This window comes from Rhizobium sp. SU303 (assembly GCF_021052345.1).
In the GTDB taxonomy this organism is placed as follows: Bacteria; Pseudomonadota; Alphaproteobacteria; order Rhizobiales; family Rhizobiaceae; genus Rhizobium; species Rhizobium laguerreae.
Genome location: NZ_CP088099.1, coordinates 1 through 55015 on the forward strand (window position 1 = coordinate 1; position 55015 = coordinate 55015).

The window sequence follows — 55015 nt, forward strand, 5'->3', positions numbered from 1 at the left end:
ATGAATATGGCACCGCAGATAGAAAAAGCAATTTCTGATGTCGACCAGCTGATTATTGGTCAGGCGCAGGAACTGTCCGACAAGCTGAAGCAGCATCGGCTCGAGATGTTTCCGCCGCGTGCATTGAAGGGTCTGAGGGAATTTCAGCTTGCCGAGGCGGCGCGTTTCCTCGGTGTCACCAGCGGCTATCTTCGCAACCTGTCGCTGGAGGGCAAAGGCGCCCTTCCCCAGGTCACGCCGTCGGGCCGTCGATCCTATACGGCGGAGCAGATGGAAGAGATGCGGAGCTTCCTGGAGCACAATGCCCGCGCCGGGACGCATTATATGCGTCATCGCCGCGGCAACGAACATCTGCAGGTCGTTGCCGTCGTCAACTTCAAAGGTGGCAGCGGCAAGACGACGAGTGCGGCACACCTTGCCCAGCATCTTGCCCTGACGGGTCACCGTGTCCTTGCCGTCGACCTCGATCCGCAGGCCTCTCTCTCCGCCATCCACGGTTTTCAGCCGGAGTTCGACGTCAACGAAAATGAGACGCTCTACGCCGCCATTCGTTATGACGATCAGCGGCGGCCGCTGAGAGAGATCATCCGTCCGACGAATTTCCCGAACCTTCATCTGGTGCCGGGCAATCTCGAACTGATGGAATTCGAGCATGATACGCCGCGCGTCCTTGCTCAAGGCAAGGCGGGTGACTACGGACGCGTCTTCTTCGCACGGCTGGACGAGGCGCTGTCCTCGGTCGCCGACGATTACGACGTCGTCATCATCGACTGCCCTCCCCAACTCGGCTTCTTGACCATGAGCGCCATTTGCGGCGCAACGGCAGTTCTGATCACCGTTCATCCTCAGATGCTCGACGTGATGTCGATGTGCCAATTCCTGCAGATGCTCGGCGAGGTGTTGAACACACTGAAGGGTGCCGGCGGCAACATGAACCTCGACTGGCTGCGTTATCTCGTCACCCGCTACGATCCGCAGGACGGGCCGCAGACGCAAATGGTCGCTTTCATGCGTTCGATGTTCAAGAACCATGTGCTCACCAATCCGATGTTGCGCAGCGTCGCGATCTCCGATGCGGCGATGACCAATCAGACGCTTTACGAAGTCGAGCGGAACCAGTTTACCCGCGCGACCTATGACCGCGCCATGGAGGCGATGGATTCCGTCAATACCGAGATCGCCGATCTCATCCACAAGGCATGGGGGCGGAAATGACCGAGAAGTTTACTGCGGTAAACTGGGACGAGGAGCTGGCTTATGGCGCGTAAGAATCTCCTTTCGGGTCTGATGGACGATTCCAAGAAGTTTACTGCGGTAAACAATCAGGACGAACCGCTCCACAGGGACGAGAAGCAGCAGATTACCTATAAGGGGATCGGCGCTCTCGGTGCCGTGACGCGCAGTATCGATGCGCTGGCTGCCAAGGCCGATGCCGCCAAAGCGATCGAGGAAAAGTTGGCGACCGGTGAGACGGTGATTGATCTCGACCCTGCCCTGATCGAAGATTCCTTCGTGACCGACCGGCTGGCGCATACCGACGAACAGTTTCGCGAACTGGTTGAGGCGATCCGGTTGCGCGGTCAGGATTCGCCGATCCTCGTCCGTCCGCATCCTGAGAAGGACGGCCGATATCAGATCGCCTTCGGCCACCGTCGCGCCCGGGCCGCCAAGGAACTCGGTCGATCCGTCCGCGCCGTGGTCAAGAAACTCGACGATCGCGACCATGTCATTGCGCAGGGCCAGGAGAATTCGGCACGCGCCGATCTCTCTTTCATTGAGAGGACCATGTTTGCCGACAAGCTCGACACGTTGGGCTTCGACAGGGAAACGATCATGTCCGCGCTCAGCGCCGACAAGACGACGGTTTCCAAGATGCTATCCGTTACCAAGCGGATCCCAGCCGAGGTCCTGACCGCGATCGGTGCGGCCAAGACCACCGGCCGTGATCGGTGGCACGATCTGTCCGTGAAATTCGAGACCGAAAACATTGGCGCACGAGCGATCGAGTTCACCAAATCGAGGGAATTCGAGACGGCTGAGCCGGATGCCCGCTTCGATATGCTGGTTGCCTTCATCAGCAGGAGGCAACAACAAGCCTCATCCATAGCGGCAATTCAGCCCGCCGCTCACGCCTGGCAGCGCAAGGACGGCGCGGTCAAGGCGAAGATCAAGGATGACGGGAAACAGTTCACCATCGCGTTGAAGGCGGAGAAGGCGTCTGCCTTTGGAGCCTACATCGCCAGCAATCTGGATCGTCTCTACGAGGCGTTCGAGAAGACACAGGATTTGACCAAGAACGGAGATCAATAAGCAAAAGAAAAGGCCCCCGAACGTTGCCGTCGCGGAAGCCCTCTCTGATCTAGACACCCAGAGAATCACATTTCCGCGAATCATAGTCAAGAGTCTTTGGCACCGAATTTGGTGAGCCGCGATCTTTTGCCTTGAAGAAGGCGAAGAAAATGGAAAGCGGAAGTGTGACGACGCCCTTCGGGCGGCGGCCGATGACGCTTGGCATGTTAGCAAGCCAGGCGGCTGCTCGAGAAATCGAGCCCGGCCAATCTATCGACAAGTGGAAACTCTATCGTGCCCTATGCGAGGCCAAGCCGCTGCTCGGCATCACCGACCGGGCGCTCGCTATCCTGAACGCCTTGCTGAGCTTTTATCCCAAGGGAGAGCTTTCTGAGGAAAACGGGCTCGTGGTGTTCCCTTCCAATGCGCAGCTCTCGCTGCGCGCGCATGGAATGGCGGAGCAGACGATCCGTCGCCACCTGGCGAGCCTGATCGAGGCCGGGCTGCTGATCCGCAAGGACAGCCCGAACGGCAAGCGCTACGCCCGCAAGGAGCAGGGTGGAGAGATCCGCGAGGCATTCGGTTTTTCGCTGGCGCCGCTGCTGGTGCGCGCTGAGGAGATCGAGCGGTTGGCGGCGGAGGTGGTTGCGGAACGGTTGCACCTGCAGCGGCTCAGAGAACGCCTGACGCTTTGCCGGCGCGATGTCGCCAAGCTCATCGAGATGGCATTGGAGGAGGGCGCCGCCGGCGATTGGAGCCGGATTCATCTGCATTTTCGCGATGTCGTCGAGCGGCTGCCAAGGTCGCCTTCCGCCGAACAGGGTGCAGCCGCACTCGACGAATTGGAGCTGCTGCGCGAAGAAATCACCAATCAGTTGGAAATGCAGGTTAAAGCTCAAAATCATAGCGGCAATGCCCAACATTATGAGCGGCACATACAGAATTCAAATCCACAATCCATTATTGAACTTGAACCAGCTTCCGAAATGAAGCAGGGCGCAACGGCGGATGATCGATCGGGGGGCCGGGCCGAACCGACAGTCCGATTACAGAAAGATGAAGACGAGAACCGGCGTGTGCCGGCCACAAGTTCTGCCCCCGCTGCCAGCGCCGCGCTCAAATCCTTCCCACTGGGGCTGGTGCTGCAGGCCTGCCCGGAAATCGCAGCCTATGGACCGCAGGGCTCGGTCGGCACATGGCGCGAGCTGATGGCCGCGGCTGTGGTCGTTCGCTCGATGCTCGGCGTCAGCCCATCGGCCTATGAGCAGGCCTGCGAAATCATGGGACCTGAAAATGCGGCCACCGTCATGGCCTGCGTTCTCGAAAGGGCAGGGCACATCAATTCCGCCGGCGGTTACCTGCGCGACCTGACGCGACGCGCCGAGAAAGGGGAATTCGCTATCGGACCAATGTTGATGGCCCTTGCCCGCAGCAATTCGCCGATGAGAGCGAAGACGGGATGAATTGGTGCTTGCAGAAGCTGACTTTGTCCCCTTTACCCTTGCTCAAGGTCAGGCAACTTGGCGCCAGCGTGCCCCAAGCTTCATGCCCACCATGACCATGCGGATTGCATCCTCTGCCGCTCGGGAGAGTAGTTTCGGGGCGCTGAAGATGGCGTCTTCCAGCGAGCAGGGCCTGCTCAGGATCGACGCAAAGGCATCAATGCCGTGTTCGAAATTAAGGCGTACGCCTTTGCCGATGGTGCCGGCGAGTGCGATGACGGGCACTCCGGCAATTTTTGCCCGTGCAGCCACTTCGGCAGGCACCTTTCCATATGGGGTTTGTCCGTCAAGGCTGCCCTCCGCGGTGATGACCAAATCAGCCTGTGCGATAAACCGGTCGAGCTCCAGATACTGCATGACGATGTCGTAACGCGGATGCAATCTGCCGCCCAGGAGGACGAGTATCGCGGCACCAAGCCCGCCGGAGGCGCCGGATCCGGGCGCCATGCCGACATCGATACCCGTCGTGCACCGAACCGCCGTGGCATACGTCTCCATGGCAGCAGTGAGCAGTTCCACCTGCATCGGCGTTGCGCCCTTCTGCGGCCCGAAAATGCGCGCAACACCGCGTTCACCGAGGAGGACATTGTGCCAGTTGACGGCAGCATCGATGCGCACGCCTTCAAGACGAGGATCTCGGCCGCTCATATCAATGGCGGCGAGGCGGGAAAGAGCTGCACCGCCGTGGGGCAGGCGATTGCCTTCCTGGTCCAAGAGACGGATGCCGAGCGCTTCGGCCATGCCGGCGCCGCCATCGTTGATGCCGCTATCGCCACAGCCGAGAAGGATGCGGCGTGCACCTCGGTCGAGCGCGGCACGCACCAGTTCGCCAACGCCATAACTCGTGGTCACGCAGGGATTGCGCTGGTCGCGTGGCACGAGGCTGAGCCCGGCGGCCGCGGCCATCTCGATGACGGCGGTCGGCTCGTCGCTGCCGCCGAGGAACCCGAAATGCGCCTCGACTGGGTCGTTGACCGGGCCGCTCACCGTCAGCTGGTGAAGCGTACCGCCCGTCGCCTTGATGAGCGCCTTGGTGAAACCCTCGCCGCCATCGACCATAGGCGTTTTGATGACGGTAAGGCCGGGAAAGGCGCGTAGAACGCCACTTTCGATGCAATCCGCTGCCTGATCTGCCGACAGACTTTCCTTGAAACCGGAGGGCGCGACGAGAACCGTGAACGACATGGGATGTTCCTTTCTACTATGACAATGATGTGACAGGGGAGGAACGGGACAGCCCCGAGGTTATTCCAGCATTATAAAAATAAATTAGCCGACTAAATAAAAGAGACCGCACGCAGCGGTCTTTCCCTTTTGTCTATCCGTACTGTTCAGTACAGCGGCAGGTCCTGCAGCGGCCAGACGAGTGTGGCGAAGACGACCAGCAGCACCACGAAGGGCACGATCAGCCAACCGGCGAGCCGGAACAGGTCGGCCTGCCCGAAGGGGGGCGGATCCATCGCGCCGAATAGCGCTACCGGTTTGGCGGAGACCATCAGCGTTTGGCAAAAGCCGCTCGCCAACGTAACGACCATGACGAGATTGAGCGGGTCAACACCGAGGGCTGCGACCGGCAGGGCAAGCGCAGGTATGAGAATGGTCGCCCGCGCCGTGCGCGAGGTGATGACGAGGTGGGAAAGCGTCGCGACTACGGCAGCGAAAAAGACCAGGAGTGCGGGCGATGCCGCGATGCTGTTTCCGGCAAGGTCGACCATCCGCTCGGCCAGCACTTTCGCGGTGCCGGTCTCCAACAGCGCCTCGCCGATGACGAGCGTGCCGGCGAGGAAGAGCAGGAGGTTCCATTCCACGCTCTTGAGCGCCGCCTTTAGCGGTAGGCCGGAGACCTTTTGGTTCGCCAACAGCAGGGCGGCGGCGATGCCGATGAGCGGCATGCCGATGCCGTGCATGGGCTGCGCTGCGAAGAGTAGGATCATCGCGCCGGTCACGGCGAGCACGGTCCATTGCTGGCGTGTCAAAGGGGTCAGGGCCTCGTCGGCGTTGCGCTCGGCGATCGCTATCGCCCGTTCCTCGCGGGTAAGAAAAAGACGCAGCAGAACGGCGCAGGCGAGCAGCGAGCATAGCAGCGAAAAGGGTCCGGCAAGCGCGATCCAGCCCAGGAAATCGGGCCCTTTCTCCTGCAGGCGCTCCATCATTCCGGCCGCGACGAGGTGGGCACCAGCGCCGATCAGCGAAGCGCCGGCGGAGAGCAGGATGACCGAGGGAAAGAGCAGCGCGAGCGCCCGGTTGACCCGTGTATTGCCGATCGCGGCTGCGAGACCAAGATAGACAGGTGCCAGCATGGCGGCGCGCGCCGAGGTCGAGGGGATGATGAAGGCGGTGGCGAAGATCAAGAGCGTCAGCGCCCAGAACAAGCCTTGCACGGTGGCGAACCGGGCGAGCAGGCGACGGATAATTTGTTCGATTACGCCGACCTGACGCAGCACGCCGGCCACAACGAAGGCCGCAAGCATCAGCCAAACGATATCATTGCCGAGCGAGCGGTAAAGCACATCCTCGTCAATCGCGCCGACGACCGGCAGAAGAGCGGCGGCGGCGAGCGCCACGGGCGTGTCCGGCAGGTCGAGGATGGTCCAGGCGGTGATCGTTGCGACGAAGACGGCGAGTGTCAGCTGCATCTTCAGGGTGAGGTCGTCGATCGCCAGGAAGATCAGCATGGCGCTGAAGGCGAGCACGATCGCCGCGACGATCTGCTTGACGCGGGCAAGCGGCACGGTGCGCTCGGTTGCCATAGAGGGTTCCCCACGCCGGTTGGCGTGGGGGTCCAGAGGGGCGATTGCATATAGGGCCACGATCGCCCTCCTTTCGGGTTTCAGACTGAGCCTCAATCGTCGTCGGAGGACGAATTTGACGAGGAATTGGAGGAAGAGTTCGAGTTCGAATTGCTCGAAGAGTTCGATGAACTGTTCGAGTTGGAGTTGCTCGACGAATTGGAGCTGCTGTTTGAGCTCGAATTCGAATTGGAATTCCGGGAGGAGTTCGACGAACTGTTGGAATTGCGGTTCGAGCTCCAGCTGCTGCGCCGATCGTCGTCCCGGTCGCGGTTATAGCGGGCGTGGCTCGCCTTGTTGCTTTGCGTCATCTTCTGCAAAAGGCGTGTGACCGGGTCATCGGCGAGGGCGGGCGCGGGTGCCGCGGCACCGACCACCAGGAACGCGCTCAGGATTGCGATGAACTTCTTCATGACGTTTCTCCTTTGAGTGACAGCCTCGTTGGCTGCGAGGGAGAAACGGCGGTGAGCGATGTTTATTCCTCGAAAAACTGAAATATTTTCAATAGGATAATTTGAATCTGCAAGACACGCGGAAGCACCGCCGCTGCGATGGGCAGCGACGGCGAAGCGGGAAAATCCGTCTCAAAAACTATCGCTGCGCGCGGGCGAAGCGGCGGTACCAGCCGTCCGATGCGAGTGTCTTGCGCAGGATCGTCTTGCGAATGGTGCCTTCCTCCGGGTTTTCGGTGCGGATGTCGGCGTCGAGGTCGGATGCGTCGCGGCGGAATGGAATGACCTGGACAATCGGTGTGCCGCGCTCCAGCACATGCAGGCCGTCCTCACCGGTGGCGAAGAACGGGAAGTGGATTTCCGATTGGTAGGTGTCGGTATCCACGACCCCGGCAACGACTTCGAAGACGCCATTCGGTCGATTGAGCGGCGGCACGAACAGGCAGCTCCAGCCGGGCGGCGTGCGGATGGTCCAATAATTGTGGAACTTGCACGGCGGCAGCGGCTCGCGCGGATTGCCAGCGACCTGATGGCTGGCATGGTTGCTGACGAGCGTGCGGTCGAAATCCCAACCGCAATCGACCGTTTTGCCATCGTCGGCGATTTCCATGCGCACGCTTGCCGCCAGCCCGATCACCCAGCCCGTCGCCATCGCGTCGAGGAAGGGCATGCAACGCTTCACAGTCAAGCCGCTGTTGTTGGATGAGACATGTGCCTCATCGACGGCAGGCAGCCTGCGGAACCAGTCGGGCAGCGCCGTCTTGGCGCGCACGGGAGCGGGGATAACCCCCTCGTCCTCCTTGCGGCAGAGAAATGTCAATCGTAGCTGCGGTTTATTCAGAAAGGCCATTGTCATCGCTGTTCTCCCATCAATCGATGCGGGAAGAACGGCGACCGGAAAGACTTATTCCTGATGATGGCAAATATTCATTCAGGGGCCAGAACCTCTCGTTCCTCCTCAGGCGAAAGTGGTGCCCCAGCCTGGATCGAGGCCAGATAGGCGTCGATCGTCTCCTGTGACGAGGCAGGTACGTATCCGTCGGCTTTCGCAGATGTTAGTGCGAGCCGCGTCGCCCAGGCGCCGTTTTGCCGGCAAGCGACGGTGAGGGTGCTGCTTTTCGGCTGCTTCAGCTCATATTCGCGGCAGAGTTCGCCGCGTTCGTCGCGGAATGAGGCGACGACATGCAGCACCGTTTCCGGGGAAGACAGCGTCACGTCCCGACCAGATACCTCGCGGTCAAGGACAGCGGCGATCTCGGCGCCGGAATTCGATGCAGACGGGTTTATGCGGCCCAGCGCAAAACCGACAACGCCGGTCACAATCGCCACAAGACTTGCCGCCACCGGCACGAGCCAGCGCCGCATCGTCTGCTGCTGTTGTTTGGGACGGAAGGAAACGACGTTATCCTGCGGCGTTTGGCGCCGTACCTCATCGGCCATCCTGCGGACCGAAGCAAGCAACGCCTCAGGCACCGGCTCGTCGATCAGCGGTTTCAGCGCGTCACCCACCAACTGGCGGCTGTCGAGGAAGACAGCGAGGCGTTCGCAGAGCGCCTCGTTGCCAGCAAGTGCCTCTTCCAGGGCGCGGCTTTGCGTCTCGTCCAGTTCGCCATCGGCAAATGCCATCAATGTTTCATCGTCAAAATCTTTCTTGCTCATAGAACGCCGCCTTTCGTATCGGGCGAACGTCTCTCGCCAAAACTTATTCCCGTCAGCTCCATCAGATTTTTCCGTGCGCGGGCAAGCCTGCTCATCACCGTGCCGATCGGGATAGCGAGAACCTCGGCGGCATCGCGGTAACTGAACTCCTCAACGCAGACAAGCACCAGCACTTCACGCTGTTCGGCCGGCAGCTTTTGGAGGGCGGCGGTCACTTCGAGCAGATCCATGCGCGCAAGCGATGCAGCCTCGCCGGAGGGAATCGACACATCGCGCGCATCGTCCAGATCGCCTTGGGGGCCAGCCGTTTTCTGGCGGCGCAGGTGGTCGATCCACAAATTGCGCAGAATGCGGAACATCCAGGCATCGAACCGGCTGCCGGGTACAAAGCTGTCGGCTGCGAGGATAGCGCGCTCACAGGCCATCTGCACAAGGTCGTCTGCCAATTCCCGGGAGCGGCACAGCGAGATCGCAAAACGCCTGAGGTTCGGCAGGAAGGCAACCAGCCGTTCGGGTACTGTCTGCGTGTCGTTGGTCATTCCGCTTTTTCGCACGCGAGGGAATAAGCTGTCGAGTCAAACGTATTCTCGGGATAGTTTGATCGAAAGTGGCTTCTCGATCTGAGAATCCAATCGGAAACTGCCGCAGGAGACCGACCATGCTGCTTACAGTCAAGATTAAGTCATTGCGACTCCTCGCTGCTGCAACTATCGGCGGGCTACTTACTATTCTGCCCCTGCCGTTGGGTGACGCTGGGTTCACCATGCCCGCTGCGCTTGCCGATGACGATGATGGAGATGACGACGACGGCGGCAGTGGTGGTGGTGGCGGCGATAACGGCCGCGGTGGAGACCGTGACAATCCCGCATACCATCGGGGCGGAGGCGGCTTCCATGATCTGCGCTCGCTCTTTCGCTGGCCATCCCGCGAGCGTCGTACACCCATGCGCCGCCCAGCCTCAACGCCGGAACAGGCGCATAACGAGCTCGTCGCGATTGGTCTTGAAGAAGACGCCATTGCCGGATTGACCCAGGAGGGCTTTGCCGTTGATGATCGCATCCAGGTTTCGCTCATCGGCAGCGAAATGGTGAGGCTCATCGTGCCGGCGGGCATGACGCTCGATTCGGCGCGCGCTGCCGTCGTGGCCCGCAGTGCGACGGCCGTGGTCGATCTCAACCATTTCTACCAGCCGCAATCGGAGAACAAGGCAGGCTGCTCGGGGGAGGGGTGCGCACTCGTCCGCGAGATCGTCGGGTGGCCGACCAGTGAGATCACCCGATGTGCCAAGCCGCCCCGCATCGGTCTCATCGACACGGCGATCAATATCGATCATGTGACCCTGACGAATACGCGGTTGGAGGTCATCCGCCTCAGCGAAGGGGAGGCGACAAAGTCGGGCGCGCAGCATGGTACTGCCGTTGCTGCCCTTTTGATCGGTGCATCGGACAGCCGCGTCCCCGGCCTCCTGCCTGGGGCGGAACTCATCGCCGTCGATGCCTTTCAGCGGTCCGGAAAATCTGCGGATGTTGCCAACATTTACGACCTCGTGCGGGCGCTGGATATGCTCGTTCAGCGTGACGTCAAGGTCGTCAACCTGAGCTTGACCGGCCCGGCGAACGCGGTGCTCGAAAAATCCGTGAAAGCAGCGACCGAAAGCGGGATGATCCTAGTGGCCGCCGCCGGCAATGATGGCCCGAACGCAAAGCCCGTTTACCCTGCGGCCTATGACGACGTGATTGCCGTGACGGCAGTTGACAAGGGGCGCAACCCTTATCGCCGGGCCGTGCGTGGCGATTATATTGACATTGCCGCTCCTGGCGTGGGGGTCTGGACTGCGGCGTCCATATCCGGCGCCCGACAAAAAACCGGCACATCCTTCGCTGCGCCCTTCATCACGGCGGCGGTCTCGGTGCTGATTGCTGGCGATCCTGATATGTCGCACGAAAGTCTGGAGGCAAAGATAAGGCAATTTACCGACGACATTGGGAAGCCAGGGAAAGACCCGGTGTTCGGGTGGGGGCTTCTAAACGCAAGCAGGCTTTGTGAAAGCATAAGCGACACTAAGCCATCGGCGTTGTGACCCAGCTGCCCGCTTCACGATCTGTTGACACGAACGATTATGGTTAACAGAGTGTGACGGAAATAAAGGCCGAAATAGTTTCTGGTTGGCAGCTTCCAGCTTTCGGATCAGAGGGTTAGGGCCGAGAAAATTTTGAGAGACGGAAGAGCCCCGCAGGGGATGATCGACCAAACCGATCCATCGAAAAAACACCACATCCCAGCAGTTGACGCGAAACGCTTTTTGACGATACGGCAACGCGATAGCGCGAATGGCGGATGGTCGGTCGGCAAGTCGGAAGAACTGCGGAGCATGGGTTTGAAACGGGCGGCGGATTTTTTCTTGGCTTTGATTGCGGCGGCGATCCTGCTCGTTCCAATCCTTGTCGTCGCTCTTTGTGTTCGCCTTACCTCGCCCGGACCGATCCTCTATTGGTCAAAACGTGTCGGCCGTTTCAATCAGATCTTCCTGATGCCGAAATTTCGCAGCATGCGCGTCGACACACCGACGGTTGCCACGCATCTGCTCGAAGATCCGGATCGCTTTCTGACACCGATCGGCTCGTTTCTGCGCAAATCCAGCCTCGACGAACTGCCGCAGCTCTGGTGCATTCTCGAGGGGAAGATGAGTTTCGTCGGACCGCGGCCGGCACTCTACAATCAATATGATCTGATAGAGTTGCGGACGGCCCATGGTGTCGACAAGCTCCTGCCCGGACTGACGGGATGGGCACAGATCAATGGCCGGGACGAATTGCCGATTCCGGAGAAGGTAAAATTCGATGTCGAATATCTCGAACGCCGCTCGTTCGGCTTCGACATAAGCATCCTGTTTATGACGGCCGAGAAGGTCATTCGCCGTAAGGGAATAAGGCATTAAGCTACCTACTTCTGATAGATAAGCGGTGCGGGAGACCTTACTTTCCGATTATTTCAGTTGCGCTCGTTGCAGAAAATGACAAGAAGGTGGTTGTCTGATTGATCCGCGAGACGCTGGTAAGCAATGCCCGAAAATACCCCCACTGAGACGCCGCGCTCAGGATGGTTCTTAATGCCGATGCAAGCGCTCGTCGCCCCTCTGCTGGCGATGCCGCGGGTTGCCAAACGCGCTCTGGCCTTGCTGCTGGATTCCAGCTTTTGTGTTCTGACGATCTGGCTGGCCTATTGTTTCCGCCTGAACGAATGGACGGTGCTGACAGGTGTGCAGTGGCTGCCGGTCTTCGTTTCACTGTGCATGGCCCTTCCCATCTTCATCGTCATGGGCATGTATCGGGCGATCTTCCGTTATGCCAACATGGCTGCTTTCATTACTGTTCTGAAGGCGATTGCGATCTACGGCGTCGCCTTCATGACGATATTTACAGCACTCAGCGTCCCCGGTGTTCCGAGAACCGTCGGCATCCTCCAGCCCTTCCTTCTGTTGATTGCGATCGGGCTGTCGAGGTTGAGTATCCGCTACTGGCTCGGGGATGCCTACCAGCGCATCCTTCACAAGAATATGCTCGCCAAGGTGCTGATCTATGGGGCAGGGACGGCCGGGCGGCAACTGGCCGGTGCCTTGATCAACAGTGCCGAACTCAATGTCGTCGGCTATCTGGATGATGATCCGCGTCTCAAGGGCGGCGTCATGGGTGGTTTGCCGATCTACGACCCCTCGGATCTTCCGGTGCTTGCCGAATCTCTCGGCGTGCACAACGTGCTTCTTGCTCTTCCCTCCGCATCGCGGCAGCGTCGCAACGAAATCCTGGAGCACATCCGTAAAGCCAGGGTCAATGTTCGTACGTTGCCGGATCTCACTGCCCTGGCTCAGGGACGCATCGCCGTCTCCGACATCCGAGAGCTGGAGATCGAAGATCTGCTGGGAAGAGAAGCGGTCGCGCCGCGCCAGGAGCTACTTGACAAGTCAATGCGCAACAAGGTGGTGATGGTCACCGGTGCTGGCGGCTCGATCGGCGGCGAGTTATGCCGTCAGATTTTGCGCACCGGGCCTTCCAGCCTCATCCTCATCGATCAGAACGAGTTTGCGCTTTATAATATCCATGCCGAATTGCAGAAGCTGGCCGAACTGTACAAGCATGAAAATATGCAGATCGTTCCGATTCTGTGTTCTGTCCGCGATCAGGATCGCATGGAACATGTCATGCAGAGCTGGCGACCTCAGACGCTCTATCATGCCGCCGCTTACAAGCATGTTCCCCTTGTCGAACACAATGCCGTGGAAGGCATCAAGAACAATGTGATGGGTACGCTGGTCGCGGCACGCGCGGCGAATAAATGCGGCGTCTCGAATTTCGTGCTGATCAGCACTGATAAAGCCGTGCGTCCGACAAATGTGATGGGCGCCAGCAAGAGGCTGGCGGAGATGGTTCTGCAGGCGCTTGCGGCGGAATCGGCGACCGACAGAATGCGAACGAATTTCTCCATGGTCCGTTTCGGAAACGTCCTCGGCTCCTCCGGATCCGTCGTGCCGCTTTTCCGTCAGCAGATCAAGGAGGGCGGCCCGGTGACGCTGACACATCCTGATATAACCCGCTATTTCATGACCATTTCGGAGGCTTCTCAACTCGTCATTCAGGCCGGCGCGATGGCCGAGGGGGGAGATGTCTTCCTGCTCGACATGGGAGAGCCAGTTCGCATCGCCGATCTCGCCCGCAAGATGGTAGAGCTTTCCGGGCTGGCCGTCCGCGACGAAGACAATCCCGAAGGCGATATCGAGCTGTCCGTTACCGGTCTTCGTCCCGGCGAAAAGCTCTTTGAAGAGCTGTTGATCGGGGATAATCCTGAAACAACCGAACATCCTCGGATTATGAAGGCGCGCGAGGATTTCCTGTCCTGGCCCGAGCTGTCGCGAAGGCTCAACGCGCTCAACGCGGCATTGGACCGGAACGATATGATCGCTGCACGTGCGACATTGGCGGAGCTTGTTTCCGGCTATTCGTCAACGGGTGAGGTCTCGGATATGGCTTTCACCGGTGCCGAGCCACTTAGGCTGTCCCAGACAATTCAACGCACGCTGTAAGGGGTTGCAGGCTCAGGGGTGCCAGACGTCAGCTCCGAACGACGGGCGCAAAGCCCGTGCTGCCGCGATCCGCACAAATAAGGGCGACCATGTAGGCGAAGATCGGATCCAAAGCTTTCTGATTGAACATGATGCCAAAGCTGCCTGTTATGACGTAGCTGCTGACGAGTAGAAGAGCGAGCGCAATCGCTAAATCCCGGCCCGGTCCCCGTTCTTTTCTCCACGCGCCTATCACGGGCGTCAGCAGCATCAGCGAAAGCGCTGCAATACCGAAAACGCCGGCGTCGATTCCCGCGGTCAGAAAGCCGTTATGGACATGCGAGTAAGGCAGCTGCGGCCTTATATTATCGGGAAGCTCTGCCAAAACCGAACTCATCCGGTTCTGCGGGCCATAACCTGTCAACGGGTCCTTACTGATTGCTGATAGTGCGCCTTTGTACAAGGCGAACCGGGCACTCAGCGACGTGATCTCGCCGTCGGTGCGTTCGAGCGATGTCAGATTTTCCTGAAGCGCCTGGATGCGATGGAGGATCTGGCCGCTGCCCAGGGTGATAAGTCCCGCCAACAGCAAGGAGCTGGTAATAGCCAGGCTGCGCAAACTCAGATGGAAGCTGTGTTTGCGAAAGTACCAGAGGAAGATGACGATATGGATGGGAATGACCAGCCAGGCCGAGCGCGTTCCGGAAAGCAGAACGCAGCCTAGACCCGCGGCATATCCCAATATCGCAATTCTTTGCTCCACGCTTCTTTGAGATTGAATGTTGAGAAGCGCAATGCCGCCGAACAGAATACCTATCACGCCGAGGAGCGCAGCGTTGGACGTTCCAGCCTCTGCTCTGTCCATCAAAAACATAATCTGCAGGAGACTGAAAAGAAAGGTGACGATCATGCCGATACCTGCGCCGAGGATAAAGAGCGGCACGAGACGGCCATCGGGAGATTGGCGCATCCGCGGCAATATCAGCCAGACCGAAAAGAAAGGCAGGAGCCGGAATATCCAGTCCGGTACTTCGGAGTAGGGCGGATTGATGAAGATGCTGGCGATCATCACCAGCGGGTAGATCGACATGCCAATGGCAACCAGCCGGTCGGATTTCGACAGGTTCCAGACGAGGCGGCCCGTCGCCAGACAGTAGACGCCCCACACCATCGACGCGAGAAGGATGAAGGAGTTGAAGTTCGGCGAAAGCCCTGGAAGGATTGCAAAGAGAAAGACGGCAATGCGGTTGTTTCGGTCGAGTGCGCTTCCGGCCTCATCCCCCGGAGAAAGCACTGCCATCTTGAGTTGTCTAAAATAATTCACTTTGCCGGTCCTGACCGTGTCGATGCTGCCTCGCTAAGGATCGTCATCACAGCTGTCAAGCTGTGATCACGGTGCAATCTATGGCTTTATTCGACGTGGTATTCCGGCAACAGGCGTCCGGACAGACGTGGTTCTGTTCGATGATGGGTGGCAAAGGGGTACGACGGTAAGGCCGGCTTCAACAGAAAACACGTCTGAGGTGCGGGCGTCATGTGAAGGTTTGATAGGCGGCATCATCGGGATCGGCGAAGAACCGATGCATGCGCCTCGTTGAAGTGAAGCGGCTGCCGCTATCGCCAATATGGGCGTGTCGAAGATTCCGCCGACGATCGACCAAGGAGATAGCCAACCCCGAATGCGACAATGCCGGTGGTGAGCAGCAATGCGCTTGCGGTATACGGGTGCTCTCTGGCGCCGAAGGCGACGGCATAAGCCTCACGTTTCATCTCTTTGGCCGCCGACTTCGCGACCTTGGTCAATCCCTCCGGTTGCTCAGCGGGCGTTCCGGTGAATCCGGCGTTCAAGTTCTGTTTGTCGGTCATGTCGGGGACCTTTCTGAGTGGCAAGGGGTCTGAGATTGGCGCGAGTCGCAAAGGTTCAATCCTGCTCGCGTGTGCCGGGGGAGGCTTCGCGTTGATCGGCGTCCTCAAGATCGGTCTTGACGAGGAATGCATCGGTATGTTCGCGCGACGCCTCTCGCAATGCTGCGAGGTTTGGAGGATTGTCGGCTTCGCCCTGCTGCGCATCGAGTTCATGTTCGGCCAGGGTCCAGTGATGCCCGTGCTTGCCTTCCGGCCTCCCTTCTTTCTCCCACAGGGAATATGCCCTTCTTCGTATCTCCTCCTCGCGGCTAGCTGCTGGCGATGCGCCGCTCAGCCTGTCGATTTGGCTTGCGGCTCGCCGAACCATCTTCCGTCCGCCTGCGTCCGCGGCGGGTGGAGTTTTCGGCCGGCCGCCGTCAGTCGTATTTTCGTTTGTCTTGCGTGGTGCTGGCTTTTTCATGAGGGTCTCCTTGCGGATCTCAACCAACTTGGCCGATCTAAGTTCCAAACAAAGAGTGCCTCGGCGTAGAGATCGGCTTTCCATTTCCGCGAGGTCTATGCCGTTCACCCGCGCTTGCGCACTGTAATTGCCGTTCCATGTTTTTGCCCTCCAGCCTGCGGCCCGCGGGGTCGACTTGCTCAATTCGCGAAGCGTCGAACCTTGAGCAGCATGTCTTGGCACGGCGATAAAACTGATATACTAGTATGCCACAAAGTTTCAGCGTCCCGGTGTATCCATGCAGCAAGCATCAGAAACCGAAGTTTTGGTCGTCCCGGCGTTGCGGGAGGCCGGGGGCAGGCTGCGCCGTATCACCACGGCCGGCGCCATCTACGATCGCCTTTATGCCGACATTGTGTCGCTGCGGATGCCGCCGGGCATGCTGCTGCAGGAAAAGCGGATCGCCGATGATTTCGGCGTCAGCCGCACGCCGGTACGCGAGGCGCTGCTCCGGCTTTCCGAAGGCGGACTGGTCGATATCTACCCGCAGTCGGGCACCGTCGTGTCGCGGGTGCCGGTCTCGGCGATCCCTGAGGCGGTCGTCGTGCGCAAGGCGCTCGAAGGCGCGACCGTCGAGGCTGCAGCTCTGACCGCGACGGCCACCGATATCGCCCGTCTCGACGCCATCATAGCCCGCCAGCAGGCCCATGCCGCGACCGGCAATGCTTCGAGCTTCCATGAGGAGGACGAGGCCTTTCATGAGGCGATCACGCAGATATCGGGTTATCCCGGCATCTGGGCAATCCTGAAAACGGTCAAGGTGCAGATCGACCGGGCACGGCGGCTGACGTTGCCGGTGCTCGGGCGTATGGATAACGTCGTGCCCGAACATATGATCATCCGCAATGCGCTCGCCGCCCATGATGCGGCGGGGGCACGCAGTGCGATGATCCATCATCTGAGTGCCGTCATTCCCGATGTCGACGAGTTGCGCGCGCGTTACCCCGATTATTTCTGCTGACAGCAGGCCAGAACACGAAACGAAAAGCGAGAGGGAAGGAAGAAGGATGCGACAGGGTTGGAGATGGTTCGGGCCGGAAGCGCCGGTGACGCTGGACGATGTCCGCCAGACGGGCGCGACGAATATCGTCTCTTCGCTGCATCAGGTGCCGATCGGCAGGGCCTGGACGGAGAAGGAAGTGCGCGAACGCCAGGCTCTGATCGAGACGACGCCCGGCGGCCGCTCGCCGCTCGTCTGGTCAGTCGTCGAGAGCATCCCGATCCCCGACGCCGTCAAGCGCAAGGGCGGGGAGGCGAAGGCCGAAATCGAGGCGTGGATCGCCAGTCTCGAAGCGGTCGCTGCCTGCGGTATTTCGATCGTCTGCTATAATTTCATGCCGGTGGTGGACTGGACCCGCACCGAACTCGATTTCGTGACGCCGACCGGCGCCACCGCCATGCGCTTCGACCACGAGCGTTTTGCAGCCTTCGATCTCTTCGTCCTGGAACGGCCGGATGCGGCGCAGCACTATTCCAGCGAAGACCGCGAACGGGCGCGTATCGTCTTCGAGGCGATGACGGACGACGAGGTCGCCGACATCACCCGCATCATCACCTCGGCTCTGCCGGGGTCGACCACCGAACCTCTGACCATTCCGGCTTTCCGCGAAAAGCTTGTCGCCTATAGTGGCATCGATGCCGCAAGACTGCGCCGGCACCTGATCGAATTCTTGGAAGCGGTGACGCCGGCGGCCGAAGCCCGCGGCGTCAAGCTGACGCTGCATCCCGATGATCCGCCGCGTTCGCTGTTCGGTCTGCCGCGCATCGCCTCGACGGCGGACGACTATGCCGCTCTCTTCGATGCGGTGCCGTCGGCGGCGAACGGCATGTGTTACTGCACCGGCAGCCTCGGCGTGCGCGCCGAAAACGACCTGCCGGCGATCGCCCGACGCTTTGCCTCGCGTATCCACTTCGCCCATCTGCGCGCCACGACGCGCGAGGGTGACGGCCGAACCTTCCATGAAAGCGCGCATCTGGAAGGCGACGTCGATATGGTCGCCGTTCTCAGCGAACTGGTCGCGGAAGACCGCCGCCGCAGTCCCGAAGACACCATCGTGTTCCGATCGGACCATGGCCATCGCATGCTCGACGACCTCGACAAGGTCGTCACACCGGGCTATCCGGCCATCGGCCGCATGCGCGGCCTCGCCGAACTGCGCGGCATCCTGCATGCGCTGGGCGCTCCGCCGAACTGAGGGTGGACGCAAAACCGCCGCGCATTTTTTGCTGGAATTGCTCTAGCGAAAATCATCGCGCTCTGAAGCCCGAGCGATGCTTCAGAGCGCGCAACCTTTCAGGAAAAGATCGGCGCACATCTTCGCCCGAGCCGCAATCGTCTCGATCTTCGGCGGCGGCTCCTGGCGTAGCATCGCGGCACGCTGCGGTTCCATGATCATCATGCCGCGCAGCATGCCGCAGGCCGCATGCGGATCATCAAGGGCAATCAGTCCACGATCGATCTGCTTTTGCAGCCAGTTTTCCATCAGTGTATTGGTTCTGACGATCGCCTTTTCATAAAAGGCGTTGGCGATCTCTGGGAAACGATCAGACTCGCTGATGACAAGCCGGGTCATGGCGATGGTATCGATCGAGAGCGTCAGCATACCGTAGGCCATCAGTATGCGCTCCAGCCCCTGCCTGATATCGGCCACGGCGAGTGTGCCGGGGTCAAGGGCGATCAAAAAGCGCCCCGTGCGCTCCGTGATCATCTCTGAAAAGAGATCTCCTTTCGTCGGAAACAGGCGGTAGAGCGTCTTGGTCGAAATGCCGGCCTCCTGCGCGATCGCAGCGATGCTAGCCGCGGCATAGCCATTCTCGTGGAACTGCCTGTTTGCCGCCTCGATGATCACGCTTCTCGTATCCTCGTCGCAGCGGACCTGCGGGCGTCCTCGCGGCTTCTTCTCGATTTCGTGATTTTGGACCATGACTATTTTCCAAATTCTCATTGACATCTATTTTCTAGTGCATATTTTGGAAAATATCAAGTTTCCTAAAGTGCATTTCATTCGAATTCAAAGGCCGCAGCCCAAGTGACGGCGACCGTCATCAGGAGAAAGACAATGACCATCAAGAAGCTGCATGCCTTGAATAACAATACCGCCGTTGAGACCGTTGCCGAAGCTGCCCCGGCAAGCCTGGACGCCGGCCAGCCGCCGCGCGTCGCGGAAGCTGCCGCCACCGTTGCCGAGGAAAAGCCCGCCCGCAGGCGCGGCGGCCGCTCCCTGCTTCTCGGCGCCACCGCGCTCGTGCTGATCGCCGCCGGCGCCTATTACGGCCATGATTACTGGACGGTCGGCCGTTTCCATATCTCGACCGACGATGCCTATGTGAAGGCCGACAACAGCACCATCGCCCCCAAGGTATCAGGCTATCTCTCCGAGGTCCTCGTCATGGATAACGAGACCGTCAAGGCCGGCCAGCCGCTCGCCCGCATCGACGATCGCGACTTCAAGGCAGCCCTCGATCAGGCCAAGGCCGATGTCGCCGCCGCCGAAGCCACCGTCAACGCCAAGCAGGCTTCTCTCGATATCCAGCAGTCGACGATTGCCGCCGCCCGCGCGACCGTCGACGTCGACCGCGCCAATGAGACCTTTGCCGAGCAGAACAACAAGCGTTATTCGAACCTTGCCACCAGCGGTTATGCCCCGGTGCAGACGGCGCAGCAGGCCGCCTCTCAGATCGCTGCCGCCCAGGCCACCATCATTCGCGACACAGCCTCGCTCGACGCCGCCGTCAAGCAGGTCGACCTGCTGAACGCAGAGCTGGCCCAGGCGAGAGCGGCCCTTGCGCACAGCAAGGCCGTCCAGCACCAGGCCGAGCTCAACCTCTCTTATGCGACGATCACCGCGCCCGTCGACGGCACCGTCGGCAACCGGACGCTGCGCGTCGGCCAATATGTCCAGGCCGGCACTCAGCTGATGTCGGTCGTGCCGACGACGGCTGCCTATGTCATCGCCAACTACAAGGAAACCCAGCTCACCGACGTCCAGGCCGGCCAGCCTGTTGATATCGAGGTCGATATGTTCCCGGGCCGCACCTATCACGGTCATGTCGACAGCCTCGCGCCGGCAAGCGGCCAGGAATTCGCGCTGCTGCCGCCTGACAACGCCACCGGCAACTTCACCAAGGTCGTCCAGCGCATTCCTGTGAAGATCGTGCTCGACGGTGACGCTGCCGCAAACGGCGACCTGCGCCCCGGCATGTCCGTGCAGCCAAGCATCGATACCAAGAACGACCGCAGCTAGGGCCGGGGACGAGGAGTTCGTGTCATGTCCACCATTGCAGCAACAGCCATCGCCGTTCCGCAGCCGAAAACCGGCGCCAGCACCAGGGAATGGATCGCCGTTCTCGCCGGCATGATCGGCGCCTTCATGGCGATCCTCAACATCCAGATCACCAATGCCTCGCTTCTCGACATCGAGGGCGGCATCGGAACAGGCGTCGACAACGGCGCCTGGATCTCCACCTCCTATCTGATTGGCGAGATCGTCGTCATCCCGCTGACGGCCTATTTCAGCAATGTCTTCTCTTTCCGCCGCTATATCCTCGTCAATTCTGTCCTCTTTCCGCTGTTTTCGATCGCCTGCGCCTTCGCGCATGATCTCGGCACGATGATCGTGCTGCGCGGCCTGCAGGGCTTTGCCGGCGGCGTGCTGATCCCCATGGCTTTCACCATGGTGCTGACCAAGCTGCCGAAGTCGCAGCAGCCGCTCGGCCTGGCGATTTTCGCGCTCTCGGTGACTTTCGCACCGGCAATCGGCCCGACCATCGGCGGCTACCTCACCGAAAATTACGGCTGGCAGACGATCTTCTTCATCAATGCCGTCCCGAGCGCCATCATGGCGGTCGCCCTTGCCCTGACGCTCGACAAGCAGCCGATGCAGCTTGGCCTGCTGCGGGAAGGCGATTGGGCGGGGATCTTCACCATGGCCATTGGTCTGTCGGCGCTGCAGACCGTACTCGAGGAAGGCAATAAAGAGGATTGGTTCTCTTCGCCCTTCATCGTCAAGCTCAGTATCCTCGCCTTTGCCTTCCTCGTCGCCTTCATCTGGATCGAGCTCACGGTGAAGAAGCCGCTGGTCAAGCTCAGCCTGCTGAGGCAGCGCAACTTCGGCATCGGCGTTGCCGTCAACGTGCTGGTCGGCGTCGCCCTCTTCGGCACCGTATACATCCTGCCGCAATATCTCGGCCAGGTGCAGCGCTACAATGCCGAGCAGATCGGTTACGTGTTGGCCTGGACCGGCCTGCCGCAGCTGCTTTTGATCCCGCTCGTCCCGATGATGATGAAGCGCTTCGATGCGCGGTATATCGGCTTTCTCGGCATCTCGATCTTCGCGATCAGCTGCTTCATGAACATCACGCTTTCGGCCGACACGGCAGGTGACCAGTTCTGGATTCCGAACATCGTCCGCGCCATCGGCCAGGCCCTGGTGCTGACGCCGATCACCGCCATTACCACTGCCGGCATTGCGCCTTCCGATGCGGCCGCCGCCTCGGGCCTGACCAACATGCTGCGCAACCTCGGCGGCGCCGTCGGCACGGCGACGCTCGGCACGGTCCTGACCAAACGCGAGCAGTTCCACTCGAACATCATCGGCCAGTCGGTGACGCTCGGCCGCGATGAAGTCCGCACCCGTCTCGACCAATTGACAGCCTACTTCGTGCAGCATGGTGTCTCCGACCATGCCGTCGCAGCCCAGAAGGCCGTCGTGGCGCTGGGCCAGGTTGTCAAACGCCAGGCCCTCATCCTGGGCTTCGCCGATACATTCGCCGTCATCGGCGTGGTTCTTGCCATTGCCGCCGTCGCCCTGCTGCTCACCCAAAAACCGCGGGCCGGTGCTGGCGCCGGCGCTCATTGAAACAGCGGCACTCGCCGGCTTCCAGGCGAGTGCTCTCTCTATTCCGGAATTTCGACCGTAAAGGCGAAGCTCGCCACAGCGCCCGGCGCCAGGATCGTGGTCGACGGCCTCTTGGAAAGCTCGCTCGAACTCCCGGCTTCCGCAGCCGTCCCGTGCCAGGGCTCGATGCAGAGGAAGGGCGCGCCCGGTTTGGTCCATAACGCAAGGTTGGGCAGATTTTCGAAATGGAACCGCATGGCCGGCCCGCCTTCGGCGCCGTAACTCAAGCCGGCGCCCACACCATCAGGGAAAATCATCGCATCCTGCTCGAACATCGCGTGATCGAGCACCAGCCGGCCGCCATCGAACGGCGAGGGCAGGGGCGCGGGATTGATCAGGCCGCCTTCCAGCCGCACAAGACCCGGCTCGCCTTGATTGTCGAGCGTGACGATATGGTCGCGGCCGGAAGCATCGGGTAGCGGCCAGGCGAAGGCCGAATGGAATCCGAGGCCGAACGGCATCGCCTTCTGGTCGCGATTGGTGACCTCCGCCGTGACAGTCAACGCGCGGCCCTCGACCGCATGCACCACGGCCAGCTGAAATTCGAACGGATAGACCGCCCGGGTCGCATCCGAGGCGGCCAGTTCGAACCGGCACATCGTCTCAGTGGAGGCCGCAAGCACGAATTCGCTGCGGCGGGCAAAACCATGCTGGGCCATCGGATAGACCGTACCGTCGATTGCGATCTTGTCATCCGGCGCCTTGCCGACGATCGGAAACAGGACCGGAGACCGCCCGGTCCAGAAGGCTGCGTCGCCGGTCCATAACCAAGAGCGTCCGTCGCTTGACGTGAGCGCCTGCATCTCGGCGCCGAGGGAGGAGACATCGACGGTGAGATCCTGATTCCCGATCCGGATGGAGATTGGCATCACGTTTCCTTTCGAATTGGTGCGGCACCAAGCCATACCGTTCCGCACGGGGGATTTCCACCCAATAGAGGGGCGGGACGGCAGCACACCAGCCGCTGCCCTCGTCATTTCCGCATCGCGCCCAATCTCGCGATCACTTCGTTCGGGATGCCGTAGCGCTGAATGGCGTCGCGGTTGTTCCGCAACCCGCATATCTCACGCTGGATGAAGAACGCCCAGACGGCATCGGATGCTTCGTTGAGAAGCCTCTCGCGGTCTTCGGCGCTTTGGCGGTCGGGAGTCCATGCCTTCAGAGCGGCAAGCGCCGCCTCCACCTTCAGCCCGTGACGTCCGAGAGAATCGGCCCGTTCCGACATCAGCTCATATTCGAGGACGTTGAAGCCGCTTCTATCCTGCTCGGATTGTCTGAAGGACTGTGGCGGACGAACGCTCATTGGCACAGGTCTCCGTTGGCGTGAGCCGCGATATTATCCAATCCTGTTCCAAATTAAAGAAGGTGAGCATGATGTCGTTCGAAAACCGCTCACGCCTTTCGGCATGATACTCTTGATCGAGACGGTGGGAACAGGGCTATCCTGCGGTTTCCCCGCATGGCATAAGCGCGCCAAAATCTCCTTCTCCAGGCGCCGCGCAAACCATGATCCGTATCGAAAATATCAGCAAGCAGCTCAGCCACCGCATCCTCTTCATCGAGGCGTCCGCAGCGCTCAACAGAGGTGAGAAGATCGGTCTCGTCGGTCCGAACGGTGCCGGTAAGACGACGATCTTCCGGATGATCAATGGCGAAGAGCAGCCCGATGAAGGCCAGGTCTCCTGCGAGAAGGGCGTCACCATCGGCTACTTCAACCAGGACGTCGGCGAGATGGCCGGCCACAGCGCCGTCGCCGAGGTGATGAACGGCGCCGGGCCGGTCAGCATCGTTGCTGCGGAGTTGCACGAGCTCGAAGCCGCCATGGCCGATCCCGAACAGGCCGACAACATGGAAGAGATCATCGAGCGCTACGGCGAGGTACAGGCGCGCTACGAGGAACTGGACGGTTACGCGCTCGAGGGGCGCGCCCGCGAAGTGCTCGCGGGCCTGAGCTTCAGCCAGGAGATGATGGATGGCGATGTCGGCGCGCTGTCGGGCGGCTGGAAGATGCGCGTGGCGCTTGCCCGCATCCTGCTCATGCGCCCGGATGTCATGCTGCTCGACGAGCCGAGCAACCATCTGGATTTGGAAAGCCTGATCTGGCTGGAGGAATTCCTGAAAGGTTACGAGGGCGCGCTGCTGATGACCTCGCACGACCGCGAGTTCATGAACCGCATCGTCACCAAGATCATCGAGATCGACGGCGGCACCTTGACGACCTATTCCGGCGACTATGAATTCTACGAGCAGCAGCGGGCGCAGAACGAGAAGCAACAACAGGCCCAGTTCGAGCGCCAGCAGGCGATGCTCGCCAAGGAAATCAAGTTCATCGAGCGGTTCAAGGCGCGCGCCTCACATGCCTCGCAGGTGCAGAGCCGCGTCAAGAAGCTGGAGAAGATCGATCGGGTGGAGCCGCCCAAGCGCCGTCAGGCGGTCTCCTTCGACTTTCAGCCGGCGCCGCGTTCCGGCGAAGACGTGGTCAGCCTGAAGAACGTTCACAAGAAATACGGCAGTCGAAGCATCTATGAAGGGCTCGATTTCATGGTGCGGCGCCGGGAACGCTGGTGCATCATGGGTATCAACGGCGCCGGCAAATCGACGCTGCTGAAACTGGTGACCGGCACCGCCGAGCCTGACGAAGGCAGCGTCGCTCTCGGCGCCAGCGTCAAGATGGGCTATTTCGCCCAGCACGCCATGGATATTCTCGACGGCGAGCACACAGTCTTTCAATCGTTGGAGCACCGGTTTCCCCAGGCAGGGCAGGGGCCTTTGCGTGCGCTGGCCGGATGTTTCGGCTTTTCCGGCGACGATATCGAGAAGCGGTGCCGGGTGCTCTCGGGCGGTGAGAAGGCGCGGCTGGTCATGGCAATGATGCTCTTCGACCCGCCGAACCTGCTCGTGCTCGACGAGCCGACGAACCATCTCGACCTCGACACCAAGGAAATGCTCATCAAGGCGCTGTCGCAATATGAGGGCACGATGCTGTTCGTCTCGCACGACCGGCATTTCCTGGCCGCACTGTCCAACCGGGTGCTGGAGCTGACGCCCGACGGCATCCATCAATATGGCGGCGGCTATACCGAATATGTGGCGCGCACCGGCCAGGAGGCGCCCGGCCTGAGAAGCTGACGATTATCGTTGCGGGGCAAGTCGAAACCGTCAGTGTCGAAGCGACCAGTGGAGAGCCGGCCAGCGATATCGGTTGGCCGCTCGAAGCAACGGAGGAGAAAATACCATGCTGTTGGATCGAATCGAGGTCGTCACTCTGTTCGTCGATGATATCGAGGCGGCCAAAGCGTTCTACCAAAATGTCTTTGCGCCAGAGGTCGTCTATCAGGACGCGGTATCGGCGGTCCTGAAATTCTCGGGAACGATGATCAACCTGCTCGATGCAGCGCAGGCGCCTCAACTGGTCAAGCCGGTCGCAGTGTCAGCGCCCGGTTCGGGCGCACGCGTGCTGCTGACGATCAAGGTCGACGACGTCGATGCGGTTTGTGCAGAACTGCGCAAACTCGGGGTCACGCTGCTCAACGGTCCGATCGATCGTCCATGGGGCCGCCGCACCGCAGCCTTTGCGGATCCGTCGGGCCATGTCTGGGAGGTCGCGCAGGAATTGCGCTAACCCGTCGCGCGCGCTCTGGAGCTGCGTTTAAATCTTGCCGTCATCGGCCTCACGGACGGGCCGCTTCTTCCGAGCGAAGAGCGAATTCGGCGGTTATTGCCACGATGATGACCAAATTCCGTGGTGTTCGGAGGCCTCTTCATGCAATCGGGGACGGCGCATCGGCATGGACTGGATCAATCGTTATATCGATCAGCCGCTACTGCACGGCGCGGCGGGTTTGCTGCGGAGTTGGCATCTCCGCACGCGGCAACCGCCGGAGTTGCTGGAGCCGACATGGAACCTCGTTGTGCTCTCCTTTCTCCTGATCGCGAGCGGGCAGGTCATGGCCGGCGAGACTTTCACGCTCAGTGTTGCCGCGCTGGTGATGCTGGCGCTGCCGTCCGCTCGAAAGCTGCTTTCGGCTGTGAAGGCAGGGCAAGGCGGTTACGGCGCCCGGGAATACAAGTCGCTGAGAGCGCGCGCCATCGCCAAACGTGAGGCGGAGTGGTCGGTGCGGATCATTGTCCTCTTCGCATCGGCCTGCCTTCCGTTCATCGCCCGCATCGACGATCCGGTGGGAGCCTGTTTCATGCTGGGGGCCAGCATCTGGTTCGTCCTGACCGGGCCGCTTAAGGCCTATCTCGACGCAGCCGAACCTCCCGAGCCGAATGAAGGCGACCGGATGTACAGCGGCGTCTTTCACGTCGGCTGAATGGAGCTGATGCGACGTTGCATGTCCCGGCCATCAGACGGACGGGAACCAAATGGGGCGGCCTCCGTTATCTCCGCAGCAACGTACAAGGAGATTGCGATGCTTTACTACGCTCTGGTATTTCTCGTCGTGGCCTTGATTGCCGGCGTCCTCGGATTTGGCGGCATCGCAGGGGCGTCAGCTTCCATTGCCCAGGTTCTGTTCTTCATTTTCCTGGTGCTGTTCGTCGTATCGCTCGTCATGCGACTGATGCGAAAAGTATAACGCGGACAGATTAAAGTATAAAGACCCGGCGAAGCACATCGCCGGGTTTTTCTTTATTGCCACATTCGGTTTCATGTCTCCGTCAATGAAGGCTTCCGTCCCGATCGTGGTCGGCTGTCGCGAAATCCGCCATCACCCGCTGCATGAATTCGCTTCGGCTGATGCGGCCGTTGTGGTTCGCGTCGGTCAAAGTGAATTGCTCGACCGTCAGGATCTGCACCGTCTCGTCGGACTGCAGGCTGCCGTCCTCGTTCTTGTCGAGACTTCCGAAAGCCGTGCCCATGAAGGTCTGGTATTCCGATCGGTCGACGGTCTTGCTGGTATTTGTGTCAAGCCCATCCATCTGGCCCTGATACATCGATCCGGGCTGTTGCTGTTGTTGCGCCACTGCCCCAACGCATTGGCACAGTACGAATGTGGTCACCAAAGCCAAGGTCTTCATCGCTTGATATCCCTCCCCAATTAGCGGCAAGCCAGACGGTTGCCGACGTAACCACCGCCGCCGATGCCGGCGCCGACAGCAAGCACCTGCCCGGTTCCGGCGCCGATCGTGCTGCCGATCAAGCCACCGACAATCGCGCCGCCGACGGTTCCCGCGATGCAGCCGAATTCGGAATTACGATCCGAGACGGCCTGCGACGTCGGGCCGGACTGGCAGGCGGAGATGGCAAGGCATCCCGCCAGTATGATGTTTGTCCTGCGTATGCGCATCTTTCCCTCCCGATAAATTACCCGTTATCTCCAATAGAGATCGGCGGGCGTACGATTGTCCGGCCCCCGCGAAAATATCGCCTGATTATATTTCTCAAATTCAGACTTAGTTTCTGTTCGAACAGAAGCAGAATTCCGGAAAACAAGCGGAAATTCTGCGGCAATGCCAAAGCAATCATGCCGTTTCCTCTCCAGTTGCAGTACTGCATGGAGAGTATTTTCAAATAGTACAGCTATCTATACCGCATGGCAACCTGCGCGATTATCGATCGCCTATCCAAATAGGGGCGCCTGCGATGTGCATGATACCGCTCGTCGAGAGTTGACGGCGATCAGGATCGTGCCTTTCCGGCAACCATCCCTGACAAGATCGTGAAATAAACGGATGACGCGAAAAGGTGCCTTCGAAATGTCCCAATGGGAGCTGAACCGTAAGCGAGTTTGTCGCTTGCGCCCTCCCAGGCGCTTTGACATGCGATGCGTAAATGATGCCGGTTCGGGATCGTTTTGCGGTTCCGTCCGTTATCTGTTGCCGAATCTGGTGGCGAGTAGCCGGGTATGCTCCCGTCACGATTTGAGAAGGAGAGACTTATGAACAAAATTCTTGCGACGGCGTTTGCCGCGGTATCGTTGACGTTTGTCGGCGCTGGGGCGGTCAATGCCGCCGATCTCGGCACCAGGACATATGAAGAGCCGGACCTGCGCAATGGCGTGAAGATCGGTTACCTCACCTGCGATATCGGCGGCGGCACGGGTTACGTGCTCGGTTCCTCCAAAGAGGCCGACTGCATCTTCCAGTCGACCGTCGGCAACGAACTTTCGGATCGTTATACGGGTGAAATGAGAAAGCTCGGCATCGACCTTGGCTTCACCACGCGAAGCCGCCTGATCTGGGCCGTGTTCGCGCCGACGGCCGGCTATCACCGCGGATCGCTCGCCGGCCTCTATGTCGGCGCCACCGCCGAAGCCACGCTCGGCGCCGGTGTCGGCGCCAATCTCCTGGTTGGTGGCACCTCCGGTTCGATCCATCTGCAGACGGTCAGCCTGACCGGTCAGCTCGGCCTCAACGTTGCGGCCGGTAGCGCCTCGATGACGCTCACACCAGCGAATTGATATGGTCTTTTTGACATCCCCTGCCGCGTCGCGGCAGGGGACGTCATCTCGTCTGCGGCGCGATTTCGCACCCTCGCATGCCCAAGCCGGATCACGACATGATGGATATTCGAATGGCAACGCCCGACGAGGACGAGATCCTGGTTGGGCACTATCTGAAGATCTGGGACAGCTGCGGCACGCCGCCGTAGCACTAATAGAGGCCGTAGCGTTGGTTTCCCATCAAACTACGCTATTGAAGAACAAATAATGAAAGACACTTAGGAACCGTCGTCAGATAGCCAAATTCTCAGTTTGCCGACTGACCTGAAGCCCAGCTTTGTCATCTCGTCTAGCGCTGCGCCACTGTCGTACCCGACTAGCGGCACATCGCGTGAAAAGGCGATAGTGGCCAACGAAATGGCATCTCGGAAGGCCTGCGGCGTACCAGCCAAGTTAAAGATATTGGAGATTCCTACAGCCTCCGGTGATCGATTTACGATGCAGCCCGCATCAATACCGTTGCCGGCCCATCGACCATAGATATGCATGTTGGGATCGGAAAGCAGGGCCGGTGTGAAGACGTTGGCATCGGTCTGGCTACCAGACTCTTTCCAAGAATTTTCCCAGAGATCCAGTGCCGCAGCATCGCGAATGCGTGCCCAATTTTGAGGCTCACGCGCTGAAATTCTGTGAGGTTCAGCCCAAATCCATGATGCGGAAAACAACAACTGGAACCCTTTGTTGACGAGATCGAGCCTGGAAAACCCGTCTTTGAAACCAGGTCGCCGTCCTAGCCGATCTGTCAGCCGACCGATTTCAATCAGCTGTTCCTCTGTCGCATCCGGGTCAAGTGTCGTCAAGTTGGAATAGTAGGGGGGTGCGATCGCATCGCTTGACCAAAATGCACTGGTTCGCTGATCAGGTAGTCCATGGGCACGGAACATCGCCTGATACAAGTCTGCATTGTTAGCGGCACAAATGCGCGCTTTCTCTGCATCGGATCGTACCGTGTGTCTCAGGATACTTTGCGAGGAGTTGCGTATCATAAGAAATCCTGTTGCTCGGAGCGTCTGGCACCTAGCCGGTGCATTCGCGATAAACAGTTGAGCGGCCTAGGCCAAGTGGTATGGCAGTTTCCGACGGCGAAGTTCCAGCATTAGCAAGCTTCACGGCGGCCTCGACTTTCTTGGTATCGAGTGGCTGGCGCCGCGGTTTCCTTCCCTTGGCCCGCAGCGGCAATGCCGTCGTTTGTCTGCTGTGAGATCAACTGGCTCGATCTAGCGCGGGCCGTCCGATCCGCCTACGTTTTCGCCCGGCCGGGTGCGATAAAAGTAGCGATCGTCGCCTCGTCATGGCCGGCCTCGCGCAGGAAGCGGCTGGCGAATTCGATGGCAGGGCTTCTCAGGGCCTCGTCCGGTCTAATCAGGTGAAAGGCCACATGGTAATCGAGCGTCCGCTCCGACACCGCGACGACGCGCCCGGTGGCCAGCGCGGCATCCGACAGCGGCGGCCGCGCGAGCGCGATGCCGAGCCCTTGCGCACAGGCATCGATCACCAGATTGTAGTCCTCGAAGCGCCGATCATGGCCGCGCGGTATATAGTCGACGCCCTCACGAGAGAGCCAGCGCCGCCAGCCTTCAATATTCGAATCGTGAAGGATCGGCAGATCGAGCAGCGCCAAGGCATCGGAGCGCTGCCCGAGCCGCTCCGCCAGCGCCGGGGCGGCGATCGGAAACGATTTCTCCTGCCAGAGCGGCAGGGCGCGCACGCCAGCCCATGGTCCTTTGCCGCAGCGAATGGCAAGATCCGTGCCTTCGCCGAAATCCGCCAGCCGGTGTTCGAGCGTCAGCTCGACATGCAGCTCGTTTCCTTCGAGCTTCGGCAGGCGTTGAAACAGCCATAGAGAGGCGACAGAGGGCGTCACCGAAAGGCGTACTACCGCCTTGTTGCGGCGAGGCAGCCAGCGTTCGCCGCTATTGCCGAGCAGCGTAAGTGCTTCTTCCGCCCGCGCGAAAAACCGCATGCCTTCCGGCGTCAGGCGCACGCCTCGGGCTTCGCGCGCAAACAGGCGAACGCCCATCCAGCGCTCCAGGCGCGAGACCTGGCGCGACACCGCGCCGTGCGTGATGCCGCTTTCCTCGGCCGCAGCCGAAAACGATCCCAGCCGGGCGGCGCGGGCAAAGGTCTCGAGCGTATCGAGCGGCGGAAGAACTGGCGAGCTGTGAACCATACGCACATTTGATCATCGATTGCGATGCTTTTCAAGCACGCATCGAAGGCCTAATCACTGTCGCAGCAACACATGGAGGCGAAAATGAGCATGGTGGCAAGCGTACCGGTTTCGACGAAACAGCAAGGCAGGTTCGATCTGGTCGCCTTTGCGGCGATCGTCGTCACCATCCTCTTCTGGGCTTCCTCCTTCGTGGTGATCCGCATCTGTCTCGGACCGCTGACGCCGATCGAACTGGCGACGGCGCGTTATGTGGCAGCCGGCGTCATCGCCCTCGTCTATCTCGTCATCTATCGGCCGATGCCGGAAAAACGCGATTTCGTTCGTCTCTCCGTTGCCGCCGTGCTTTTCATCGCCGCCTATGCGGTTCTGCTGAACACCGGCGAGCAGACCGTTGCGGCGGGACCGGCAAGCTTCATCATCAACACCATGCCCGTCTTCACCGCCCTCATCGCCACATTCGCGCTCGGCGAGCGCTTCGGCCGCTGGGGCTGGGCGGGCACCGCGGTTTCCTTCGGCGGCGTGGCGCTGATTGCGGTCGCCTCCGACGACGGTTTCAAGCTCGATCCGAATGCCGTCCTCATCCTCGGGGCAGCGCTCTGCTCGGCGATCGCCAGCGTGCTGCAGAAGCCGCTGCTCGGGCGGTTGCCGGCGCTTGCAGTCACTGCCTGGATCCTGCTCATCGGTTCCGTGCCACTGTTTCCGGCCGTCCCGGCGACGATTCAGGCGCTGGCCGCTGCACCGGCGGAGGTGAACTGGGGCGTTGCCTATCTCGTTATCTTCCCGACCGCGATCGGCTATCTCACCTGGGCAATCGCCCTGAAGCGGCTGACGGCCGCCCGCGCCTCGAATTTCCTCTATGGTGTTCCCCCGGTCGCCACGCTGATCGGGTTCGTCTGGCTGGGCGAAACGCCGACAGCGCTCGGCGCGGTCGGTGGCGTCATGGCAATCCTCGGTGTGCTCGTCGTCAACGTGATGCGGAAGCGGTAGCGTCGAATTCGGGCCGTGAAGGCGGCCCGGTAACAGATAGGCATTGCGCTGCGGTTCGCTTTCTTTAAAACGAAAGCAGATCGAAAGGCGCGCGCTCATGTTCTTGACCGACCGGCAAATTGAAATCGTGGCGATTGCGAAATCGAGCGGCAGGGTGCTGGTCGAGGAGCTCGCCTCCCGCTTTTCGGTGACGCCCCAGACGATCCGCAAGGACCTGAACGATCTCTGCGATGCGCAGGTGCTGACGCGCATCCATGGCGGCGCCACATTCCCGAGTGGGACGGAGAATGTCAAATACGAAGCGCGCCGTCAGATCGCCGCTTCCGAGAAACAGGCGATCGGCATTGCCACGGTCGAGCTGATTCCGAGCGGGGCCTCGCTCTTCATCAATATCGGAACGACGACAGAGGCGGTGGGCGAGGCGCTCGCCAACCATCACGAGCTGATGGTGATCACCAATAATATCAACGTTGCCAATAGGTTACGCCTTTTTCCGGCAATCGAGGTCGTCATTGCCGGCGGGGTCGTGCGCGGTTCGGACGGCGGGATCGTCGGCGAGGCAGCCGTCGATTTCATCCGCCAGTTCAAGGTCGATTACGCCGTGATCGGCGCGTCGGCGATCGATATCGATGGCGCGCTTCTTGACTATGATTTTCGCGAAGTGAAGGTCGCCCAGGCCATCATCGCCAATGCCCGGCATGTCATTCTCGTTGCCGATTCGACGAAGTTCGAACGTACCGCACCGGTCAGGATCGGTCAGCTTTCCCAGGTTCATACCTTCATCACCGATCGCTGTCCTGTGCCGTCGATCCGCAATCTCTGCCTCGAAAACAATGTGAAACTGATCGAAACGAACGGCAGATCTCGCTAGACAACGGACCCCTCACAAACATTCGTTTGACATTCGTATTCCTTTCGTTTTAACTGATGTTACTTTCGCAATTGCGCAAGTTTTGTGCGATGCGAAATCGACGGCGGGCTCGGAGGGGGAATTGGGCCGAAATATTCACGACATATTCGTCATCGGTGGCGGCATCAACGGTTGCGGCATTGCACGCGATGCCGTCGGGCGCGGCTATACGGTGGCGCTGGCGGAGATGAACGATTTCGCCTCGGGTACCTCGTCGGGCGCCACCAAGCTGATCCATGGCGGCCTGCGTTACCTCGAGCATTACGAGTTCCGCCTGGTGCGCGAATCGCTGATGGAGCGCGAGATCCTCTGGGCGATGGCGCCGCACATTATCTGGCCGCTGCGCTTCGTGCTGCCCTACCACAAGGGCGGCATCCGCCCGGCCTGGCTGATCCGGCTCGGCCTCTTCCTCTACGACCATCTTGGCGGCCGCAAGCTGTTGCCGCCGACATCGGTGCTCGACATGCGCAGCGATCCGGCCGGCAAGCCGCTGAAGGCGCTGTTTTCCAAGGCCTTCGAATATTCCGACGGCTGGGTCGACGATGCCCGCATGGTGGTGCTGAACGCTCGCGATGCCGCCGACAAGGGCGCGCTGATCATGCCGCGCACCAAGGTGGTGTCGGCAAGGCGCGAGAATGGCCTGTGGCAGATCGAGACCACCGATACCCTCACCGGTCGCAATGACAGCCATCAGGCCCGCATGCTGGTCAATGCCGCCGGTCCCTGGGTCGACCATGTCATTCGTTCCGCCTTCGGCCAGAACGAAGCCCACCATGTCCGCCTTGTCCAGGGCAGCCATATCGTCGTGAAGAAGAAGTTCGACGATGCGAGAGCCTATTTCTTCCAGAATCCCGACAACCGCATCATCTTCGCCATTCCCTATGAAGGCGATTTCACCCTGATCGGCACCACGGATCGCGACTATACCGCTGATCCCCGGGATGTCCGGATCTCCGAGGAGGAGACCGTCTACCTCTGCAATGCGGCGTCGGAATATTTCAAGGAGCCGGTCAGGCCGGAGGATATCGTCTGGACCTATTCTGCGGTCAGGCCACTTTATGATGATGGCGCCTCAAAGGCGCAGGAGGCGACGCGCGACTATGTGCTGGAGCTGGAAGGCGAAGGTGCCGCGCCGCTGCTCAACATCTTCGGCGGCAAGCTCACCACCTATCGCCGGCTTTCCGAACATGCGCTGGAGAAGATCGGTGCTGCAATCGGCGCCAAGGGCGCCCCGTGGACGGCCAAAAGCCATCTGCCGGGCGGCGACTTCCCGGTCCGCGGTTACGAGGCACAGGTTGACAAGCTGAGGCGGCGTTATTCGTTCCTCGCCGATCCGCTTGCCCGCCGCCTGGTGCGCCGCTACGGCACCAGGGTAGAGCTGTTGCTTGGCAATGCCCGCGGCATCGACGATCTCGGACGGCTTTTCGGCGGCGATCTCTACGAGGCAGAGGTCACCTATCTCGTCGAACATGAATGGGCCCGGCACGCCGAAGACGTGCTGTGGAGGAGAACAAAGGATGGTCTGCGCCTTTCGAAGGAGCAGGCCCAGTCACTGGAGGAGTACATGGCTGCCATGCCGGCGATGGCCGGGTAGGAGCCATGTGGTCCCCGATGCGTGGAGGCACGGGAATCGGAATGCTTGAACTGCGAAACGCCGCCAAGATGGTGGGCGCGGACTATCATATCTATCCGACCGATCTGGTTCTCGAGCGGGGCACGCTGAACGTCCTGCTCGGGCCGACGCTCGCGGGTAAGACCTCTCTGATGCGGTTGATGGCGGGGCTCGACCGGCCGACCGGCGGCTCCATCCATTTCGACGGCGCCGACGTCACCGGCATGCCGGTGCAGAAGCGCAACGTCGCCATGGTCTACCAGCAGTTCATCAACTATCCGGCGCTGACGGTCTACGACAACATTGCCTCGCCAATGCGCATATCGGGCAAGGATGCTGCGACGATCGACAGTGAGGTGCGCAAGGCTGCCGAGCTGTTGAAGCTCACGCCTTATCTCGACCGCACCCCGCTCAATCTGTCCGGCGGCCAGCAACAGCGCACGGCGCTTGCGCGCGCGCTCGTCAAGAATGCCAGCCTCGTGCTGATGGACGAGCCGCTCGCCAATCTCGATTACAAGCTGCGTGAGGAACTGCGCGAGGAACTACCGAAGATCTTTGCCCAATCCGGCGCGATCTTCGTCTATGCCACCACCGAGCCTTCCGAGGCACTGCTGCTTGGCGGCAACACGGCAACGCTGAACCAGGGCCGGGTGACCCAGTTCGGGCCGACGATCGAGGTCTATCGCCGACCCGTCGATCTCGCCACCGCCGGCATTTTCGCCGATCCACCGCTGAACGCCCTCGACGTCACGAAATCCGGCAATATCTTCATGCGCCCGAGCGGGGTGACGATCTCGGTTCCCTCGCATCTGGCCATCGTGCCGGATGGTCCCGTCACCATCGCCTTTCACCCGCATCATCTCGGCCTTGCGCCGCAGACCGGCGACGCGGCCCGCCTGCCGGCGCGCACACTGGTTTCCGAAATCACCGGCTCGGAGAGCTTCGTTCACCTGGAATATGATGGTGTGCGCTGGGTGATGCTGGCGCATGGCATTCACGACATCGATCCCGACATGGAGGTTGAGGCCTTTCTCGACACCCGCCACCTGATGGCCTTCGGCAGCGACGGCCGCGCCATCGCCGCGGCCGGAAAGGTATAGGAGAGCACAATGGCACGCATCACGCTCGACCATATCCGCCACGCCTACGGCGCAAATCCGAAGTCCGACAAGGATTATTCCCTGAAGGAAGTCGACCACGAATGGAACGATGGTGGCGCCTATGCGCTGCTCGGCCCTTCCGGCTGCGGCAAGACCACGCTGCTCAACATCATCTCCGGCCTGCTTCAGCCCTCGCACGGCCGCATCCTGTTCGACGGCAACGATGTCACGAACCTTTCGACGCAGAGCCGCAACATCGCCCAGGTTTTCCAGTTCCCCGTCATCTACGACACGATGACCGTTTACGACAATCTCGCCTTTCCCCTGCGCAACCGCGGTGTGGCCGAGGCGGATGTCGACCGGCGCGTCCGCGATATCCTCGAGATGATCGATCTCGCCGGTTGGGCCAGGCGCAAGGCGCAGGGCCTGACCGCCGATCAGAAGCAGAAGATCTCGCTCGGCCGCGGACTGGTGCGCAACGACGTCAACGCCATCCTGTTCGACGAGCCGCTGACCGTCATCGATCCGCATATGAAATGGGTGCTGCGCTCGCAGCTGAAGCGGCTGCACAAGCAGTTCGGCTTCACCATGGTCTATGTCACCCACGACCAGACCGAGGCGCTGACCTTCGCCGAGAAGGTCGTCGTCATGTATGACGGCCAGATCGTCCAGATCGGCACGCCGGCCGAGCTCTTCGAGCGGCCGAGCCATACCTTCGTCGGCTATTTCATCGGTTCGCCGGGCATGAATTTCATGCCGGCCAGGATCGAGGGCAGCGCGGTCAAGGTCGGAGACGAGACACTGACGCTCGATTACGCGCCGAAGACGTCAGGCACGGCCAAAACCGAACTCGGAATCCGTCCCGAATTCATTCGCCTCGGACGGGAGGGCATGCAGGTCACGATCAGCAAGGTCGAGGATATCGGCCGGCAGAAGATCGTGCGCGCCCGCTTTGCCGGCCAACCGATCGCCATCGTCGTGACTGAAGACGCCGACATTCCCGCGGACGCCCGCGTCACCTTCGATCCGTCCGCCATCAGCATCTACGCCGACAGTTGGCGTGTCGGCAGGGAGGCCTGAGCCATGCAGAAGACGTGGAATAACAAAGCCTGGTTTCTGGTCCTGCCGGTGCTGCTGCTCGTGGCGTTTTCGGCCGTCATCCCGCTGATGACCGTCGTCAATTATTCAGTGCAGGATACGTTCGGCAATAACGAGTTCTTCTGGGCCGGTACCGACTGGTTCGTCCAGACCCTGCATTCCGACCGCTTCTGGGAATCGCTCCAGCGAAATCTGCTTTTCTCCTTCATCATCCTGGCGCTGGAGATTCCGCTTGGCATCTTCATCGCGCTCAATATGCCGAAATCAGGACCGGGCGTTCCCGTCTGCCTGGTGTTGATGGCGCTGCCGCTGCTCATTCCGTGGAACGTCGTCGGCACCATCTGGCAGGTCTTCGGACGCGTCGATATCGGCTTGCTCGGCCACACGCTCGAAGCCATCGGCCTCGACTATAATTATGTCCGCGATCCCATCGATGCCTGGGTGACGGTTATCGTCATGGATGTCTGGCACTGGACAAGCCTCGTCGTGCTGCTTTGCTATGCGGGCCTGGTGTCGATCCCGGACGCCTATTACCAGGCCGCCAAGATCGACGGCGCCTCGCGCTGGTCCGTCTTCCGCTACATCCAGCTGCCGAAGATGAAGCGGGTACTGCTGATTGCCGTGCTCCTGCGCTTCATGGACAGTTTCATGATCTATACTGAACCGTTCGTGGTCACCGGCGGCGGGCCTGGCAACTCGACGACCTTCCTGTCCATCGACCTCGTGAAGACGGCCGTCGGCCAATTCGATCTTGGTCCGGCGGCGGCAATGTCGATCATCTACTTCCTCATCATCCTGCTGCTCTCATGGGTGTTCTACACCGTGATGACCAGCAGCGACGCGAGCTAAGGGAGGGCGAGATATGAGCAACAAATACAAACCTGCAGGCAGCCTCTCCTGGCTCGTTCCGACGATCTATATCATCTTCCTGATCCTGCCGATCTACTGGCTCGTCAATATGAGCTTCAAGGAGAATTCCGAAATCACCGGCGCCTTCTCGCTCTGGCCGACGAACCCGACGCTGCGTAACTACACAGTCATCTTTACCGACCCGTCCTGGTATAACGGCTATATCAACTCGATCATCTATGTGGTGATGAACACGGTGATCTCGGTCGCGGCGGCGCTGCCGGCAGCCTATGCCTTCTCGCGCTACCGCTTCCTCGGCGACAAACACCTGTTCTTCTGGCTGCTGACCAACCGCATGGCGCCGCCGGCGGTCTTCGCGCTGCCGTTCTTCCAGCTCTATTCGGCCTTCGGCCTGATCGACACCCACATTGCCGTGGCGCTCGCCCATTGCCTGTTCAACGTGCCGCTCGCCGTCTGGATCCTCGAAGGTTTCATGTCCGGTGTGCCGAAGGAGATCGACGAGACCGCCTATATCGACGGTTATTCCTTCCCGCGTTTCTTCATCAAGATCTTCATTCCGCTGATCGCCAGTGGCGTCGGTGTCGCGGGCTTCTTCTGCTTCATGTTTTCGTGGGTCGAGCTGCTGCTTGCCCGCACGCTGACGACGACGGCGGCAAAGCCGATCTCGGCGATCATGACGCGAACGGTGTCCGCCTCGGGCATGGACTGGGGCGTGCTGGCGGCTGCCGGCGTGCTCACCATCATTCCGGGCGCACTCGTCATCTATTTCGTCCGCAACTACATCGCCAAGGGCTTCGCGCTCGGGCGCGTTTGAGGAGGAGACGGTCATGAATTTTTCCTGGATGGCCTGGACGCTGCCGACAACGCTGTTCTTCCTGACGATCCTGGCGCTTCTGATCGCCATGAGTGTCTGGGAATATTTTTCGCCGGGCGGCTCGCCGCGCACGGGCGTGCTGCGTTTCGAGACGACGCGCGGCGACCGGCTCTTCATTTCGCTGCTGGGCAGCGCTTTCATTCATCTTGCATGGCTTGGGCTCGGTGGGCCCAACCTGTGGTGGGCTCTTGCCATCTCCGTGGTCTACGCCATCGGCGTCTTCCGCTACGTGTGAAGGCAAGGAGAAGACAGATGGCCGGGGATACTGGCCGCCTGAGACGTGACTGCAATCGCAAACCCTGGGAGGATATTATGCGAAGGCACTTATTGACGACGACAGCAGGCTTGCTGCTGGCAATGACAGCATCGGCTTATGCCGGCATGGACGAGGCCAAGACGTTCCTCGACAAGGAAGTCGGTGATCTCTCGGCGCTTCCGCGCGCCGACCAGGAAAAGGAAATGCAGTGGTTCGTTGATGCTGCAAAGCCTTTCGCCGGCCTGGACATCAAGGTCGTGTCCGAAACTATCACGACCCATGAATACGAATCGAAGGTGCTGGCGCCCGCCTTCACGGCGATCACCGGCATCAAAATCACGCACGACCTCATCGGCGAAGGCGATGTGGTCGAGAAGCTGCAGACGCAGATGCAGTCGGGCGAAAACATATATGACGCCTATATCAACGATAGCGACCTGATCGGCACCCATTGGCGCTATCAGCAGGCCCGCTCGCTGACCGACTGGATGGCCAACGAAGGCAAGGATGTCACCAATCCCGGCCTCGACATCGACGACTTCATCGGCAAGTCCTTCACCACGGCGCCTGACGGCAAGCTCTACCAGCTGCCTGACCAGCAGTTCGCGAACCTCTATTGGTTCCGTTACGACTGGTTCAACGACGAGAAGAACAAGGCGGACTTCAAGGCGAAGTACGGCTACGATCTCGGCGTGCCGGTCAACTGGTCGGCCTATGAGGATATTGCCGAGTTCTTCACCGGCCGCGAGATCGACGGCAAGAAGGTCTTCGGTCATATGGACTACGGCAAGAAGGACCCATCGCTCGGATGGCGCTTCACCGATGCCTGGCTGTCTATGGCCGGCAACGGCGACAAGGGCATCCCGAACGGCAAGCCGGTCGATGAATGGGGCATCAAGGTCGACGAGAACTCCCGTCCGGTCGGCTCGTGCGTCGCGCGCGGCGGCGATACCAACGGCCCTGCTGCGGTCTATTCCATCCAGAAATATCTGGACTGGATGAAGGCCTATGCACCGGCTGCCGCCCAGGGCATGACCTTCTCCGAGTCCGGCCCGGTCCCATCGCAGGGCGAAGTCGCCCAGCAGATGTTCACCTACACGGCCTTCACAGCCGATTTCGTCAAGGAAGGCCTGCCGGTCGTCAATGCGGACGGCACGCCGAAATGGCGTTTCGCACCGAGCCCGCATGGTGTCTACTGGAAGGACGGCATGAAGCTCGGCTATCAGGACGCCGGTTCGTGGACGCTGATGAAGTCCACGCCTGACGACCGCGCCAAGGCGGCCTGGCTCTATGCCCAGTTCGTCACCTCGAAGACCGTCGACGTGAAGAAGAGCCACATGGGCCTGACCTTCATTCGCCAGTCGACGCTGGATCACAAGTCCTTCACCGATCGTGCGCCGAAGCTCGGCGGCCTGATCGAATTCTATCGTTCGCCCGCCCGCCTGCAGTGGTCGCCGACCGGTACGAACGTTCCTGACTATCCGAAGCTCGCTCAGCTTTGGTGGCAGGCGATTGGTGATGCCTCTTCCGGCGCCAAGACGGCGCAGGAGGCGATGGACTCGCTCTGCGCCGAACAGGAAAAGGTGCTGCAGCGCCTGGAACGCGCCAAGGTCCAGGGCGACATTGGCCCGAAACTCGCCGAGGAGCATGATCTCGCCTATTGGAACGCGGATGCGGTGAAGAACGGCAACCTTGCCCCGCAGCTGAAGGTCGAGAACGAGAAGGACAAGCCGGTCACTGTCAACTACGACGAACTCGTCAAGAGCTGGCAGAAGAAGTAAGGCGGACCCGGCCGGAAGCGACGAGGCTTCCGGCCATCACTTCCTGCCACCGGCAACAAGCCGGTGGCACCCACAATCTTTCTCTCATGAAACGTCCGCGTCCTGCCGACCCTCTGCAGGCGGAGCGGTTTCGTGCGAGCCGGAGACGGATATGAGCGGCTATATTCTTTCAATCGACCAGGGCACGACATCGTCGCGCGCCATCATCTTCGATGGCGACATGAAAATGGCCGGCTCGGCGCAGGCGGAGATCACCCAGTATTATCCGCAGCCCGGATGGGTGGAGCACGACGCCGCCGAAATCTGGCGATCCGTCGTCGATACTGTGCGCAAGGCGATCGCCGACGCTGGACTTGATGCGGCCGATATCACCGCGATCGGCATCACCAACCAGCGCGAGACGGCGGTCGTCTGGGACCGCGGGTCAGGAGAGCCACTTCACCGCGCGATCGTCTGGCAGGACAGGCGCACTGCAGAAATGTGCGAGAGCCTGAAGGCCGACGGCTACGAGAAGCTGTTCAGCGCCAAGACCGGGCTGCTGCTCGACCCCTATTTCTCCGGAACGAAGCTGCGCTGGCTGCTCGACAATGTCGATGGCCTGCGTGAGAAGGCGGAAGTGGGCGATGTCTGCTTCGGCACGATCGACAGCTGGCTGATCTACAATCTGACTGGCGGCCGCGTGCATGCCACCGATGCGACCAATGCGTCGAGAACGCTGCTCTACAATATCGACGACGGTGCCTGGGACGAAGAGCTTCTGGGCATCCTCCGCATTCCGGCCGCCATGCTTCCTGACGTCAGGGAATGCGCCGATGATTTCGGCCGCGTCGACAAGGCTATGTTCGGTGCAGAGCTTCCGATCCTCGGTGTCGCCGGCGACCAGCAGGCTGCGGCGATGGGCAATGCCTGCTTCGAGGCCGGGATGATGAAATCCACCTATGGCACCGGCTGCTTTGCCCTGTTGAATACCGGCCGGGATCGTGTTTCCTCCTCCAACCGGATGCTGACGACGATCGCCTGCCGGCTCGACGGCGAGACGACCTATGCGCTCGAAGGCTCGATCTTCATCGCCGGTGCTGCCGTGCAATGGCTGCGCGACGGCCTCGGCATCATCGGTCAGGCATCCGAGGCAGGAGTGCTTGCGGCCAAGGCCGATCCCGGGCAGCAGGTCTATATCGTTCCGGCCTTCACCGGCCTCGGCGCCCCTTACTGGGATCCGGCCGCGCGCGGCGCGATCTTCGGTCTGACGCGAAACAGCGGGCCGGCGGAATTCGCCCGCGCCGTGCTTGAATCCGTCGCCTACCAGACGCTCGACCTGCTGGTGGCGATGAAGAAGGACTGGGGCGCCAACCAGCTGGAAACGGTGCTGCGCGTTGATGGCGGCATGGCGGATTCGGATTGGACTATGCAGTGCCTAGCCGACATGACCGGAAACCCTGTCGACCGCTCGGCGATCCGCGAGACGACGGCGCTCGGCGCAGCCTGGCTTGCCGGCTCGAAAGCCGGCATCTGGCCCGGCAAGCGGGATTTTGCGAAAGCCTGGGCCTGCGACCGCCGCTTCAGCCCTTCGATGGATGAGACCGAGCGGCAGGGCAAGATCATCGGCTGGAAGAATGCCGTATCCAGAATGATTTCGGACGCCTCGGCGGGATAGAACCGCTTCCGAGGAGACGCAACTTCTCTTAAGCGGCGCCGGCGGCCTTTCTGTTGATGAAGCTGAGGGCGAGCACGGCGAAGATCAGCGTTCCCGTGCCGACCTGCTGCCAATAGAAGTTCAGATCGGTCAGCAGCAGCCCATTGGCGACGATGCTGAGCAGCAGCGCGCCGAGAACGGTCCCGCCCACATTCGGCCGTCCGAGCGGGCTGAGCGTCGTGCCGATGAAGGTCGCGCCGATCGCATTCAGCAGGAAGGCATTGCCCGAGGAGGGGATGTAGGTGGTGACGGTTGCGGTCAGGATCAGTCCGGCGATTGCCGCGATCAACCCGACCAGCATGAAAGTCATCGCGACATGGGCCGGCGCGGCGATGCCGGAATAGCGCACGACGCCCGGCTGGATGCCGATCGACAGGATGACGCGGCCGAAGCGCGTGCGGGCAAAGACAACGGCAGCCGCCGCGATGACGACGATGGCAGCGGCAAGCGGTACCGGAAAGCCGGCGATCGTCCCATGGCCGAGGAAACGGAAGGCTTCCGGCACGCCGTTCGGCGGCAGATAGACCGGATTGCCGCCATTGGTCAGCAGCTGCTGCACGCTGCGGCCGATGAACAGCGTGCCGAGCGTGGCGAGGAACGGCGACACGCCGATCCCTGAAATCAAGAGCGCGTTGAAGGCCCCGACGAACGCTCCGGCGGCCAGTCCCGCGAGTGCGGCGACTGCCACCGGCTGTCCGGCGAGGACGAGCGAAACGAAGGCGAAGCTGGCAAAATCCATTGCCGTTCCCACCGAAAGATCGATGCCGCCCGACGCGACGGCGAAGGTCATGGCGATGGAGACGATGGCAAGCAGCGTGAAATTGTTGACCAGGATGCTCTGCAAGTTCGCGGGCGTCAGGAACGTCGGCGTTGCCGCGGAAAAGGCGGCAAACACCGCAATCAGGGCGAGGATCAGCCCATAGCGCACCAGGCCGCCGGCGATCAGACGCGGCAAGCCTATGGTGGCGAGGGGAGGGGTCTGGAGCGACATGGTCAGGCCTCCTGCCGGCGCAGCAGCGTGGTCGCGGAAACGACGATGAGAATGAGCACACCCTGGACGCCGCTGACCAGCGTGCTCGAAATGTTCAGCAGCTGGAAACCGTTAACCAGGAAGCCGACCAAAAGGGCCGAAAGCAGCGTCCCGGTGACCGTTGGAACCAGCCGGCGCGAAAAGACCGAGCCGAGCAGGGCCGTCACGACGACCGGCAACAGCATCTCGCCGGCGCCGGTCGTGCTGCCGCTCAGATAGGAAACCGACAGGATGCCGGCGATGCCGCCGGAGACGCCGCTGGCGACGAAGGCGCCGGCGAGTAGCCGTCGAAGCGGCAGACCCGCGGCACGCGCTGCATCCGGAAATTCACCGACGGCATAGAGACGCAGGCCGAGCGGCGTATATTGCACGATCGCCGTGGCGATGGCCGTGAAGACGAGGAGCACATAGGCGAGAACCGGGATGCCGAAAGCGTCCGAGGCCGAGAGCGCCGACAGGAATGGCGTCGAAGCCGGCAGTACGGTATTGCCGGTCAGCACCAATTCCAGGCCGGCGACGACGTTCATGACGGCCAGCGTGGCCAGCAGCGGCACGATGCCGGCATAGACGACGGCAATGGCATTGACCGTGCCGATCAACGCGCCGGTGAGGATCGCAGCGGCAACCGCCGTCGCATCGCCGTAGCCGAACTGTGTCAGGCTCGCGTAGACGGCGGCGCTCAGGCCCATATTGGCCGCGAGCGACAGGTCGATCCCGCCGGTGACGACATTGGAGCCGCCGGCGATCAGCACGATCGTCAAGCCGATGGCAAGCACACCGGAGATGGCCGATTGACCAAGTACGTTGCCGATATTGCCGATGCTGAGGAAATAGGGTGCGGTCAGCGAAAAGATGATCAGGATGGCGGCGAATGCGATCAGCGATCCGAAGCGCAACGCGGTCGCTGCAATATTGCCGGCCGGCCGGGGAGGCGGTTCCGCAGCGGAAAAACCGGAAGGCGCGAATTCCACTTCAGCCGACATGGCGTTGTCCCTCGGATGATCCGGTCGATTGAGCCAGCACCGCATCTGCCGTGGTCTCCGACGAGATGAATTCCCGCGCCACGCGGCCGCGGAAGAGCACCAGGATGCGATCGGTGATGCCGATCAGTTCGGGCAGATCCGAAGACAGCACGATGACGCCGGCGCCGCGCGACGCGAGTTCGCCGATCAGCGTGTAGATCTCGACCTTGGAGCCGATATCGACGCCGACCGTCGGCTCGTCGAGCAGATAGACCTCGGAACGGCGGCTCAGCCACTTGGCGATGGCCACCTTCTGCTGGTTGCCGCCCGAAAGCGTACGCAGCAGAGCATCTCGCCCATTGGTCTTCACCTGCAGCCGCGAAATCAGAGCGTCGACTTCTCTCTGTTCGCGCCTGCGATCGAGAAAGCCGAAACGCGTGAAGCGGCCAAGGCTCGAAAGGCTGATATTTTCCGCGACGCTGAGGTCGAGCGCGACGCCATGGCGACGTCGATCTTCCGGCACTAGGGCGATTTCGCGGCCGGCCGCCTGGGTGGGATTGGTGAAACGGGCAGCCTTGCCGTTGATCTCGATATGGCCGGAAGCCGCGGTCTCCAGACCGAAGAGCGCGCGGACCAGCTCCTTTGCGCCGGAGCCGAGCAGGCCGGTGAGGCCCAGCACCTCGCCGCGGCGAAGCGTGAAACTGATGTCGCTATATTTCCCCGGCGCCGACAGCTGCTCGACCTTGAGGATGTCTTCGCCGGGCGTCACTTGCAGCTTCGGAAACATTTCCTTGATGTCGCGCTCGACCATCAGCCGGGCAATCGCACCGGCGGAAGTCTCCCCGATCGGCAGGGAGGCCACGTCGAGCCCGTTGCGCAGCACGGTGACGTGGTCGCAGAGCTCTTCGATTTCGTTCAGGTAATGCGAGATATAGATGATGGTGACGCCTTCGTCGCGCAGACGGCGGATCAGCCGGAAAAGGATATCGGCCTCGCGGCGCACCAATGCGGCCGTCGGCTCGTCGAAGACGAGCACCTTCGGCTGATTGAGGAGGGCGCGGGTGATTTGCACGATCTGCTTTTCGGCCGTCGACAATTCGCCGATCAAGGCGGCGTTCGGCAACCGGATACCGAAATAGTCGTTGAGAATGTCAGATGCCCGGCGCTGCATCAGTCGGTGATCGAGGAACGGCGTGCCCGATATCCGCGGTTCCCGGCCAAGGAACAGGGCTTCGCCGACAGTGAAGGTCGGCACCAGCAGCCGATCCTGGTGAATGAAGTGGATACCGAGCTCTTCGGCTAGATGCGGCGTCAGTCTGTCGAATGTTTGCCCTTCGATCTCGATCCGGCCGCCATCGGGCTGATGAAGACCGGCCAGCAGCTTGATCAGCGTCGATTTGCCGGCGCCGTTCTGGCCGACGAGACCGTGGATGGTGCCGCGCCTGACGATCAGCGACGCACCGGCAAGCGCCTGCGCGCCGCCGAAATGCTTGACGATGCCTTCAAAGCGAATGATGTCGTCGCGTGCCGTCACCGGCTGCTTCAACGAAATGGCCGTCATGTCGATCTCTCCGGGCGGGCAGATTCCGAGCGATCCGGCATGGCAGGATCGCTCGTGTTCGGTGTCAGCCGATGCCGAGCTTCTTGGTGACTTCGCCGACATTGGTCTTGTTGGCGAGCAAGGCCGGAACATAGGTCTCGCGCGGCAGGGTCTGGCCGGCGAGCAGCTTGGCGACGTTGCGGATGGCGGTGCGGCCAATTTCCGCCGGCTGCTGGGCGACATCGGCGCCGGCCGGCGAATTCGGATCGGCGATGAGTTGCAGCACTTCCGGGCTGCCATCGACACCGTAGGTGCGGATCTCCGTGCGTCCGGCGGCAGCCAAAGCCTGGGTCGCACCAAGCTGCGGAATGTCCCAGGCCGACCAGATCGCCTTGATCGAACCTTTTTCGGGATATTTGTTGAGGATGGCCGTGATCTGCGTGAAGGCGTCCTGCACGGTGTTCGGGATGACGTCGCGCAGTTCCGGCTGGAGGATTTTGACCTTCGGGAAATATTTGACGACATTGACCAGCTGGTCGTAGCGGATCGCGCAGGGGGTTACGCCGTAGAAGCCGTTGAAGACGACGATATTGCCTTCGCCGCCGATATCGGAGACGAGCTGCAGCGCCAGATCCTTGCCGATGCCCCAGTTATCGGAGGTGGTGTTGTTGATCGAATTGGTCGAACCGACGTCGACGGTCAGAATCGGGATCCCGGCATCGCGCGCCTTCTTCAGCCAGGGATCGATGACGCTGAGCGTGCCGAGGATTTGAACGATCGCATCCGGCTTCTGGGCAATCAGCGTCTGCAGCTGCGAGACCAGCTTGCCGTCGTTGCGCCCGGCATCGACAGCGATCGTCTCGCCGCCGAGGCGCTTTACCTCTTCGATCTGGGCATTATAGGCCTGCAGGTCGAAGAAGTGATCGGTGCCGGTTGCGCTGATGGCGATGCGCTTGCCTTTCAGCGACAGTTCTTCGCCGGCGGCAAAAGCCGGCTTCTGCCCGATGAACGAAGCACCGGCGACGGCGACCCCGGCCGCGGCAGACAGTTTCAGCAGATCTCGTCTTCCGAGACCGTGCTCGGACTTTTCGATACTCATCGCAATTTCTCTCCAATTAATTATGTCTATAGATTAAATGGATTAATGCCGGTGGATAGGAACGAATTTCCAAAAGAACGATCTCCGGGGAAAAGAGTGGATGGAGCGAAAGCTCATCCCTGGCCGCGGTTTCCCCCAACCGGGAATGATTTCGGATGCCTCGGCGGTCTTCAGAGCGGACAGATGGTCTACGGCCACCGATCAAGAAGAACATGCACTGCATAATTCTTGCGCATGCGACCAAATTTGCCGAAGGCGAACTCTGCTAGGCCGCGGTGCCGTGTGGCGCGACAGCAGGCGTAAAATGACGATTTTCTGGGCACCGTCGGGTTTTATGCTGCGACGTTGATATCTAGCGCGAAGCTTCGCTCCACTTGGCGCGCAACTTGCCTCTCTCCTGCTAGGGAGAATGAAACAATGCCCGACATCGACCCGCAGATTTTCTCAATATGCCGGCCATCCCTCGGAGGCTACAAGGCCTTTGTTCAACGCGACATGATCGTCGAGACCTATCGTAGCGCCGCGGGGCAAATGGTTTCGAGGGGCTCCCTTCATAGAATTTCGATCAACCGCACGGCGCACGGCAAATATGCCTATCGGCTTGGAAGCGGGGCATTCCGCAAAGTTGAGAGGCCGCCGTTCACCCTGGGATTTCAACCGGCCGCCACCGTCCTTGAAGTCGATGGCGATGCGGCGGATTATATCTCGATCTTCCAGTCACCTGCGCTTTACAGCGGCATCGGCGGCTCTCGCTTCGATCCCGAGCATTGGGATAGTGACGCGCTCAGCGCGACGACCGATCCGACAACGCTGCAGGTCGCACTCTCCCTCGCATTTGCCGCCGAGAAGAGCGGGCGCGCCGACCTGCTTTTGATGCAGCATCTGGGGATGGCGCTCGCCTGCTGCGTCGTAAGACTGCTGGGCGCCAAACCTGAAGCCGGAGATCGTCCGCTGACATCGGACAATCTCCGGCGTGTGATCGATTACATCGAGAACCTGCTTGGCAAATCCGATCTGAGTGTCGAGGAGCTGGCCGGGGTGGCCCATATGAGCCCCTTTCACTTCAGCCGGGAATTCAAACGGGCGGCCGGCATGGCGCCGCATCGCTTCGTTCTCGAACGCAGGATCGAGCGGGCGCGACTTTACCTCGCCGATGGCAAGGAGACGCTTGCAAACATCGCTTATGCCACAGGCTTTTCCAGCCAGGCGCATTTCTCCAGCGTCTTTCGCCGTCTGATGGGGGCGACCCCGAAGGAATACCAGCGTTCGGTCCGCCTTTGAGCCGGCTCTTGCCGATGACAGATCAGCAGCTTTGCGAAAGACAACCGCACGAATCTGAAATCTCTTGAGGCTGCGGTCTGCGAGGTTTTTCCCATCAGGAGGCCCATATGACCGCTTTTGCCCAAACCAACCCGATTACCGACATTTGCTTTTTGGTCGACGATATCGACAAAGCATCGGCCTTCTATGTCGAGCGGCTTGGCTTCAAGCCGCGGCGCCGGGCTCCGGGCTTTGCCGATTTCAAAGGGGCGGGCGTGACGCTGGCGCTGTGGGAGATCGAGCATATCGCCGAGAATACCGGTGTCTCAAGTCGCCGTGCCCCTCCAGGTGCGCACAAGGCCTGCGCGGCCATCGAGCTCGCCTCGCCAGAGCAGGTCGATGCTGCCTATGCGGAGCTGAAAGCTGCGGGCGTGCTCTTCCACGCGCCGCCGCAGGACTATGTCTGGAACGCGCGATGCGTCTATTTCGCCGATCCTGACGACAATCTCTGGGAAATCTATGCGTGGTCCGCAGGCGGCCCGATCGGTGACATCGACCCGCAATAGCGAGCGCAATCGGCCGTCGTCCAACAATCCAACAAGGGGAAAGGCAAGCAGATGAATGGGGATGACAAGCAAATCGTGGTCGGCAGGCGTACCGTCCTGCAGGGCGGAGCCTTTGCCCTTGCTGCAGCGGCGGCAGGGATCAGCGTGTTGGTGCCGCGTCACTCGAAAGCCGCCGCATCCAAGGTCGTCATCAAGTATGACTGGCTGATGAGCAACGGACAGATCGGCGATATTGTCGCAGTCAAGCAGGGCCTGTTCCAGGCCGAGGGTCTCGATGTCGAGTTTTCCCCCGGCGGTCCCAATTCGGCGACGGTGCCGCCCGTGATCACGGGTGATGCGCAGCTCGGCCAGTTCTCGGATTCGGCACAGCTTCTTCTAGCCCGTTCATCCGGCGTGCCGATCAAGATCTTCGCTTGCGGTTTCCGCATGGCGCCTTTCGCCTTCTATTCGCTGCCCAAGGCGCCGATCCGCACCGTCAAGGATATGGTCGGCAAGCGCATCGGCATCCAGCCGACGGCCCGTTATGTGCTCGATGCCATCCTGCTGAAGAACAATATCGATCCCTCGAGCCTGACCATCACGAATATCGGCTTCGACATGACACCGCTGATGACCGGCCAGGTCGATGCCGTGACTGGATGGATCACCAACACGCAGGCCCTTTCCGTCATCGGCCCCGACCGCATAGATCTGATGATGAAGGACACGGGCCTGCCGTCCTACGCCAATGTCTATTTTGCCACCGACGATGCCGTGAGCGGCCATGCCGAGACACTGGCAAAGGTGCTGCGCGCCGTCGCCAAGGGCTGGGCCTGGACGCATGAACATCCCGAAGAGGCGGTCAAACTGACGGTGGAGGCCTATCCGCAGCTCGATCTTGCAGTAGAGCTGAAAACGGTGCCGCGCATATTGTCGCTGAGCTTCGACGCGGCAACCGGTAGGGATGGCTGGGGCAGTTTCGATCCGGCCGCTCTTGCCGAGCAGATTTCCGTCTACGACAAGATCGGCCAGTTCAAGAGCGGCGCGCCGAAGCTGGACGACTGCTATACGACCAGGATCCTGGACATGACGGCGGATGAGCGCCCGAAGATTGCGTGAGAGCGGATTTGCCTGAAGCAGCGGCCATCGAAACCAAGGATTTGGCTGTCGGTTATTCCGGCGCCGGCGAGACGACCCGCATTCTGTCCGGCGTCGATCTCAGCGTCGGCAGGGGCGAGTTTTTGACCATTCTCGGCCCTTCCGGCTGCGGCAAGTCGACCTTCCTGCGCGCGGTGGCGGATCTTCTCCCGCCGCTTGACGGGCAGCTGGCGGTGCTCGGCAGGACAGCGTCGGAGGCGCGCCGGCGCCGCGAGGTCGCCTTCGTCTTTCAGGACGCAACGCTGTTGCCCTGGCGGACCGTGAGGGAGAATGTCGCGCTGCCGCTGCAGGTGGGGAAGAAGAGCGTCTCGCGATCGGTCGATTCGCGGCCCGACCATTGGATTGAACTGGTCGGCCTGTCGCATCTGGCTGATCGCTATCCGCATCAACTGTCCGGGGGCCAGCGCCAGCGTGTCGCCATTGCGCGTGCGCTTCAATGCGAGCCGGATATCCTGCTCATGGACGAACCCTTCGGTGCGCTCGACGAGATCACCCGCGAACGACTGAACGACGAGCTTTTGGACGTCTGGCGCCGGACCGGCACGACCATCCTGTTCGTCACCCACAGCGTCATCGAGGCGATCTGTCTCGGCGGACGCGTGCTGGTCCTGGCGGCCAATCCGGGCCGCGTCCAGGCGCTGATCGACCTTGCACCGCTGAAAGACGAGCGCGGCCTCTGTCGGCGCGAGAGCCTCGATGTCCAGGAGACCGCTGCTCATCTGCGCCAATTGCTGCAGCAGGGGAGTTCGGCTGCATGACGCATCGTCGGCTATCCCTCACCGAGGCAATCGGCCTTCCTGTTATCGGCGCCCTCTCGTTGCTTCTCGCCTGGCAATGGCTGGTGCCGGCGCTCGGTATTCCCAGTTATATCGTTCCAACGCCGCTGGCGATCCTGCGCACGCTCGGAACGGAATGGCGCTTCCTTCTGTCCAATGCGATCCCGACATGGGGTGAGGCGGGCCTCGGCTTCCTCCTGGGCAATAGTCTCGCCGTGATCATGGCAATTGCCTTTGTCTATAATCCGCGGTTCCAGGCCGCCTATTTTCCCGTTGTCCTGCTCTTCAACACCATCCCCGTGCTGGCGCTCGCGCCGATCATCATCCTCATCTTCGGCCTCGGCATGCTGCCAAAGGTTATCATCGCCGCTCTCATCTGCTTTTTCCCGACCCTGGTGAATACCGCCCGGGGCCTCAATCTGGCGACTGCGAGCGAACTCGACCTGATGCACGTCCTTTCGGCGAGCGGGTGGGAGACGTTCTGGCGCCTGCGCGCCCCACGCTCCGCCCCTTTGCTCTTTGCGTCGCTGCGCATTTCGGCAACCACCTGTGTCATCGGCGCGATCGTCGGGGAGTGGATCGGCTCGAACCAGGGGCTGGGCGCCGTCATCATCCAGTCGACATTCAACTACCAGGCGGAAAGGCTCTTTGCCGCCGTCGTGCTCGCCTCTTTCTCCGGCATAGTCTTTTTTGCCGCTGTTGCCCAGATCGAACGGATTTTCCGTCGGCTGCAGCCGGGGCAAAGCTGAAAGCGTTCAATGCGGGCGCTGCAACGCTGACGCTTTCCAGGATATGACAAGGCCTCCCGATGTTATCTGCGGGAGGCCTTGTACGTTGCTACTCCTCCATGCTCTCACTGATGTCGGAGAGATCGATGCCATGAGTGTCGAACCACCAGTCGGGACTCATCTCGGAATAGCGTTCACGCAGACGCAGATATTTGGCGCGCAGCCGCTTCTGGCGTTCGACCTCTTCCTTGAAGAAGGGATGATCGAGCGTGCCGCCCATCTTGTGGATGCGACGGAGCAGTTTTCGCAAGACGTATCCCTGCTCCTTATTGCCCGGCCGGTAGCCGCTTTCCACGACCGTCATGACCGCCTCGCACAATGTCCCAAGCGCATCATCTTGCGGCGTGCCGTTGACGATCATGTCGAGACGCTCGAGACCGAAGCCGACGTCGATGCAGGTTCCGAGCGGATTGACGATGTTTCCGATCTCGACGCCATCCTTATAGAACTCGGTGCAGTATCCGCTGATGCTGCCATCGCTCCATATGCATTCCGGATCCGGCATGATGGGCACGCGCCCGCCATAGAGCGGCGTCCATTCCACCAGGCGGTCAGGATGGATCGTCACATGGTCAGGCACGAGCCCCAGAGTTCCCAGAAATTCGAGCCAGAAATCGATGGCGTTGCCGACGGTCAATTCCCGGAAGGAGAAAAGGCCGAGCATGGTGAAGTGGAGAAGGTGGGTTCCGTCGCCGATCTCGTCGAGGTCGCCCATGCGCAGGCAAGCCTGGCTGTTTGTGACTGTTCCACTATGGGAGGGATCGGAGAAGAGGGGCTTGTACTGCTGCATTCCAGCGCTGCAGAAGAGCGTGGTATCGTCATGCGGCCGTACGGATTCAATGCGTGTGAAATCGATGCCTTTGGAAAGGCAGAAGTCCTGGTATTGCTGGATTAGGCGTCCCGCGGTGACATAGGCAACCTCCTTTGCTGTTCGTGTGCCTTCGGGGAAGATAGCGATCTAGTGCGCCTGCGGCAATCCGCTGCTCGGCTGGCGAGGATCAAAAACCGGAACGGTGCACTTGATAACAGGATCACTTGAGACTAAGTATAGCCTCAAGTGAAAAGGAGCCGTTACCATGATGGGATTTGCCGGTATCGCCGATGTTCTCGGGCTGCCCGCCAGGGAGCCGGTATCGCGTTCGGCCTTCGGCCTGCTCTCCAGCATCGAGGAAGGATTGCCGGTCAAGGCGCTTGACCGCATGGCGCTGCTTCTGGCGCCTGATGACGCCCAGTTCAAATACCGGCTGGTTCCGAAGGCCACCTATGAACGGCGCAAGTCCAAGCATCGGCTCTCCTCAGATGAAGGCATAAAGCTTGCCCGTCTCGCGCGTGTCTGGGGTCAGGCGCTCGATGTCTGGCAGACCGAGATCGAGGCCCGCGATTTCCTGTTTCGGCCGCATGCAATGCTTGAGGACAGGCGGCCGATTGACGTGGTCATCCAGAGCGAGATCGGCGGCGAGCTCGTGCTCGATATTCTTGGAAGCCTGAAATACGGCAGCGCTGCGTGAGCGCACAGGTTCTTGACCGCACACTGACATCCGTCCGCATCGGAGATCCCCATGGAACCTATCCGATCTTCGACGCCACCGGCTCGACCATCGCGCCGGGGCGGTGGAACACGTCCGGCAGCCCGATCATCTATACGAGCGAGCATTATTCGACGGCATTGCTCGAAAAGCTCGTCCATGGCAGCGGGCGGCTGCCGCCCAACCAGCACTATGTCACGATCACCCTACCGCGGGGGCTAAGCTACGAGGTCTTCTCCGAACCCGCGCTGCCCGGCTGGGACAGCATGCCGGCAAACGTCAGCAAGGCTTTCGGCGAAAAATGGTGCCAGGAAAAGCGCAGCGCCATCCTGCTGGTCCCAAGCGTCGTCGCCCGCGTCGACCGCAACATATTGATCAACCCGGCCCACCCGGAATTCCCGTCGATCACAGTAAGCCTCCACCAACCCGTCTTCTGGGATCGTCGCTTGTTCGGCATGTGATGGGGCAGGTGCCTTTCAGTCCGCGCTCCTGCATCGCCTCGGAACCGATTTCAGTCAGCGGCTCACGCGCCCGTCTCCCATGGATTGATCACCGCTGCGCAGGTGTCGTCGAAATCGGCGACATTGCGAGTGATGACAATCAGATCGTGAACGATCGCGGTTGCGGCGATCAGCCCGTCGATATCGCCACGCGGCCGGATGGCGGCGATGCGGCCCCATTCGACGGCGATCTCGTCGGTCACCGGCAGGATCCGGTCGCCATGATCATAACGCAGCTTGCGCAGCCACTCGGTGAGATGGGTCGCGGTCTTCGGATCCGACTTCTGTTTGAGGGCAATGCCGCGCATGATCTCGCCAAGCGTCAGCGCGCTCAGGTGGATGGTGAGCGGATCGACGGAGCGCAGCCAGGAGACCGCCTGCGGCGTGCCGCGTCGCGCCTCCGAGACAATGTTGGTGTCGACCAGATACATCAGAACGCAACGTCGCGGCTTGGAGTCTTGTTGCGTGCTTCGACCGCATCTGCGAATTCATCGTCCCAGGCGGGGCCGTCGAGCAGGTCGTCGACGAGCGTCGGCCTGCCGGCGCGCAGGGCGTCGTAGTCGCGGGCCGACAAAACGACGGCCGTTCGCTCGCCGCGCACGGTCACCACCTGCGGCCCTTCTTGTCGGGCCTTCTGCACGACCTTCGAAAATTGGTTCTTGGCGTCCTGCAGTTGCCATTCCATCGATTCTGCTCCTAGCTAGACTGTCTAGCTATGTAAGCGCGGAATGCCGACGCGTCAACGGCGGGACGTTCCTGAACGACAGAGTCCTGTCCTGCTATTAGGTGTCCCAACGAAGTTCGACATCGTTGCGTCGGCGATCGGCGCCTCTCGGCCATTCTGGAAGCCGCGATCACACCTCTCGCCGCGGCGAGCGGGCCATCAGCCTGGCATAGGCGATGGCCGAGAGCATGTTGACGTGGTTGGCCTTGCCGGTGCCGGCAATGTCGAAGGCGGTGCCGTGATCGACCGAGACGCGGTCGATCGGCAGGCCGAGGGAGACGTTGACCGCCGTGTCGAAGGCGACGAGCTTGATCGGGATATGGCCCTGGTCGTGATACTGGGCGATGACAAGATCGAAGGCGCCGTTATAGGCGCGGGCGAACACCGTATCGGCCGAGATCGGCCCGACAACGTCGATGCCCTTTGCCTGCGCCTGCTCGACGGCGGGTGCCAGGAATTCGATGTCTTCGGTGCCGAACAGGCCGTTTTCGCCGCAATGTGGATTGAGGCCAGCGACGGCGATGCGCGCCTTGCGGCCGAGCCGCAGGAAATGATTGTGGCCGGCTTCGATGGTGGCGAGCACCCGCTCAGTCTTGGCGCGCTCGATCGCGCCCTTCAGCGAGATATGGGTGGAGACGTGGATGGTGTTCAGCCGCTCGGAGGCAAGCAGCATGAAGGAGCTCTTCGAGCCTGTGAGATGCGCGAGCAGCCCGGTGTGGCCGTCATGGTGATGGCCGGCAAGGTTCATAGCTTCCTTGTTGATCGGCGCGGTGACGATGATATCGGCCTCGCCCGACATGGCGAGATCGACGGCGCGGGTGATATAACGCACCGAGGCATCGCCGGCGACGGGGCTGACCTTGCCGATTTCGGGCAGGGCCGCGCCGAGCGCGACTTCGTCGACGGCGATCCTGTCGCCACCGGGTGCATCGGCAGGCCCGAACCGCAGTCCGGTGCCGGTGACGCGGTCGGCGCGTTCCAGCGCTTCGACATTGCCGACGATGACGAAATCGCGCCGCTCTTCTCTGGGAAGGGCTGCCAGTGCCTTGACGATCACCTCGGGGCCGACGCCGGCCGGATCGCCGAGCGTCACGGCGACTTTCGCATTCCTGTCCATCGATCGAGTCCCTTCTAAAACCTTACTGCTTAAAAAGCAGCCGCGTAAATCGCGCGGATGTCGGCGCGCGAGATCGCGCGGATTGTTATCGGAGCAGACGGCGAATGGCAAAGGCGTCGTCGGCCATGGCGTCGAGATCGCTTTCCTCTTCCACCGCGCGGTGACGGAGGCGGCGAACAAT

56 protein-coding genes and 3 pseudogenes (1 of these 59 cut by a window edge) are annotated in these 55015 nt (G+C 60.9%); 34 read left to right on the forward strand and 25 right to left on the reverse strand.

The genetic code is table 11. The features are described 5' to 3' along the window. The 3 genes from repA (at nucleotide 1) to repC (ending at nucleotide 3752) form a co-directional block, all read left to right on the forward strand. Nucleotides 1–1215, forward strand: a complete 1215-nt coding sequence (repA, locus tag RlegSU303_RS33020) for a plasmid partitioning protein RepA (protein WP_017957621.1) — start codon at nucleotides 1–3, stop codon at nucleotides 1213–1215. Between the two features lie 42 nt (nucleotides 1216–1257). Beyond that, a complete protein-coding gene (gene repB, locus RlegSU303_RS33025; RefSeq protein ID WP_017957620.1) occupies nucleotides 1258–2310 on the forward strand; it encodes a plasmid partitioning protein RepB in 1053 nt (350 codons plus the stop codon). A 149-nt stretch (nucleotides 2311–2459) separates the two neighbouring features. After that, on the forward strand, nucleotides 2460–3752 hold the full coding sequence (repC, locus tag RlegSU303_RS33030) for a plasmid replication protein RepC (RefSeq protein WP_017957619.1): 1293 nt from the start codon (nucleotides 2460–2462) through the stop codon (nucleotides 3750–3752). Nucleotides 3753–3800: 48 nt separating this feature from the next. On the opposite strand, the gene RlegSU303_RS33035 is transcribed toward repC, so the two are convergent. From RlegSU303_RS33035 to RlegSU303_RS33060, 6 genes are all read right to left on the reverse strand, one after another. Further along, nucleotides 3801–4976: a glycerate kinase family protein gene (locus RlegSU303_RS33035; protein ID WP_231284154.1), complete on the reverse strand. Its 1176-nt coding sequence runs from the start codon at nucleotides 4974–4976 to the stop codon at nucleotides 3801–3803. A gap of 146 nt (nucleotides 4977–5122) precedes the next feature. After that, on the reverse strand, nucleotides 5123–6541 hold the full coding sequence (locus RlegSU303_RS33040; RefSeq protein ID WP_017957617.1) for an SLC13 family permease: 1419 nt from the start codon (nucleotides 6539–6541) through the stop codon (nucleotides 5123–5125). A gap of 92 nt (nucleotides 6542–6633) precedes the next feature. Continuing rightward, the gene (locus RlegSU303_RS33045; protein WP_085994509.1) at nucleotides 6634–6993 is read right to left on the reverse strand and encodes a hypothetical protein; all 360 of its coding nucleotides are present in this window, start codon (nucleotides 6991–6993) and stop codon (nucleotides 6634–6636) included. 178 nt (nucleotides 6994–7171) lie between these two features. After that, a complete protein-coding gene (locus RlegSU303_RS33050; protein ID WP_094088946.1) occupies nucleotides 7172–7888 on the reverse strand; it encodes a DUF6065 family protein in 717 nt (238 codons plus the stop codon). A 71-nt stretch (nucleotides 7889–7959) separates the two neighbouring features. Next, complete coding sequence (locus RlegSU303_RS33055; protein ID WP_017957615.1) at nucleotides 7960–8691, reverse strand: anti-sigma factor family protein; 732 nt, start codon at nucleotides 8689–8691, stop codon at nucleotides 7960–7962. After that, nucleotides 8688–9230, reverse strand: a complete 543-nt coding sequence (locus tag RlegSU303_RS33060; protein ID WP_017957614.1) for an RNA polymerase sigma factor — start codon at nucleotides 9228–9230, stop codon at nucleotides 8688–8690. Before RlegSU303_RS33060 ends, RlegSU303_RS33055 begins: the two co-directional genes overlap by 4 nt. A gap of 119 nt (nucleotides 9231–9349) precedes the next feature. On the opposite strand from RlegSU303_RS33060, the gene RlegSU303_RS33065 reads away from it, so the two are divergent. The 3 genes from RlegSU303_RS33065 to RlegSU303_RS33075 all read left to right on the forward strand — a co-directional run bounded on the left by RlegSU303_RS33065 (nucleotide 9350) and on the right by RlegSU303_RS33075 (nucleotide 13768). Next, nucleotides 9350–10771, forward strand: coding sequence for a S8 family serine peptidase (locus RlegSU303_RS33065; RefSeq protein ID WP_026158342.1), 1422 nt, complete (start codon nucleotides 9350–9352; stop codon nucleotides 10769–10771). Nucleotides 10772–11062: 291 nt separating this feature from the next. Next, on the forward strand, nucleotides 11063–11629 hold the full coding sequence (locus RlegSU303_RS33070) for a sugar transferase (protein ID WP_026158341.1): 567 nt from the start codon (nucleotides 11063–11065) through the stop codon (nucleotides 11627–11629). Nucleotides 11630–11752: 123 nt separating this feature from the next. Continuing rightward, on the forward strand, nucleotides 11753–13768 hold the full coding sequence (locus RlegSU303_RS33075) for a polysaccharide biosynthesis protein (RefSeq protein WP_017957610.1): 2016 nt from the start codon (nucleotides 11753–11755) through the stop codon (nucleotides 13766–13768). A 28-nt stretch (nucleotides 13769–13796) separates the two neighbouring features. Here RlegSU303_RS33075 and RlegSU303_RS33080 read toward each other — a convergent pair whose 3' ends face one another. From RlegSU303_RS33080 to RlegSU303_RS33090, 3 genes are all read right to left on the reverse strand, one after another. Beyond that, nucleotides 13797–15071, reverse strand: coding sequence for an O-antigen ligase family protein (locus RlegSU303_RS33080; protein WP_131719418.1), 1275 nt, complete (start codon nucleotides 15069–15071; stop codon nucleotides 13797–13799). Nucleotides 15072–15361: 290 nt separating this feature from the next. Further along, a complete protein-coding gene (locus RlegSU303_RS33085; protein ID WP_017957608.1) occupies nucleotides 15362–15613 on the reverse strand; it encodes a hypothetical protein in 252 nt (83 codons plus the stop codon). A 55-nt stretch (nucleotides 15614–15668) separates the two neighbouring features. Continuing rightward, complete coding sequence (locus RlegSU303_RS33090; RefSeq protein ID WP_026264637.1) at nucleotides 15669–16073, reverse strand: DUF2934 domain-containing protein; 405 nt, start codon at nucleotides 16071–16073, stop codon at nucleotides 15669–15671. A 277-nt stretch (nucleotides 16074–16350) separates the two neighbouring features. On the opposite strand from RlegSU303_RS33090, the gene RlegSU303_RS33095 reads away from it, so the two are divergent. Continuing rightward, nucleotides 16351–17073, forward strand: coding sequence for a GntR family transcriptional regulator (locus tag RlegSU303_RS33095; RefSeq protein WP_131643572.1), 723 nt, complete (start codon nucleotides 16351–16353; stop codon nucleotides 17071–17073). A gap of 46 nt (nucleotides 17074–17119) precedes the next feature. Then, nucleotides 17120–18307 (forward strand): mannonate dehydratase, encoded by a 1188-nt coding sequence (gene uxuA / locus RlegSU303_RS33100; RefSeq protein WP_094088944.1) that lies wholly within the window; start codon nucleotides 17120–17122, stop codon nucleotides 18305–18307. Between the two features lie 81 nt (nucleotides 18308–18388). On the opposite strand, the gene RlegSU303_RS33105 is transcribed toward uxuA, so the two are convergent. Then, a complete protein-coding gene (locus tag RlegSU303_RS33105; protein ID WP_017957604.1) occupies nucleotides 18389–19036 on the reverse strand; it encodes a TetR/AcrR family transcriptional regulator in 648 nt (215 codons plus the stop codon). Between the two features lie 135 nt (nucleotides 19037–19171). Here RlegSU303_RS33105 and RlegSU303_RS33110 point away from each other — a divergent pair, with 135 nt between their 5' ends. Together RlegSU303_RS33110 and RlegSU303_RS33115 are read left to right on the forward strand one after the other, a co-directional pair. Next, a complete protein-coding gene (locus tag RlegSU303_RS33110) occupies nucleotides 19172–20356 on the forward strand; it encodes an HlyD family secretion protein (RefSeq protein WP_131709884.1) in 1185 nt (394 codons plus the stop codon). Nucleotides 20357–20380: 24 nt separating this feature from the next. Then, on the forward strand, nucleotides 20381–21970 hold the full coding sequence (locus RlegSU303_RS33115) for an MDR family MFS transporter (protein ID WP_017957602.1): 1590 nt from the start codon (nucleotides 20381–20383) through the stop codon (nucleotides 21968–21970). A gap of 38 nt (nucleotides 21971–22008) precedes the next feature. Here RlegSU303_RS33115 and RlegSU303_RS33120 read toward each other — a convergent pair whose 3' ends face one another. Beyond that, nucleotides 22009–22878 (reverse strand): aldose 1-epimerase family protein, encoded by an 870-nt coding sequence (locus RlegSU303_RS33120; protein WP_026158339.1) that lies wholly within the window; start codon nucleotides 22876–22878, stop codon nucleotides 22009–22011. A gap of 104 nt (nucleotides 22879–22982) precedes the next feature. Continuing rightward, entirely contained in the window at nucleotides 22983–23312 is a 330-nt protein-coding gene (locus RlegSU303_RS33125) for a DUF6665 family protein (RefSeq protein ID WP_043294226.1), read from the reverse strand. A gap of 203 nt (nucleotides 23313–23515) precedes the next feature. Between RlegSU303_RS33125 and RlegSU303_RS33130 the strand changes: the two genes are divergently transcribed. From RlegSU303_RS33130 to RlegSU303_RS33145, 4 genes and pseudogenes are all read left to right on the forward strand, one after another. Next, nucleotides 23516–25138, forward strand: coding sequence for an ABC-F family ATP-binding cassette domain-containing protein (locus tag RlegSU303_RS33130; RefSeq protein WP_017957599.1), 1623 nt, complete (start codon nucleotides 23516–23518; stop codon nucleotides 25136–25138). Between the two features lie 106 nt (nucleotides 25139–25244). After that, the gene (locus RlegSU303_RS33135) at nucleotides 25245–25631 is read left to right on the forward strand and encodes a VOC family protein (protein ID WP_017957598.1); all 387 of its coding nucleotides are present in this window, start codon (nucleotides 25245–25247) and stop codon (nucleotides 25629–25631) included. A 104-nt stretch (nucleotides 25632–25735) separates the two neighbouring features. Next, nucleotides 25736–26325 (forward strand): annotated as a pseudogene (locus RlegSU303_RS33140) (hypothetical protein). A 99-nt stretch (nucleotides 26326–26424) separates the two neighbouring features. After that, nucleotides 26425–26589 carry a DUF1328 domain-containing protein gene (locus tag RlegSU303_RS33145; protein ID WP_003549551.1) on the forward strand — a complete coding sequence of 55 codons (165 nt, stop codon included), beginning with the start codon at nucleotides 26425–26427 and terminating at the stop codon, nucleotides 26587–26589. An 82-nt stretch (nucleotides 26590–26671) separates the two neighbouring features. Here RlegSU303_RS33145 and RlegSU303_RS33150 read toward each other — a convergent pair whose 3' ends face one another. After that, the gene (locus RlegSU303_RS33150; protein ID WP_131719417.1) at nucleotides 26672–27031 is read right to left on the reverse strand and encodes an EF-hand domain-containing protein; all 360 of its coding nucleotides are present in this window, start codon (nucleotides 27029–27031) and stop codon (nucleotides 26672–26674) included. A gap of 20 nt (nucleotides 27032–27051) precedes the next feature. Next, entirely contained in the window at nucleotides 27052–27300 is a 249-nt protein-coding gene (locus tag RlegSU303_RS33155; protein ID WP_017957595.1) for a membrane protein, read from the reverse strand. A gap of 591 nt (nucleotides 27301–27891) precedes the next feature. On the opposite strand from RlegSU303_RS33155, the gene RlegSU303_RS33160 reads away from it, so the two are divergent. Together RlegSU303_RS33160 and RlegSU303_RS33165 are read left to right on the forward strand one after the other, a co-directional pair. Then, nucleotides 27892–28413: a DUF992 domain-containing protein gene (locus tag RlegSU303_RS33160; RefSeq protein ID WP_017957594.1), complete on the forward strand. Its 522-nt coding sequence runs from the start codon at nucleotides 27892–27894 to the stop codon at nucleotides 28411–28413. A 77-nt stretch (nucleotides 28414–28490) separates the two neighbouring features. Continuing rightward, nucleotides 28491–28601, forward strand: a pseudogene (locus RlegSU303_RS33165) (GNAT family N-acetyltransferase); the annotation flags it as partial. 72 nt (nucleotides 28602–28673) lie between these two features. Here the strand turns inward: RlegSU303_RS33165 and RlegSU303_RS33170 are convergent. The 3 genes from RlegSU303_RS33170 to RlegSU303_RS33180 all read right to left on the reverse strand — a co-directional run bounded on the left by RlegSU303_RS33170 (nucleotide 28674) and on the right by RlegSU303_RS33180 (nucleotide 30625). Next, nucleotides 28674–29441, reverse strand: a complete 768-nt coding sequence (locus RlegSU303_RS33170; protein ID WP_094088942.1) for a hypothetical protein — start codon at nucleotides 29439–29441, stop codon at nucleotides 28674–28676. Nucleotides 29442–29472: 31 nt separating this feature from the next. Further along, nucleotides 29473–29565 (reverse strand): helix-turn-helix domain-containing protein, encoded by a 93-nt coding sequence (locus RlegSU303_RS34445; protein WP_245500408.1) that lies wholly within the window; start codon nucleotides 29563–29565, stop codon nucleotides 29473–29475. Between the two features lie 130 nt (nucleotides 29566–29695). Beyond that, nucleotides 29696–30625 carry a LysR family transcriptional regulator gene (locus RlegSU303_RS33180; RefSeq protein WP_094088941.1) on the reverse strand — a complete coding sequence of 310 codons (930 nt, stop codon included), beginning with the start codon at nucleotides 30623–30625 and terminating at the stop codon, nucleotides 29696–29698. A 72-nt stretch (nucleotides 30626–30697) separates the two neighbouring features. Between RlegSU303_RS33180 and RlegSU303_RS33185 the strand changes: the two genes are divergently transcribed. The 10 genes from RlegSU303_RS33185 to glpK all read left to right on the forward strand — a co-directional run bounded on the left by RlegSU303_RS33185 (nucleotide 30698) and on the right by glpK (nucleotide 41770). After that, entirely contained in the window at nucleotides 30698–31615 is a 918-nt protein-coding gene (locus RlegSU303_RS33185; RefSeq protein WP_094088940.1) for a DMT family transporter, read from the forward strand. Between the two features lie 97 nt (nucleotides 31616–31712). Further along, nucleotides 31713–32486, forward strand: coding sequence for a DeoR/GlpR family DNA-binding transcription regulator (locus tag RlegSU303_RS33190; protein ID WP_017957589.1), 774 nt, complete (start codon nucleotides 31713–31715; stop codon nucleotides 32484–32486). A gap of 121 nt (nucleotides 32487–32607) precedes the next feature. After that, complete coding sequence (gene glpD / locus RlegSU303_RS33195; protein ID WP_231284155.1) at nucleotides 32608–34119, forward strand: glycerol-3-phosphate dehydrogenase; 1512 nt, start codon at nucleotides 32608–32610, stop codon at nucleotides 34117–34119. A gap of 41 nt (nucleotides 34120–34160) precedes the next feature. Then, a complete protein-coding gene (locus tag RlegSU303_RS33200; protein WP_017957587.1) occupies nucleotides 34161–35237 on the forward strand; it encodes an ABC transporter ATP-binding protein in 1077 nt (358 codons plus the stop codon). A gap of 9 nt (nucleotides 35238–35246) precedes the next feature. Continuing rightward, nucleotides 35247–36317 (forward strand): ABC transporter ATP-binding protein, encoded by a 1071-nt coding sequence (locus RlegSU303_RS33205; protein ID WP_017957586.1) that lies wholly within the window; start codon nucleotides 35247–35249, stop codon nucleotides 36315–36317. A 3-nt stretch (nucleotides 36318–36320) separates the two neighbouring features. Beyond that, the gene (locus RlegSU303_RS33210) at nucleotides 36321–37184 is read left to right on the forward strand and encodes a carbohydrate ABC transporter permease (protein WP_017957585.1); all 864 of its coding nucleotides are present in this window, start codon (nucleotides 36321–36323) and stop codon (nucleotides 37182–37184) included. 13 nt (nucleotides 37185–37197) lie between these two features. Next, nucleotides 37198–38019, forward strand: a complete 822-nt coding sequence (locus RlegSU303_RS33215) for a carbohydrate ABC transporter permease (protein WP_017957584.1) — start codon at nucleotides 37198–37200, stop codon at nucleotides 38017–38019. Nucleotides 38020–38032: 13 nt separating this feature from the next. Then, nucleotides 38033–38314 carry a DUF2160 domain-containing protein gene (locus RlegSU303_RS33220; protein ID WP_003549529.1) on the forward strand — a complete coding sequence of 94 codons (282 nt, stop codon included), beginning with the start codon at nucleotides 38033–38035 and terminating at the stop codon, nucleotides 38312–38314. A 77-nt stretch (nucleotides 38315–38391) separates the two neighbouring features. Further along, a complete protein-coding gene (locus tag RlegSU303_RS33225; RefSeq protein WP_131719416.1) occupies nucleotides 38392–40116 on the forward strand; it encodes an ABC transporter substrate-binding protein in 1725 nt (574 codons plus the stop codon). Between the two features lie 151 nt (nucleotides 40117–40267). Beyond that, a complete protein-coding gene (gene glpK / locus RlegSU303_RS33230) occupies nucleotides 40268–41770 on the forward strand; it encodes a glycerol kinase GlpK (protein WP_017957582.1) in 1503 nt (500 codons plus the stop codon). A 28-nt stretch (nucleotides 41771–41798) separates the two neighbouring features. Here glpK and RlegSU303_RS33235 read toward each other — a convergent pair whose 3' ends face one another. From RlegSU303_RS33235 to RlegSU303_RS33250, 4 genes are all read right to left on the reverse strand, one after another. Next, a complete protein-coding gene (locus RlegSU303_RS33235; protein WP_017957581.1) occupies nucleotides 41799–42800 on the reverse strand; it encodes an ABC transporter permease in 1002 nt (333 codons plus the stop codon). A 2-nt stretch (nucleotides 42801–42802) separates the two neighbouring features. Next, nucleotides 42803–43822 (reverse strand): ABC transporter permease, encoded by a 1020-nt coding sequence (locus RlegSU303_RS33240; RefSeq protein ID WP_131629877.1) that lies wholly within the window; start codon nucleotides 43820–43822, stop codon nucleotides 42803–42805. Then, a complete protein-coding gene (locus RlegSU303_RS33245) occupies nucleotides 43812–45362 on the reverse strand; it encodes a sugar ABC transporter ATP-binding protein (RefSeq protein ID WP_131719415.1) in 1551 nt (516 codons plus the stop codon). The genes RlegSU303_RS33240 and RlegSU303_RS33245 overlap by 11 nt, the downstream gene beginning before the upstream one ends. A 64-nt stretch (nucleotides 45363–45426) precedes the next feature. After that, a complete protein-coding gene (locus RlegSU303_RS33250; protein ID WP_017957578.1) occupies nucleotides 45427–46440 on the reverse strand; it encodes a sugar ABC transporter substrate-binding protein in 1014 nt (337 codons plus the stop codon). 417 nt (nucleotides 46441–46857) lie between these two features. Between RlegSU303_RS33250 and RlegSU303_RS33255 the strand changes: the two genes are divergently transcribed. From RlegSU303_RS33255 to RlegSU303_RS33275, 5 genes are all read left to right on the forward strand, one after another. Then, nucleotides 46858–47721, forward strand: coding sequence for a helix-turn-helix transcriptional regulator (locus tag RlegSU303_RS33255; protein WP_131621575.1), 864 nt, complete (start codon nucleotides 46858–46860; stop codon nucleotides 47719–47721). 107 nt (nucleotides 47722–47828) lie between these two features. Further along, nucleotides 47829–48266, forward strand: coding sequence for a VOC family protein (locus RlegSU303_RS33260; protein WP_017957576.1), 438 nt, complete (start codon nucleotides 47829–47831; stop codon nucleotides 48264–48266). Between the two features lie 51 nt (nucleotides 48267–48317). Then, entirely contained in the window at nucleotides 48318–49364 is a 1047-nt protein-coding gene (locus RlegSU303_RS33265; RefSeq protein ID WP_131621577.1) for an ABC transporter substrate-binding protein, read from the forward strand. 8 nt (nucleotides 49365–49372) lie between these two features. Then, nucleotides 49373–50161, forward strand: a complete 789-nt coding sequence (locus tag RlegSU303_RS33270) for an ABC transporter ATP-binding protein (protein ID WP_131621579.1) — start codon at nucleotides 49373–49375, stop codon at nucleotides 50159–50161. Then, nucleotides 50158–50928, forward strand: a complete 771-nt coding sequence (locus RlegSU303_RS33275) for an ABC transporter permease (RefSeq protein ID WP_131621581.1) — start codon at nucleotides 50158–50160, stop codon at nucleotides 50926–50928. Before RlegSU303_RS33270 ends, RlegSU303_RS33275 begins: the two co-directional genes overlap by 4 nt. 88 nt (nucleotides 50929–51016) lie before the next feature. On the opposite strand, the gene RlegSU303_RS33280 is transcribed toward RlegSU303_RS33275, so the two are convergent. Next, nucleotides 51017–51919, reverse strand: a complete 903-nt coding sequence (locus RlegSU303_RS33280) for an alanine--tRNA ligase-related protein (RefSeq protein ID WP_131719414.1) — start codon at nucleotides 51917–51919, stop codon at nucleotides 51017–51019. A 124-nt stretch (nucleotides 51920–52043) separates the two neighbouring features. Here RlegSU303_RS33280 and RlegSU303_RS33285 point away from each other — a divergent pair, with 124 nt between their 5' ends. Both RlegSU303_RS33285 and RlegSU303_RS33290 read left to right on the forward strand, forming a co-directional pair. Further along, nucleotides 52044–52475 (forward strand): antitoxin Xre-like helix-turn-helix domain-containing protein, encoded by a 432-nt coding sequence (locus RlegSU303_RS33285; RefSeq protein WP_003552236.1) that lies wholly within the window; start codon nucleotides 52044–52046, stop codon nucleotides 52473–52475. After that, the gene (locus tag RlegSU303_RS33290) at nucleotides 52472–52954 is read left to right on the forward strand and encodes an RES family NAD+ phosphorylase (RefSeq protein ID WP_131621585.1); all 483 of its coding nucleotides are present in this window, start codon (nucleotides 52472–52474) and stop codon (nucleotides 52952–52954) included. Before RlegSU303_RS33285 ends, RlegSU303_RS33290 begins: the two co-directional genes overlap by 4 nt. A 62-nt stretch (nucleotides 52955–53016) precedes the next feature. Here RlegSU303_RS33290 and RlegSU303_RS33295 read toward each other — a convergent pair whose 3' ends face one another. From RlegSU303_RS33295 to pdxA, 3 genes are all read right to left on the reverse strand, one after another. Continuing rightward, nucleotides 53017–53424 (reverse strand): type II toxin-antitoxin system VapC family toxin, encoded by a 408-nt coding sequence (locus tag RlegSU303_RS33295; RefSeq protein WP_094088930.1) that lies wholly within the window; start codon nucleotides 53422–53424, stop codon nucleotides 53017–53019. Further along, nucleotides 53424–53678 carry a type II toxin-antitoxin system Phd/YefM family antitoxin gene (locus RlegSU303_RS33300; protein WP_017957569.1) on the reverse strand — a complete coding sequence of 85 codons (255 nt, stop codon included), beginning with the start codon at nucleotides 53676–53678 and terminating at the stop codon, nucleotides 53424–53426. The genes RlegSU303_RS33295 and RlegSU303_RS33300 overlap by 1 nt, the downstream gene beginning before the upstream one ends. Before the next feature lie 169 nt (nucleotides 53679–53847). Further along, entirely contained in the window at nucleotides 53848–54834 is a 987-nt protein-coding gene (pdxA, locus tag RlegSU303_RS33305; RefSeq protein WP_017957568.1) for a 4-hydroxythreonine-4-phosphate dehydrogenase PdxA, read from the reverse strand. A 139-nt stretch (nucleotides 54835–54973) separates the two neighbouring features. Here pdxA and RlegSU303_RS33310 point away from each other — a divergent pair. Continuing rightward, nucleotides 54974–55015: pseudogene (locus RlegSU303_RS33310) on the forward strand (FCD domain-containing protein); its annotated part runs 191 nt beyond the window's last position; the annotation flags it as partial.

Coding starts and splice junctions, on each gene's coding strand:
- repA (WP_017957621.1), top strand. CDS start 1: ATGAATATGGCACCGCAGATAGAAAAAGCAATTTCTGATGTCGACCAG.
- repB (WP_017957620.1), top strand. CDS start 1,258: ATGGCGCGTAAGAATCTCCTTTCGGGTCTGATGGACGATTCCAAGAAG.
- repC (WP_017957619.1), top strand. CDS start 2,460: ATGGAAAGCGGAAGTGTGACGACGCCCTTCGGGCGGCGGCCGATGACG.
- RlegSU303_RS33035 (WP_231284154.1), bottom strand. CDS start 4,976: ATGTCGTTCACGGTTCTCGTCGCGCCCTCCGGTTTCAAGGAAAGTCTG.
- RlegSU303_RS33040 (WP_017957617.1), bottom strand. CDS start 6,541: ATGGCAACCGAGCGCACCGTGCCGCTTGCCCGCGTCAAGCAGATCGTC.
- RlegSU303_RS33045 (WP_085994509.1), bottom strand. CDS start 6,993: ATGAAGAAGTTCATCGCAATCCTGAGCGCGTTCCTGGTGGTCGGTGCC.
- RlegSU303_RS33050 (WP_094088946.1), bottom strand. CDS start 7,888: ATGACAATGGCCTTTCTGAATAAACCGCAGCTACGATTGACATTTCTC.
- RlegSU303_RS33055 (WP_017957615.1), bottom strand. CDS start 8,691: ATGAGCAAGAAAGATTTTGACGATGAAACATTGATGGCATTTGCCGAT.
- RlegSU303_RS33060 (WP_017957614.1), bottom strand. CDS start 9,230: ATGACCAACGACACGCAGACAGTACCCGAACGGCTGGTTGCCTTCCTG.
- RlegSU303_RS33065 (WP_026158342.1), top strand. CDS start 9,350: ATGCTGCTTACAGTCAAGATTAAGTCATTGCGACTCCTCGCTGCTGCA.
- RlegSU303_RS33070 (WP_026158341.1), top strand. CDS start 11,063: ATGGGTTTGAAACGGGCGGCGGATTTTTTCTTGGCTTTGATTGCGGCG.
- RlegSU303_RS33075 (WP_017957610.1), top strand. CDS start 11,753: ATGCCCGAAAATACCCCCACTGAGACGCCGCGCTCAGGATGGTTCTTA.
- RlegSU303_RS33085 (WP_017957608.1), bottom strand. CDS start 15,613: ATGACCGACAAACAGAACTTGAACGCCGGATTCACCGGAACGCCCGCT.
- RlegSU303_RS33090 (WP_026264637.1), bottom strand. CDS start 16,073: ATGAAAAAGCCAGCACCACGCAAGACAAACGAAAATACGACTGACGGC.
- RlegSU303_RS33095 (WP_131643572.1), top strand. CDS start 16,351: ATGCAGCAAGCATCAGAAACCGAAGTTTTGGTCGTCCCGGCGTTGCGG.
- uxuA (WP_094088944.1), top strand. CDS start 17,120: ATGCGACAGGGTTGGAGATGGTTCGGGCCGGAAGCGCCGGTGACGCTG.
- RlegSU303_RS33105 (WP_017957604.1), bottom strand. CDS start 19,036: ATGGTCCAAAATCACGAAATCGAGAAGAAGCCGCGAGGACGCCCGCAG.
- RlegSU303_RS33110 (WP_131709884.1), top strand. CDS start 19,172: ATGACCATCAAGAAGCTGCATGCCTTGAATAACAATACCGCCGTTGAG.
- RlegSU303_RS33115 (WP_017957602.1), top strand. CDS start 20,381: ATGTCCACCATTGCAGCAACAGCCATCGCCGTTCCGCAGCCGAAAACC.
- RlegSU303_RS33120 (WP_026158339.1), bottom strand. CDS start 22,878: ATGCCAATCTCCATCCGGATCGGGAATCAGGATCTCACCGTCGATGTC.
- RlegSU303_RS33125 (WP_043294226.1), bottom strand. CDS start 23,312: ATGAGCGTTCGTCCGCCACAGTCCTTCAGACAATCCGAGCAGGATAGA.
- RlegSU303_RS33130 (WP_017957599.1), top strand. CDS start 23,516: ATGATCCGTATCGAAAATATCAGCAAGCAGCTCAGCCACCGCATCCTC.
- RlegSU303_RS33135 (WP_017957598.1), top strand. CDS start 25,245: ATGCTGTTGGATCGAATCGAGGTCGTCACTCTGTTCGTCGATGATATC.
- RlegSU303_RS33145 (WP_003549551.1), top strand. CDS start 26,425: ATGCTTTACTACGCTCTGGTATTTCTCGTCGTGGCCTTGATTGCCGGC.
- RlegSU303_RS33150 (WP_131719417.1), bottom strand. CDS start 27,031: ATGAAGACCTTGGCTTTGGTGACCACATTCGTACTGTGCCAATGCGTT.
- RlegSU303_RS33155 (WP_017957595.1), bottom strand. CDS start 27,300: ATGCGCATACGCAGGACAAACATCATACTGGCGGGATGCCTTGCCATC.
- RlegSU303_RS33160 (WP_017957594.1), top strand. CDS start 27,892: ATGAACAAAATTCTTGCGACGGCGTTTGCCGCGGTATCGTTGACGTTT.
- RlegSU303_RS33170 (WP_094088942.1), bottom strand. CDS start 29,441: ATGATACGCAACTCCTCGCAAAGTATCCTGAGACACACGGTACGATCC.
- RlegSU303_RS33180 (WP_094088941.1), bottom strand. CDS start 30,625: ATGGTTCACAGCTCGCCAGTTCTTCCGCCGCTCGATACGCTCGAGACC.
- RlegSU303_RS33185 (WP_094088940.1), top strand. CDS start 30,698: ATGGAGGCGAAAATGAGCATGGTGGCAAGCGTACCGGTTTCGACGAAA.
- RlegSU303_RS33190 (WP_017957589.1), top strand. CDS start 31,713: ATGTTCTTGACCGACCGGCAAATTGAAATCGTGGCGATTGCGAAATCG.
- RlegSU303_RS33200 (WP_017957587.1), top strand. CDS start 34,161: ATGCTTGAACTGCGAAACGCCGCCAAGATGGTGGGCGCGGACTATCAT.
- RlegSU303_RS33205 (WP_017957586.1), top strand. CDS start 35,247: ATGGCACGCATCACGCTCGACCATATCCGCCACGCCTACGGCGCAAAT.
- RlegSU303_RS33210 (WP_017957585.1), top strand. CDS start 36,321: ATGCAGAAGACGTGGAATAACAAAGCCTGGTTTCTGGTCCTGCCGGTG.
- RlegSU303_RS33215 (WP_017957584.1), top strand. CDS start 37,198: ATGAGCAACAAATACAAACCTGCAGGCAGCCTCTCCTGGCTCGTTCCG.
- RlegSU303_RS33220 (WP_003549529.1), top strand. CDS start 38,033: ATGAATTTTTCCTGGATGGCCTGGACGCTGCCGACAACGCTGTTCTTC.
- RlegSU303_RS33225 (WP_131719416.1), top strand. CDS start 38,392: ATGCGAAGGCACTTATTGACGACGACAGCAGGCTTGCTGCTGGCAATG.
- glpK (WP_017957582.1), top strand. CDS start 40,268: ATGAGCGGCTATATTCTTTCAATCGACCAGGGCACGACATCGTCGCGC.
- RlegSU303_RS33235 (WP_017957581.1), bottom strand. CDS start 42,800: ATGTCGCTCCAGACCCCTCCCCTCGCCACCATAGGCTTGCCGCGTCTG.
- RlegSU303_RS33240 (WP_131629877.1), bottom strand. CDS start 43,822: ATGTCGGCTGAAGTGGAATTCGCGCCTTCCGGTTTTTCCGCTGCGGAA.
- RlegSU303_RS33245 (WP_131719415.1), bottom strand. CDS start 45,362: ATGACGGCCATTTCGTTGAAGCAGCCGGTGACGGCACGCGACGACATC.
- RlegSU303_RS33250 (WP_017957578.1), bottom strand. CDS start 46,440: ATGAGTATCGAAAAGTCCGAGCACGGTCTCGGAAGACGAGATCTGCTG.
- RlegSU303_RS33255 (WP_131621575.1), top strand. CDS start 46,858: ATGCCCGACATCGACCCGCAGATTTTCTCAATATGCCGGCCATCCCTC.
- RlegSU303_RS33260 (WP_017957576.1), top strand. CDS start 47,829: ATGACCGCTTTTGCCCAAACCAACCCGATTACCGACATTTGCTTTTTG.
- RlegSU303_RS33265 (WP_131621577.1), top strand. CDS start 48,318: ATGAATGGGGATGACAAGCAAATCGTGGTCGGCAGGCGTACCGTCCTG.
- RlegSU303_RS33275 (WP_131621581.1), top strand. CDS start 50,158: ATGACGCATCGTCGGCTATCCCTCACCGAGGCAATCGGCCTTCCTGTT.
- RlegSU303_RS33285 (WP_003552236.1), top strand. CDS start 52,044: ATGATGGGATTTGCCGGTATCGCCGATGTTCTCGGGCTGCCCGCCAGG.
- RlegSU303_RS33295 (WP_094088930.1), bottom strand. CDS start 53,424: ATGTATCTGGTCGACACCAACATTGTCTCGGAGGCGCGACGCGGCACG.
- RlegSU303_RS33300 (WP_017957569.1), bottom strand. CDS start 53,678: ATGGAATGGCAACTGCAGGACGCCAAGAACCAATTTTCGAAGGTCGTG.
- pdxA (WP_017957568.1), bottom strand. CDS start 54,834: ATGGACAGGAATGCGAAAGTCGCCGTGACGCTCGGCGATCCGGCCGGC.